Source organism: Actinoplanes sp. TBRC 11911 (assembly GCF_012933445.1).
In the GTDB taxonomy this organism is placed as follows: domain Bacteria; phylum Actinomycetota; class Actinomycetes; order Mycobacteriales; family Micromonosporaceae; genus Actinoplanes.
Genome location: NZ_JABBNC010000046.1, coordinates 1 through 57,131 on the forward strand (window position 1 = coordinate 1; position 57,131 = coordinate 57,131).

Annotated in this window: 54 protein-coding genes and 1 tRNA gene (1 of these 55 running past the window's edge); 25 read left to right on the forward strand and 30 right to left on the reverse strand. The window is 69.3% G+C overall.

Going from position 1 to position 57,131, the window contains the following annotated elements; all coding sequences use genetic code 11:
• Positions 1-398: 398 nt before the first annotated feature.
• The 7 genes from HH310_RS38865 to pdxH all read right to left on the reverse strand — a co-directional run bounded on the left by HH310_RS38865 (position 399) and on the right by pdxH (position 6,234).
• Positions 399-1,157, reverse strand: coding sequence for a DUF4230 domain-containing protein (locus HH310_RS38865; RefSeq protein ID WP_169180766.1), 759 nt, complete (start codon positions 1,155-1,157; stop codon positions 399-401).
• Positions 1,158-1,212: 55 nt separating this feature from the next.
• Entirely contained in the window at positions 1,213-2,385 is a 1,173-nt protein-coding gene (locus tag HH310_RS38870) for an acyl-CoA dehydrogenase family protein (protein ID WP_169180767.1), read from the reverse strand.
• A 22-nt stretch (positions 2,386-2,407) separates the two neighbouring features.
• Positions 2,408-2,704 (reverse strand): type II toxin-antitoxin system VapB family antitoxin, encoded by a 297-nt coding sequence (locus HH310_RS38875; protein WP_169180768.1) that lies wholly within the window; start codon positions 2,702-2,704, stop codon positions 2,408-2,410.
• 53 nt (positions 2,705-2,757) lie between these two features.
• Positions 2,758-3,360, reverse strand: a complete 603-nt coding sequence (locus HH310_RS38880) for a nitroreductase family protein (protein WP_169180818.1) — start codon at positions 3,358-3,360, stop codon at positions 2,758-2,760.
• Positions 3,360-4,280, reverse strand: a complete 921-nt coding sequence (locus HH310_RS38885) for an aldose 1-epimerase family protein (RefSeq protein ID WP_169180769.1) — start codon at positions 4,278-4,280, stop codon at positions 3,360-3,362. The genes HH310_RS38880 and HH310_RS38885 overlap by 1 nt, the downstream gene beginning before the upstream one ends.
• Complete coding sequence (locus HH310_RS38890) at positions 4,277-5,545, reverse strand: MFS transporter (protein ID WP_169180819.1); 1,269 nt, start codon at positions 5,543-5,545, stop codon at positions 4,277-4,279. The genes HH310_RS38885 and HH310_RS38890 overlap by 4 nt, the downstream gene beginning before the upstream one ends.
• 62 nt (positions 5,546-5,607) lie before the next feature.
• Positions 5,608-6,234 (reverse strand): pyridoxamine 5'-phosphate oxidase, encoded by a 627-nt coding sequence (gene pdxH / locus HH310_RS38895; protein ID WP_169180820.1) that lies wholly within the window; start codon positions 6,232-6,234, stop codon positions 5,608-5,610.
• 190 nt (positions 6,235-6,424) lie between these two features.
• On the opposite strand from pdxH, the gene HH310_RS38900 reads away from it, so the two are divergent.
• The 3 genes from HH310_RS38900 (at position 6,425) to sepH (ending at position 10,000) form a co-directional block, all read left to right on the forward strand.
• The gene (locus tag HH310_RS38900) at positions 6,425-7,531 is read left to right on the forward strand and encodes a citrate synthase 2 (protein ID WP_169180770.1); all 1,107 of its coding nucleotides are present in this window, start codon (positions 6,425-6,427) and stop codon (positions 7,529-7,531) included.
• Between the two features lie 3 nt (positions 7,532-7,534).
• Positions 7,535-8,644 carry a phosphoserine transaminase gene (gene serC, locus HH310_RS38905; RefSeq protein ID WP_169180771.1) on the forward strand — a complete coding sequence of 370 codons (1,110 nt, stop codon included), beginning with the start codon at positions 7,535-7,537 and terminating at the stop codon, positions 8,642-8,644.
• Between the two features lie 261 nt (positions 8,645-8,905).
• Positions 8,906-10,000, forward strand: coding sequence for a septation protein SepH (gene sepH / locus HH310_RS38910; RefSeq protein ID WP_169180772.1), 1,095 nt, complete (start codon positions 8,906-8,908; stop codon positions 9,998-10,000).
• A 12-nt stretch (positions 10,001-10,012) separates the two neighbouring features.
• On the opposite strand, the gene HH310_RS38915 is transcribed toward sepH, so the two are convergent.
• Positions 10,013-10,264, reverse strand: a complete 252-nt coding sequence (locus tag HH310_RS38915; protein WP_169180773.1) for a holin — start codon at positions 10,262-10,264, stop codon at positions 10,013-10,015.
• A 76-nt stretch (positions 10,265-10,340) separates the two neighbouring features.
• Between HH310_RS38915 and HH310_RS38920 the strand changes: the two genes are divergently transcribed.
• A complete protein-coding gene (locus tag HH310_RS38920) occupies positions 10,341-11,051 on the forward strand; it encodes a DUF2785 domain-containing protein (RefSeq protein WP_169180774.1) in 711 nt (236 codons plus the stop codon).
• Positions 11,052-12,508: 1,457 nt separating this feature from the next.
• Here the strand turns inward: HH310_RS38920 and HH310_RS38925 are convergent.
• On the reverse strand, positions 12,509-14,167 hold the full coding sequence (locus HH310_RS38925) for a metallophosphoesterase (protein ID WP_211193189.1): 1,659 nt from the start codon (positions 14,165-14,167) through the stop codon (positions 12,509-12,511).
• A 148-nt stretch (positions 14,168-14,315) separates the two neighbouring features.
• Between HH310_RS38925 and HH310_RS38930 the strand changes: the two genes are divergently transcribed.
• Positions 14,316-14,392: transfer RNA gene (locus tag HH310_RS38930), tRNA-Thr, on the forward strand.
• Between the two features lie 37 nt (positions 14,393-14,429).
• Here the strand turns inward: HH310_RS38930 and HH310_RS38935 are convergent.
• From HH310_RS38935 to HH310_RS38945, 3 genes are read right to left on the reverse strand one after another with little or no spacing between them, the layout of a single operon-like run.
• The gene (locus HH310_RS38935; RefSeq protein WP_169180776.1) at positions 14,430-15,686 is read right to left on the reverse strand and encodes an MFS transporter; all 1,257 of its coding nucleotides are present in this window, start codon (positions 15,684-15,686) and stop codon (positions 14,430-14,432) included.
• Between the two features lie 19 nt (positions 15,687-15,705).
• The gene (locus HH310_RS38940) at positions 15,706-16,194 is read right to left on the reverse strand and encodes an NUDIX domain-containing protein (RefSeq protein ID WP_169180777.1); all 489 of its coding nucleotides are present in this window, start codon (positions 16,192-16,194) and stop codon (positions 15,706-15,708) included.
• Positions 16,195-16,207: 13 nt separating this feature from the next.
• Positions 16,208-17,098: a Ku protein gene (locus HH310_RS38945; protein ID WP_169180778.1), complete on the reverse strand. Its 891-nt coding sequence runs from the start codon at positions 17,096-17,098 to the stop codon at positions 16,208-16,210.
• A gap of 92 nt (positions 17,099-17,190) precedes the next feature.
• Between HH310_RS38945 and ligD (HH310_RS38950) the strand changes: the two genes are divergently transcribed.
• The 4 genes from ligD (HH310_RS38950) to HH310_RS38965 all read left to right on the forward strand — a co-directional run bounded on the left by ligD (HH310_RS38950) (position 17,191) and on the right by HH310_RS38965 (position 22,529).
• Positions 17,191-18,141: a non-homologous end-joining DNA ligase gene (gene ligD / locus HH310_RS38950; protein ID WP_169180821.1), complete on the forward strand. Its 951-nt coding sequence runs from the start codon at positions 17,191-17,193 to the stop codon at positions 18,139-18,141.
• A complete protein-coding gene (ligD, locus tag HH310_RS38955) occupies positions 18,131-19,036 on the forward strand; it encodes a non-homologous end-joining DNA ligase (protein ID WP_169180779.1) in 906 nt (301 codons plus the stop codon). Before ligD (HH310_RS38950) ends, ligD (HH310_RS38955) begins: the two co-directional genes overlap by 11 nt.
• A 12-nt stretch (positions 19,037-19,048) precedes the next feature.
• A complete protein-coding gene (locus HH310_RS38960; protein WP_169180780.1) occupies positions 19,049-21,487 on the forward strand; it encodes an excinuclease ABC subunit UvrA in 2,439 nt (812 codons plus the stop codon).
• Positions 21,488-22,298: 811 nt separating this feature from the next.
• Complete coding sequence (locus HH310_RS38965; protein WP_312034604.1) at positions 22,299-22,529, forward strand: winged helix-turn-helix domain-containing protein; 231 nt, start codon at positions 22,299-22,301, stop codon at positions 22,527-22,529.
• 106 nt (positions 22,530-22,635) lie between these two features.
• Here the strand turns inward: HH310_RS38965 and HH310_RS38970 are convergent, their stop codons facing one another.
• Together HH310_RS38970 and HH310_RS38975 are read right to left on the reverse strand one after the other, a co-directional pair.
• Positions 22,636-24,297, reverse strand: a complete 1,662-nt coding sequence (locus tag HH310_RS38970; protein ID WP_169180782.1) for a DNA repair helicase XPB — start codon at positions 24,295-24,297, stop codon at positions 22,636-22,638.
• 780 nt (positions 24,298-25,077) lie between these two features.
• A complete protein-coding gene (locus HH310_RS38975; protein WP_169180783.1) occupies positions 25,078-27,495 on the reverse strand; it encodes a helicase-associated domain-containing protein in 2,418 nt (805 codons plus the stop codon).
• Between the two features lie 84 nt (positions 27,496-27,579).
• On the opposite strand from HH310_RS38975, the gene HH310_RS38980 reads away from it, so the two are divergent.
• From HH310_RS38980 to HH310_RS38990, 3 genes are read left to right on the forward strand one after another with little or no spacing between them, the layout of a single operon-like run.
• Positions 27,580-27,768, forward strand: a complete 189-nt coding sequence (locus HH310_RS38980) for a hypothetical protein (RefSeq protein ID WP_169180765.1) — start codon at positions 27,580-27,582, stop codon at positions 27,766-27,768.
• A complete protein-coding gene (locus HH310_RS38985) occupies positions 27,765-28,388 on the forward strand; it encodes an HAD family hydrolase (RefSeq protein WP_312034605.1) in 624 nt (207 codons plus the stop codon). The genes HH310_RS38980 and HH310_RS38985 overlap by 4 nt, the downstream gene beginning before the upstream one ends.
• A gap of 50 nt (positions 28,389-28,438) precedes the next feature.
• Positions 28,439-28,825: a cold shock domain-containing protein gene (locus tag HH310_RS38990; RefSeq protein WP_169180784.1), complete on the forward strand. Its 387-nt coding sequence runs from the start codon at positions 28,439-28,441 to the stop codon at positions 28,823-28,825.
• A gap of 2 nt (positions 28,826-28,827) precedes the next feature.
• Here the strand turns inward: HH310_RS38990 and HH310_RS38995 are convergent, their stop codons facing one another.
• From HH310_RS38995 to HH310_RS39005, 3 genes are all read right to left on the reverse strand, one after another.
• Positions 28,828-29,640, reverse strand: a complete 813-nt coding sequence (locus tag HH310_RS38995; RefSeq protein ID WP_169180785.1) for a 1,4-dihydroxy-6-naphthoate synthase — start codon at positions 29,638-29,640, stop codon at positions 28,828-28,830.
• A 71-nt stretch (positions 29,641-29,711) separates the two neighbouring features.
• Complete coding sequence (locus HH310_RS39000; protein WP_169180786.1) at positions 29,712-30,449, reverse strand: futalosine hydrolase; 738 nt, start codon at positions 30,447-30,449, stop codon at positions 29,712-29,714.
• The gene (locus HH310_RS39005; RefSeq protein ID WP_169180787.1) at positions 30,449-32,185 is read right to left on the reverse strand and encodes an MFS transporter; all 1,737 of its coding nucleotides are present in this window, start codon (positions 32,183-32,185) and stop codon (positions 30,449-30,451) included. The genes HH310_RS39000 and HH310_RS39005 overlap by 1 nt, the downstream gene beginning before the upstream one ends.
• A 30-nt stretch (positions 32,186-32,215) precedes the next feature.
• On the opposite strand from HH310_RS39005, the gene HH310_RS39010 reads away from it, so the two are divergent.
• Entirely contained in the window at positions 32,216-33,109 is an 894-nt protein-coding gene (locus HH310_RS39010) for a DUF3027 domain-containing protein (RefSeq protein ID WP_169180788.1), read from the forward strand.
• Here the strand turns inward: HH310_RS39010 and HH310_RS39015 are convergent.
• Positions 33,106-33,375: a DUF2530 domain-containing protein gene (locus HH310_RS39015; protein WP_312034607.1), complete on the reverse strand. Its 270-nt coding sequence runs from the start codon at positions 33,373-33,375 to the stop codon at positions 33,106-33,108. The two genes, HH310_RS39010 and HH310_RS39015, sit on opposite strands and share 4 nt — an antisense overlap.
• A 106-nt stretch (positions 33,376-33,481) precedes the next feature.
• Here HH310_RS39015 and HH310_RS39020 point away from each other — a divergent pair, with 106 nt between their 5' ends.
• From HH310_RS39020 to HH310_RS39035, 4 genes are all read left to right on the forward strand, one after another.
• On the forward strand, positions 33,482-34,876 hold the full coding sequence (locus tag HH310_RS39020; RefSeq protein ID WP_169180789.1) for an NCS2 family permease: 1,395 nt from the start codon (positions 33,482-33,484) through the stop codon (positions 34,874-34,876).
• Positions 34,877-34,974: 98 nt separating this feature from the next.
• Entirely contained in the window at positions 34,975-35,421 is a 447-nt protein-coding gene (locus tag HH310_RS39025; RefSeq protein ID WP_169180824.1) for a MarR family winged helix-turn-helix transcriptional regulator, read from the forward strand.
• 78 nt (positions 35,422-35,499) lie between these two features.
• Entirely contained in the window at positions 35,500-36,963 is a 1,464-nt protein-coding gene (locus tag HH310_RS39030; protein WP_312034608.1) for an MFS transporter, read from the forward strand.
• 123 nt (positions 36,964-37,086) lie between these two features.
• Positions 37,087-37,542 carry a hypothetical protein gene (locus HH310_RS39035; RefSeq protein ID WP_169180790.1) on the forward strand — a complete coding sequence of 152 codons (456 nt, stop codon included), beginning with the start codon at positions 37,087-37,089 and terminating at the stop codon, positions 37,540-37,542.
• 177 nt (positions 37,543-37,719) lie between these two features.
• Here HH310_RS39035 and HH310_RS39040 read toward each other — a convergent pair whose 3' ends face one another.
• On the reverse strand, positions 37,720-38,964 hold the full coding sequence (locus HH310_RS39040) for an MFS transporter (protein ID WP_169180791.1): 1,245 nt from the start codon (positions 38,962-38,964) through the stop codon (positions 37,720-37,722).
• Positions 38,965-39,144: 180 nt separating this feature from the next.
• On the opposite strand from HH310_RS39040, the gene HH310_RS39045 reads away from it, so the two are divergent.
• A complete protein-coding gene (locus HH310_RS39045) occupies positions 39,145-40,272 on the forward strand; it encodes a geranylgeranyl reductase family protein (RefSeq protein WP_312034609.1) in 1,128 nt (375 codons plus the stop codon).
• Between the two features lie 59 nt (positions 40,273-40,331).
• On the opposite strand, the gene HH310_RS39050 is transcribed toward HH310_RS39045, so the two are convergent.
• The 6 genes from HH310_RS39050 to HH310_RS39075 form a co-directional block, all read right to left on the reverse strand.
• Positions 40,332-40,928, reverse strand: a complete 597-nt coding sequence (locus HH310_RS39050) for a DUF6226 family protein (protein WP_312034610.1) — start codon at positions 40,926-40,928, stop codon at positions 40,332-40,334.
• Positions 40,929-40,984: 56 nt separating this feature from the next.
• Entirely contained in the window at positions 40,985-41,185 is a 201-nt protein-coding gene (locus HH310_RS39055) for a DUF397 domain-containing protein (protein ID WP_169180792.1), read from the reverse strand.
• Between the two features lie 250 nt (positions 41,186-41,435).
• Entirely contained in the window at positions 41,436-41,627 is a 192-nt protein-coding gene (locus tag HH310_RS39060; protein WP_169180793.1) for a DUF397 domain-containing protein, read from the reverse strand.
• A gap of 57 nt (positions 41,628-41,684) precedes the next feature.
• A complete protein-coding gene (locus HH310_RS39065; RefSeq protein ID WP_169180794.1) occupies positions 41,685-42,599 on the reverse strand; it encodes a helix-turn-helix transcriptional regulator in 915 nt (304 codons plus the stop codon).
• A gap of 171 nt (positions 42,600-42,770) precedes the next feature.
• Positions 42,771-43,097 carry a hypothetical protein gene (locus HH310_RS39070; RefSeq protein WP_169180795.1) on the reverse strand — a complete coding sequence of 109 codons (327 nt, stop codon included), beginning with the start codon at positions 43,095-43,097 and terminating at the stop codon, positions 42,771-42,773.
• 254 nt (positions 43,098-43,351) lie between these two features.
• Entirely contained in the window at positions 43,352-43,768 is a 417-nt protein-coding gene (locus tag HH310_RS39075; protein WP_169180796.1) for a DUF6232 family protein, read from the reverse strand.
• A 375-nt stretch (positions 43,769-44,143) separates the two neighbouring features.
• Between HH310_RS39075 and HH310_RS39080 the strand changes: the two genes are divergently transcribed.
• A complete protein-coding gene (locus HH310_RS39080; RefSeq protein WP_169180797.1) occupies positions 44,144-44,596 on the forward strand; it encodes a DUF2231 domain-containing protein in 453 nt (150 codons plus the stop codon).
• Positions 44,597-44,628: 32 nt separating this feature from the next.
• Here the strand turns inward: HH310_RS39080 and HH310_RS39085 are convergent, their stop codons facing one another.
• Complete coding sequence (locus HH310_RS39085) at positions 44,629-45,459, reverse strand: regulatory iron-sulfur-containing complex subunit RicT (protein ID WP_169180798.1); 831 nt, start codon at positions 45,457-45,459, stop codon at positions 44,629-44,631.
• A gap of 183 nt (positions 45,460-45,642) precedes the next feature.
• On the opposite strand from HH310_RS39085, the gene HH310_RS39090 reads away from it, so the two are divergent.
• A complete protein-coding gene (locus HH310_RS39090) occupies positions 45,643-47,151 on the forward strand; it encodes a hypothetical protein (protein ID WP_169180799.1) in 1,509 nt (502 codons plus the stop codon).
• Positions 47,152-48,008: 857 nt separating this feature from the next.
• Here the strand turns inward: HH310_RS39090 and HH310_RS39095 are convergent.
• Entirely contained in the window at positions 48,009-49,202 is a 1,194-nt protein-coding gene (locus HH310_RS39095; protein ID WP_169180800.1) for a DNA polymerase III subunit delta', read from the reverse strand.
• A gap of 153 nt (positions 49,203-49,355) precedes the next feature.
• Between HH310_RS39095 and HH310_RS39100 the strand changes: the two genes are divergently transcribed.
• Genes HH310_RS39100 through HH310_RS39110 form a run of 3 tightly spaced genes read left to right on the forward strand, consistent with a single transcriptional unit; the run spans position 49,356 to position 50,602 of the window.
• Positions 49,356-49,685, forward strand: coding sequence for a YbaB/EbfC family nucleoid-associated protein (locus tag HH310_RS39100; protein ID WP_169180801.1), 330 nt, complete (start codon positions 49,356-49,358; stop codon positions 49,683-49,685).
• Complete coding sequence (locus HH310_RS39105) at positions 49,682-49,981, forward strand: type VII secretion target (protein WP_169180802.1); 300 nt, start codon at positions 49,682-49,684, stop codon at positions 49,979-49,981. Before HH310_RS39100 ends, HH310_RS39105 begins: the two co-directional genes overlap by 4 nt.
• A 6-nt stretch (positions 49,982-49,987) precedes the next feature.
• On the forward strand, positions 49,988-50,602 hold the full coding sequence (locus HH310_RS39110; protein ID WP_169180803.1) for a hypothetical protein: 615 nt from the start codon (positions 49,988-49,990) through the stop codon (positions 50,600-50,602).
• 20 nt (positions 50,603-50,622) lie between these two features.
• On the opposite strand, the gene tmk is transcribed toward HH310_RS39110, so the two are convergent.
• On the reverse strand, positions 50,623-52,869 hold the full coding sequence (tmk, locus tag HH310_RS39115) for a dTMP kinase (RefSeq protein WP_169180827.1): 2,247 nt from the start codon (positions 52,867-52,869) through the stop codon (positions 50,623-50,625).
• 193 nt (positions 52,870-53,062) lie between these two features.
• Here tmk and HH310_RS39120 point away from each other — a divergent pair, with 193 nt between their 5' ends.
• Positions 53,063-54,259: an amino acid deaminase/aldolase gene (locus HH310_RS39120; RefSeq protein WP_169180804.1), complete on the forward strand. Its 1,197-nt coding sequence runs from the start codon at positions 53,063-53,065 to the stop codon at positions 54,257-54,259.
• Position 54,260: 1 nt separating this feature from the next.
• Here HH310_RS39120 and HH310_RS39125 read toward each other — a convergent pair whose 3' ends face one another.
• Positions 54,261-54,890, reverse strand: coding sequence for a TetR family transcriptional regulator (locus HH310_RS39125; protein WP_169180805.1), 630 nt, complete (start codon positions 54,888-54,890; stop codon positions 54,261-54,263).
• Between the two features lie 136 nt (positions 54,891-55,026).
• Here HH310_RS39125 and HH310_RS39130 point away from each other — a divergent pair, with 136 nt between their 5' ends.
• Positions 55,027-56,328, forward strand: a complete 1,302-nt coding sequence (locus HH310_RS39130; protein WP_169180806.1) for a D-arabinono-1,4-lactone oxidase — start codon at positions 55,027-55,029, stop codon at positions 56,326-56,328.
• A gap of 10 nt (positions 56,329-56,338) precedes the next feature.
• On the opposite strand, the gene topA is transcribed toward HH310_RS39130, so the two are convergent.
• Positions 56,339-57,131, reverse strand: the 3' portion of a protein-coding gene (gene topA / locus HH310_RS39135) for a type I DNA topoisomerase (protein ID WP_169180807.1). Its footprint extends 2,024 nt past the window's final position; the window shows 793 of its 2,817 coding nt (coding positions 2,025-2,817); the start codon falls outside the window, past its right edge — the gene reads right to left on this strand; its stop codon occupies positions 56,339-56,341.

Consider the following 57,131-nt stretch of genomic DNA (forward strand, 5'->3'; position numbering starts at 1 on the left):
CAACTCTCCAAGGTTCACAAAAGTCCACGCTCCGGCGGATGACCCGGCCGGGATCCGCGACGTCCAGGCTGTGCGCGGCGGGCAGCACTCGGCGTTTTCTGGCCACTGCGCCGACCGCCCCATGGACGCCCGTCCGTGCCGGGCCCTGACCAGCCACCGCAACCTGGCAAACCGCCGCACCGGACGGACGACCCGCGACCCACGACCGCCGCCGACCGCACGATTGATGCCGCCGACCGCGCGGACCTGGTCGAAACGCTCGGGAAGCCGACGCCTCCACAGCGCGGGGTGCTGACGGAGCGGCAACCTGCACGCGCCACCCCACAGACGCAACGCCCCGAAACGGGAACGGGCAGCACAACCCCGACGCGAGGCGGTGCTGCCCGTTCGCCGGGCCGTCAGGGCTGGTCGAAGTTGACCGTCACCGACGTGTAGCCCAGGCGGGTGAACAGGCTCTCCAGCATCCGCTGGGTGTTCTGTTTGGCCCGCTGGTCGAGGCCACTCGCGCGCGCCGCCTCGGTGATCCGCTGCTGCGCCAACTGATACACCTGCTGCTGCTTGTTCGGATCGTTCTTGAACGCGTCGCCGATGCGGTTCAGCAACCCGCGTTCCTCGGCGACGACGTAACTCTTCTGCATGTCGAGCGCCGCCGTGGACTGCTGCGGGGGCGGCAACGTGATCGTCACGGTCTTGTTGGTGTTGTCCACCTTGAGCGCGTCCGTCGACAGCGAACCGAACTCCACATACTCCTCGACGGTGCCCGAGCCCACGAACAGGGTGCGCTGGTTGATCAGGAAGTCGGGGATGTTGTTCTTGTCTTCCTGGAGGTCGACGATGACCTGGAAGGTGCCGTCGGCGGCCACGTAACGGCTCAGGTCGCGCATGGACTGAAGCAGGACCGGCTGGCTGCGGTCGGTGGTCTTGTCGGAGAACGGGTTGTCGAAGCTCGGCAACACGTGCACCGCTCGAAGACCGAGACAGGCGGCGACGATCAGCGCGAAGACGAAGCCGGTGAAGATGAGCAGGCGAGCGAAACCGTTCCGGCCTGGTTTCGGCTCCGGGGCGGTGTCCGGGGTTTCGTCGGACGCAGCCGGAGTTCCGTCGGGCGCGGCCGGGTACTCCCTGGTCGGCTCGTCGACATCGGGTGAGTTGGCCATGACTCCACGTTAGAAGAGGGGTACGACATTTTCATTTCGAGGGCGCTCAGCCGACTCAACCGGCGAAAGCGTCCAAACCGGTCAATTTCTGACCGATGACCAGCTGGTGGATCTCCGAGGTTCCCTCGTAGGTGAGCACGCTTTCGAGGTTGTTCGCGTGCCGCATCACCGGGTACTCCCCGCTGATCCCGTTGCCGCCCAGGATCGTGCGGCACTGGCGAGCGATCTTGATGGCTTCCCGCACGTTGTTCAGCTTGCCCACGCTGACCTGCTCGGGACGTAACGCCCCGGTCTCATCTCGGCGACGACCTAGATGCAGCGCCAGCAGGAAACCTTTCTGCAGCTCGAGAGCCATGTCCGCGAGCTTGGCCTGGGTCAGCTGGAACCCGGCGAGAGGCCGGCCGAACTGCGAGCGCGTCGTCGCGTAATCCAGCGCCACCGCCAGGCACTCGCGCGCCGCACCGAGAGCACCCCAGACGATGCCGAACCGGGCCTCGGTGAGACAGGACAGCGGCGCCTTCAACCCGGCCGCCGACGGAAGCTGAAATGCGGCGGGGACGCGTACGTCATCCAGCGAAATCGAACCGGTGCTGGACGCCCGCAGCGACATCTTGTGCTTGATCTCCCGGGCGGAGAATCCCGGCGTATCCGTCGGCACCGCGAAACCGACCACACCCTCGTCGGCGCGCGCCCAGATCACCGCGACGTCCGCCAGCGGCGCGTTGGTGATCCACATCTTGCCGCCGTTGAGTACCCAGTCGTCGCCGTCGCGGCGCGCCCGGGTCGACATGTTCGCCGGGTCGGAGCCATGGTCCGGCTCGGTGAGCCCGAAGCAGCCGATCAGCTCGCCGGCCGCCATCCCGGGCAGCCAGCGCTGCTTCTGCTCCTCGCTGCCGTACCGCCAGATCGCGTACATGGCCAGCGATCCCTGCACACTGACCAGCGAACGCACCCCGGAGTCGGCAGCTTCCAACTCCATGCAGGCGATCCCGTACGCCACCGCGGAGGCACCCGCGCAGCCATAGCCCTCGAGATGCATGCCGAGCAGCCCCAGCTTGCCGAATTCGAGAGCCAGCTCGCGGACCGGGGCCGCGCCGTCCTCGTACCACTGCGCGACCGAAGGACGCACCCGGTCGTCGGTCACGCGGCGCACGAGCGCGCGCACGTCACGCTCCTCGTCGGTAAGCAAACTGTCGAGATCGAGCAGATCCAACGGGGCGACCACCATGTCGCTCAACCTAACGGGTGACTCAGTCCTGGACGACCAGGACCCGTGCGTGAATTTGATTGCGTTGCTGAAGCGCGGCACGCAACGCCCGGTGCAGCCCGTCCTCGAGATACAGAGCGCCCTGATATTCCACGACGTGCGGGAACAGGTCGCCGTAGAACGTCGAATCCTCGGCCAGCAGCTTGTCCAGCGCGAGCTCGCGCTTGGTGGTGATCAGGTCGGCCAGCCGGATCGGGCGGGGCGGGATCTCGGACCACGCCTTGAGCGTGGTGTTGTGATCGGGGTACGGGGCTCCGTCCCGGACCGCTTTGAAGATCACGGTCGTTTCCCCCCTCTCCGAACCGAATCGCTCTCAGCCTAGTCGTGCCATCGTCACCGGGCGCTCGCCCATCGGCCATGATGCACCACGTCGTCGAGCGGCCGTTGACCGCGTTTGCGTGACGGCGACCTCTCGGCCGGGGCGCGATAGCCGACCGAGAGCGTACCGACCGGGGTGAACTCCGGTGGCACCCCGAACGCCTCGCGGAACCTGTCCACGGCCGGCACCGGCACCCCGAAGAAGCACGAGCCGAGACCCTCGTCGACGGCGCTGAGGTGCATCAACAGCGCCGCGAATCCGGCATCGATGTCCCAGTACGCCACCGGCCAGCGCTCCTCGAGCGGCGCCGTCCAGTGCTTGTCCGGCTCGGCGTAGCGCTTCTCGTAGGCGGACCGGTTCGATAACGCGACGATCAGCAGCGGCGCCTTGCGCATCCGGGTCAGCCACGAATTCGAGCCGTCGGCCGTGACCGCCCAATAGAGATCACGGTCGGCCGGTGACGTGAGGACCAGGAAGCTCCAGCCCTGCGAGAATCCGGCGCTCGGCGCCCGCAGCCCGTGCCGGACGATCTTGTCGACGAGGGCGGCCGGCACCGGGCGGTCCGGGTCGTAGTCGCGGACCATGCGGCGGCGCCGGACCACCTCGTCGAACTCCATCAGGCCCGGATGCCCCAGGACGCCGTCCACCGCTCACCGGAGGCGAGCACGGTCAGGTCGCGGCCGGTGCGGAACGAGTCCGGCGGGCAGGTCATCGGCTCCACCGCGACCGAGCGGCGGAACCGCTCGCCGTGCAGCGTGTCGCCAGTGAAGACCTGCCAGTAGGTGAACTTGTCGTCCGCCCAGACCACGATCTCGCGCTCGGAGCCGGCGTCGGACAGCGTCACCCGGGTGATCCCGTCCGCGTCGTGCTCGATGTCGCCGAACGTGGTGTCCAGGACCAGGTCGCCGATCTTGCGGGCCTCGGTGAAGTCGTAGTCGGTGCCGGCCACCGAGACCGTGCCGATCGGCAGCAGCCGCGAGTCGGCCTGGATCCGGTTCTTGCCGGGCACGTGCAGCACCGTGTCCTCGACCGCGACGCCGGGCAACCGCACGTACGGGTGCACCGAGTAACCCCAGGGCGCGTCCTCGGGGCCGATGTTCACGACCTCCTGGTCGCAGCGCAGGCCCTGGGCCGAGACCGACCAGCGGGCGCGAAGGCGCAGCCAGAACGGGTAACCGATCTGGGCGGGCAGCACGTACTCGAGCGTGACCGCGTCGGCCGCCTGCTCCACCACCTCCCAGCGGGACCAGTTGACCAGGCCGTGGATCGCGTTGTTGCGGGCCGGCTCGGTCAGCGGAAGCTGGTAGCTCTTCTCCTGGAACGTGTACTTCCCGTCGCGGATCCGGTTCGGCCACGGGGCCAGGATCTGACCGGCCGACGCCGGGGACAGCTCGTCCGGCGCGAACCCGTCGAGCACCGGTGTGCCGTCGACCGTGTACTCCCGCAGGACGCCGCCGACCTCCACCACCACGGCCCGATGGCCCTCGGCCTCGATGGTCCATTGCTGGCCGGACCGGGCTCCTACAACGCTCGTCATGACTCGGACCCTATCGTTTGGGTTTTCTCGGACGGACTTCGCGGCGGCCGGTAGTGCACCAGCGCCGGGAAGACCGCTGCCAGCACAATCGCCAATCCGGCGGCGGCGAAACCACCACCGGCCCAGGACACCGTGATGCTGCTGACACTCGCGGTCGCACCGGCCCGGAGATCGCCGAGCCGCGGTCCGCCCGCCACCACCACGGTGAAGACGCCCTGCAGCCGGCCGCGCATCCGGTCCGGGGCGAAGACCTGCAGCATCGACTGCCGGTAGACCGCGCTCACCAGGTCGGCCGCGCCGCCCACGCCGAGCAGCAGCAACGCGAGCCACAACTGATGCGCGAGCCCGGACAGGCCGATCGCGACGCCCCAGCAGACCACCGCGACCACCAGGGCGACGCCCTGCCGTTTGACCCGGCCGATCCAGCCGGAGAACAGGCCGCCCACCACCGAGCCGATCGCGATGGCGCTGAACAGCCAGCCCACCACCGACGGACCGCCGAAGCGGTCGGCCGCGACCTCCGGGAACAGCGCCCGCGGCATCGCGAACACCATCGCGATGATGTCCACCGCGAACGACAGCAGCAGCACCGGCTGGGTGACCAGGAACCGCAGGCCGTCGCCGATGCCGCGCAGGCCGGCCGAGGGTCGTGGCGCACCCGGTTCGTGCTCGACCGGCGGGATCGACGGCAGCTTCCAGGTGGCCCAGAACGAGATCGAGAACAGCGCGGCGTCGACCAGGTACGCCACCGTGACGCCGGCGCCCGTGCTGACCAGCCCGAAGATCAGGCCCGCGGCCAGCGGCCCGACCACGCCGCCGGCGGTGCTCGTCGTGTAGTTCAGCGTGTTCGCGGCCGGGACCAGCCGGGCCGGCACCAGCCGCGGAATGATCGCCTGCCGGGTCGGCGAGCTCACCGCGAACCCGGCCGACTGCAGCGCCGTCAGCCCGAGCAGCAGGTAGCCGCTGCGCACGCCGAGCACGGCCTGCACCAGCAGCCCGACGGTGGACAGCCAGGCCAGCGTCGAACTCACCAGCAGCAGCTTGCGCCGGTCCACCACGTCGGCCGCGGCGCCGCCCCACAAGCCGAAGATCAGCAGCGGGATCAGCCCGGCGATGCCGAGCAGGCCCACCCAGGCCGACGAGTGGGTGATCGCGAACATCTGCACCGGCACGGCGACCGCGGTGAACTGGAACCCGAAGAACGAGACGCCGTTGCCCACCCACATCCGCCGGTAGGCGACCAGCCGCAGCGGGCGGAGGTCCATCAGCCAGGACTTCCGCTCACGCTCCTCGACTATCTCCTCGACCGCCTCCACGGCCTCCTGGCTCACGGCGCGAGCCTCTCGACAACCCAAGAGCCTTCCCCCGTACGCCGGAAGCGCAGTCGATCATGCAGGCGGCTGCTCCGCCCCTGCCAGAACTCGACCGTCTCCGGCACGACGCGGAGTCCACCCCAGTGCGGCGGCGGTGGCACCGGTTCGTCGCCGAAGCGCTCGGTCACGGCGGTCAGCGCGTCGTCCACCGCGGCGCGGTCCGGCACCACCCGGGACTGCGGGCTGGCCCAGGCGCCCAGCTGAGAGCCGCGCGGACGGGAGGCGAAGTACTCCTCGGTCTCGGCCCTGCTCACGCGTTCCACCGGGCCGGCCACGATCACCTGGCGCTGCATCGGGAACCACGGGAAGACCAGGCTGGCGTACGCGTTCCCGGCGAGATCGGTGCCCTTGCGGGACTCGTAGTTCGTGTAGAAGACGAATCCGCGTACGTCGTAGGCCTTGAGCAGCACGGTCCGCGCCGAGGGGTGCCCGTCCCGGCCGGCCGTCGCCACGATCATGGCGTTCGGTTCCGGCAGGCCCGCCGCGGCGGCAGCGGCGAACCAGGTGGCGAACTGGGCGGTCCAGTCGGGGGCGAGATCGGTCTCGAGGAGGGGACCACGCTCGGTGTAGTCACGCCGCATCGCGGACGGCGAGGGGGGTTCAGGGGTCACGAGCGTTCTCCATCACTTGGCAGGTAACGACCGTAAGTCTCCCCAGGCCGGACGTCAGGCGGGTGAGGATGGATGTCACCGATCGCACACCGTGGTGGGTCGACCGCCGGTGCGCGGGTTGGCAAGATGAAATACTTGAGTTTTTGGTGCAAGGAGCCCCATGACCGACTTCAAGCCGGGTCTCGAGGGCGTGATCGCGTTCGAGACCGAGATCGCTGAGCCCGACAAATCCGGCGGCGCGCTGCGCTATCGCGGCGTGGACATCGAGGATCTGATCGGCCAGGTCTCCTTCGGTGACGTCTGGGGCCTGCTGGTGGACGGGCGGTTCGGGCCCGGGCTGCCGGCCGCCGAGCCGTTCCCGGTGCCGGTGCACTCCGGTGACATCCGGGTCGACGTGCAGTCCGCGGTCGCCATGCTCGCCCCCTACTGGGGCTTGGAGCAGCTCCTCGACATCGACGACGAGCAGGCCCGCAGCGACCTGGCGCGGGTGTCGGTGACCGCGCTGTCCTTCGTCGCGCAGGCGGCGCGCGGGCTGGGGCTGCCCGCGGTCCCGCAGAAAGACATCGACAAGGCCGACACGGTCACCGAGCGGTTCATGCGGCGGTGGCGGGGCGAACCCGATCCGCGGCACGTCAAGGCGCTGGATGCGTATTTCATCTCGGCCGCCGAGCACGGCATGAACGCCTCCACCTTCACCACCCGGATCGTCGCCTCCACCGGCGCCGACGCGGCCGCCTGCATCTCGTCCGGGATCGGCGCGCTGTCCGGGCCGTTACACGGGGGCGCGCCGGCCCGCGTGCTGAGCATGATCGAGGCGGTGGAGCGCAGCGGCGACGCGGAGGCGTACGTGCGCGGGGTGCTCGATCGTGGTGAGCGGCTGATGGGCTTCGGCCATCGGATCTATCGCGCCGAGGACCCGCGCGCCAAGGTGCTCCGGCGGACCGCCCGCGAGCTGGACGCGCCCCGCTTCGAGGTGGCCGAGGAGCTGGAACGCGCGGCGCTGGCCGAGTTGCAGGCCCGCAAGCCGGACCGGGTGCTGGCGACCAACGTGGAGTTCTGGTCCGCGGTGGTGCTCGACTTCGCCGAGGTGCCCGCGCACATGTTCACCTCGATGTTCACCTGCGCCCGGGTGGCCGGGTGGAGCGCGCACGTCCTGGAGCAGAAGCGGCTGAACCGGATCGTCCGGCCGACCGCCCGCTATGTGGGACCCGAGGCCCGCAAACCGCAGCAGGTTCCGGGCTGGAACCACTTAACGCATAAGGTGTGACCCGTGAGCGACATCCGGATACCTGACCCGATCAAGCCGGTGGACGGACGCTTCGGCTCCGGCCCGAGCAAGGTGCGCCCCGAGGGCGTCGAGTCGCTGTCCGCGGTGTCCCGCACGTTCCTCGGCACGTCGCACCGCCAGCGCACGGTGAAGGACCAGGTGGCTCGCCTGCGGCGCGGCCTGGCCGAGTTCTTCGCCGCCCCCGACGGGTACGAGGTGATCCTCTCCAACGGCGGCACCAGCGCGTTCTGGGAGGTCGCGACGTTCGGCCTGATCCGGGACAAGGCCCAGTTCACGGAGTTCGGCGAGTTCGGGGCGAAGTTCGCGAAGGCCGCTACCGACGCGCCGTTCCTGTCCGCCCCGACCGTGCACCGCGCGCCCGGCGGCCAGGCCGCGTTCCTGCGCGCCGAGGACGGCGTCGACGTGTACGCGCAGGTCCACAACGAGACGTCGACCGGGGTGGCGGTGCCGGTGCGCCGCGTCGCCGACGACGGCCTGCTGCTCGTCGACGCGACCTCGGGCGGCGGCAGCCTCGACGTCGACCTGCGCGAGACCGATGTGTACTACCTGGCCCCGCAGAAGGCGCTGGGCTCGGACGGCGGGATCTGGCTGGCCCTGATGTCGCCGGCCGCGATCGAGCGGGCGCACGAGATCAAGGCCACCGGACGGTATATTCCGCAGTTCCTCGACCTGGTGACGGCGATCGAGCAGTCCCGGCTGGAACAGACGTACAACACGCCGGCGCTGGCCACCGTCTATCTCGCGGCCGAGCAGCTCGACTGGATGAACGCGCAGGGCGGCCTGGCCTGGGCGGTCAAGCGCAGCGCGGAGAGTGCCGCGGCGATCTACGGATGGGCGGACCGTTCGACGTACGCGACCCCGTTCGTGACCGATCCGGAGCTGCGCTCGGCGGCGGTGGCGACGATCGACTTCGCCGACGAGGTGGACGCGGCGGCGGTCGCGAAGGTGCTGCGGGCCAACGGCGTGGTGGACACCGAGCCGTATCGCAAGCTGGGCCGCAACCAGCTGCGCGTGGCGCTCTATCCCACGATCGAGCCCTCCGATGTGACGGCTCTCACGGTCTGCATCGACTACGTTGTGGAGCGACTCTGATATTGGGGCGCAGTGGCGCGTGCGGCGCGCCGCCGCCGTGATGAGCAGCGGCGTCGCGTCTCCGATGCCCGGTTCGGGGTGGTGCTTTCGGGTCACTCGCCGTCGCGTACCGGACAGGGGTTTGAAGATCATCGCTGGTCAGGAAGAGTTGGCGGCGTGGCTTACCACCATTAGGTGACCGAGGCGCGTACCGTGTTGCGAAACGCGCCCGAGGGCTGGCTCTCGGGAGCACGGGCCAACGCGGCTGGACGGAGGCAACGCATGCGGCCGGTACGCTTCGTCGCCCTCTCCGAGGACGGTCAGGCCATGGTGCTCGCCGATGAGGTCGGCCGGCTCCTGGCGCTCCCCATCGACGATCGGGTGGCCGGCGCGATCGGGCACGACGGACAGCAGGCCTCGCCCGCGGGCACGGCCGTGGCGGTCATGTCGCCCGATGTCACGTCCTCGTTGTCCCCGCGCGACATCCAGTCCCGCATCCGCTCCGGTGAGTCCGCGGAGGACGTCGCACGCATCGCCGGCGTCCCGGTCGACCGGGTGCTGCGCTATGCGGGGCCGGTGCTGCAGGAGCGCGCGATGCTCGCCCAGCACGCCCGCCGCACGCGTTTGAAGACATCGGATTCCGGCGCCGCGCTCGCCGAGGTGGTGGACAGCCGGCTGTCGCAGCACGGCATCGACACCGAGAAGATCTCGTGGGACGCGTTCCGCCGCGACGACGGCACCTGGCGCATCGTCGCCACGTGGCCGTCCGGCAAGGCGACCGCGCAGGCCATCTGGGATCTCGACAAGGGACGCCAGGTCGTCTCGCCGCATGACGACATGGCGCAATATCTGTGTGCCGAGCGCCCGACCCAGATCCTCGGTCAGGACCCGGTGCCGGAGCGCCCGTTCATCTCCGCGCAGGGCGGCCACGGCCTGCCCGGCCCGGCATCGCGCTCCGACGCCGCCCGCCCCGGTCACGGCCTGCCCGAGACCGGCCCGCGCCGCGGCGACCGTGACCGCGGCGACCCGATCCGGTCCGGCCGCGACGCCTTGCTCGCCGCGCTGGACCGCCCGCTGACCGGCCAGACCAGCGGCCGCAACCTGGACGCCGGCCCCGCCGAGACGCCCCGCCGCCCGGTCGCGGGTGGTGCCGCGGCGCTGCTGGGCGGCGGTTCCGGTTCCGCCTTCGACGACGACGCCGACCTGCCGAAAGAGGTGCCGGCCGTGCCCTCGCTGGCGGTGCTGCGGCCGCGGCGCACGGTCGGCCAGCCCGGGCAGCAGCCCGCGGAGACCGACGAGACCAAGCCGCGCAAGCGCCTGCCCAGCTGGGACGACGTCCTGTTCGGCGGCGGCCCCGCGGCCCGCGAGTCGTCCTAGCTCGCCACCCTTCTAGCTCGCCGTCGTCTTGGCGGGGGCCGGGGTCGTCTTGACGGCGCTCGGGTTGCCCGGCTCCCCGACACCCGACGTCACGATCGACGTGAGCAGCGAAGCCAGCGCGGCCAGCCCGGCGACCGACAGAACCTTGCCCCAGTTCACGTCCACAATGCCCAGCCCGTTACTGGTGATCAGCGCGAGAATCGCCTGAGCAAAAGTCTTGATCAGGCGCTCGAGTGCCTGCTTCCAGAAGTTCTTGGTGAACACGAGTCTCCTTAGGTCGCACCTCGCCAGTACGAACGGCCACATTCGACCGTGGTTCAGCCAACCTAGGCTGAGGCGCATGGATCTCGAACACCTTCTGGACATGCTGGCCGCGCCGGATCCGGTGGTCCGTGACGAGCAGGCGTACACGCAGGTCGCCGCCCTGGTACGCGCCGGCTCGCTGGACGACCGGCTGGTCGAGATCGGCGATGCGATGGCGGACCGGTTCGCGCATCCGGAGATCCAGGCGCGGGCGTTCGCGCCTTTGGTGCTCGGCCTCGTGGTGCGGCGGTCGCTTGTGGATGATGCCGTGGTGCGGCGCTGGTGGGAGGCGTTCGCGTCGTGGTGGCCGGCCCAGACTGACGTCCAAGGGTGGGATCCGGAGCTCGGGTGGTTGCATGCGGTGGCGCACGGGGCCGACCTGGTCGGCGCGTTCGGGGCGTCGACGCGGCTGCCGGCGGGCCTGTTGCTCACCCTGATCGCGGCGCGAACGACGGCACCCAGTTCCTACCGGTACGAGCAGATGGAGGAGGACCGGCTGGCCCGGGCCGCGGCGGAAGTCCTGTCGCGTCCGGACTTGACCGTTGCGGAGTCCACCGGATGGCTCGAGGTGGTCGACAAGTTGTTCGCGACGGGTGGACCGGGCCCGGTGCCGGCCCCGGTGGCCAACACATTGGCGATGTTGAAGGCGACCTACATCATGGCGGACCGCGGCGGTGCGGCCGTCGTGGCGGAGGGGATCGCCGAGCGGCTGCATTTCGTGTTCCCCGCGTATCCGGCGGCCCGCTGAACGCGAGAGGGACCGCTCACGCTCTGCACAGGACACGTTTATCAGGCGCACCGGACAGGGATCGCTGGTGCGGGGCCCAGAACGGCCGCCCACAGACCCGGTACCCGGGGGCGGCCCGGGACCGAGGGCGGCCCGGGACCGAGGGCGGCCCGGGACCGAGGGCGGCCCGGGACCGAGGGCAGCCCCGGTACCGAGGGCAGCGCGGTCGAGCCGATCATGGCCCGGGTCATGCGGCCAGTCGCCCTGGGGCACCGCATCGGGGTGCCCTCGCTGCGGCACATGAGGTTCGAACGCCGCACCGCCCACGAGACGACGCTGGGCCTGGACGCACGATCGCGGACCCGCCACCCCACCGCGTCCCGGTTGGGCTACGCGGACGGAATGCCGCTGCACGCTCGCTTTCGTAGCCTTCGCGCGCATTTGATGCCACCTTGCCCCGATGTGCCGGCGGGAATTTCGAGACCTTGGAGAGTTATGGCTCGAATGTGGGCCTAACTCTCCAAGGTCTCGAAATCGGGCGGCAAACGGCCACTCCAAAAGCTGCTATAGATGGACAAAATCACCGTCCTATTCGGACGAGCGTCCACGATGCGGATACCTGCTTCCGAATAGTGGAACCGTTCAGTTGTTTCTCGCGCCGCTCACCTTCCGATGAGTTGGCCTTCCATCGCAGGTCTGTGAGGGCTCTAGCTGTGGGGAGCTGGGACGTTCCGGCCGTGGCGGGTGCCCACACCTGCGGTGGGTCGCCGCGGCGTGGGCAACCACAACCTCCCCGGCCTCGCAACTCCCCACACCCGGGTGAGGGCCGCCGCGACGTGGGCAACCACAACCTCCCCGGCCTCGCAACTCCCCACACCCGGGTGAGGGCCGCCGCGACGTGGGCAACCACAACCTCCCCGACGTCGCAACTCCCCACACGGGGGGCTGCCACTGTGCGGAGCTGGGACCTGTCCGGGCCTGGCGGCGTCGCCTCGCACGGGGGACTCCCGGCCGACGGAGCCAGATGAACAGTTACGAATAGTGAAAACGCGTTGGGGGTCAGCTCAAGTGGGAGGCCGGATACGGGCGGGTGACGCGGTGGACACGCGGTCGGTCACTTCCGTCGTAGGGGAGATGACCTCGCCGAGCATGACCACGTCGGACAGTCGGGGTTGCTGACACCTCGGCCGCGGTGTGCCTCGGGCGACAACCCGTAGACGAACGAGCCGACGGCAGCGGCCAACGCGGCGTAACGGAGGCGGCGGCGCGCGAGGTGACGCGTGGGGAGTCGCGGCCTAGGCACCGGCTTGTACGCCCGGCGCACGGCGATGGGGTGCGGCGGCGACTCTGCGCGGACTGGCTGCCCGCCTGCCGGGGTGAGCGGGCGGGACGGCCCGGGCGTGGGTGAGGAGGGTGAGTTGCAGCTGGCCGGCCGGGCGCCACGGGACTCTGCCAGCCCGTACGTGGGGAATGGTCTTTTATTTGACTATCACCGGCTCCTCTATGCGGTGGGCGGCCAGTGGAGTCTCCGGGCTTAGCCACGAGCTGTCGGGTGCGCCCTGCGGGTTGGCCACCCAGTCACGACATATCCGGTTTATGCCGATGGGGTGGATCGTCAGGGTGCCGTCGGAGGCGATGTGCATGCGCAGGAAGCTCTTGGCGTCCTCGATGCCCTGGCCGGCGAAGAGTTCGTTGACGTTGACGTCGAAGAAGCTGGCGATCAGCAAGTAGAGCGCGCACAGCTGAGTGGACACGAAGCCGATGATCGGGCCGTAGATGACCGCGGCGACCACCAGCGGGGCCGGCCACGCCCAGTCGTGCGGGGGTAATCGGAGCCAGACCCACGTGCCGCCGATGGCCAGCGCGATCTGGGCGAGGGCGTGCGACAGGCCGAGGAGCCAGCGTTTCGCGTGGGTCTTGCGGTTGGCGGCGGTGGGCTGGGCGAACAGGACGCCGCCGGCCAGGATCAGGAACAGCATGATGGAGAGCGGGATCGTGAACAGGCGCTGGATCGTGTCGGCCTGGCCGACCGCGCCCGCCATGGCCAGCATCGTCAGCGTCTGGATCAGGCCGAGCATGGTGACGAAGCCGGGATTGCGGGTGGGCACCCGGCCGAACACACCCCAGCTCATCCGGCGCGAGGTCGCGGCGTCCGGGAAGCGGGCGCGCAGGCCGTAGCGGCGGCTGTCGCTCTTGCTGCGGGTGAGCGTCTCCACCGGCGGGACCACCAGGGCGTCCGGGAGCTGATGCGTAGCCAGCAGGTAGGCGCCGCCGCCGCCACACGTGATCAGCTCGCGCTCGGCGTCGTTATAGCGCGCGTAGTGGTGCAGGTCGCCGGAGACGAGCACGCGCACCTCGGCCTCGGCGGGCGTGAGGATCGCGCGGATGAAGTAGTCGATCGCGTCGTACGTCTCCGGGTCGTCCTTGGCCTTGACCCACTTCGGTGACGGCGTCATCAGGATGACCTTGTCGCCGGGGCGGATGTGCTGGGCGGCCTTTTCGAAGTAGAGAAGCTGGGGATCGTCGATGTACGCCCCGGACTGCTCGTCGATCGCGAACAGCCACCAGTTCGCGGGGAGCCGCACCGCGAAATACGACCGGCGCTGCTGGGTGAGCCAGCCCCCGATGTAACCGTCCTTGCGGCGGGCGAACAAACGCAGGAAGGCGGTCAGCCCGTCATACCAATCGTGGTTGCCGGGGAGCGCGAACAGCGTCGGGCGCGGGCCCGCGAGGGGAGTTTCCGGCAGCGCGGCGCGATAAGGGCCCTTTGTCCGATTCTCGTAGCCGTCGCCGCGGGCCAGCGGATAGACCTGGTCGCCGCCCATCAGCAGCAGCCGGCCCCGGGGCAGCGACGCGTCGCCGACGTCGAGCCGGGGCTGGGCCAGTAGGTATGCCACCGAATAGGTCGCGTGGAAACCGTCGCCCAGGTCGGCCACGTAGTCGAGCCAGATCTCGCCGTCCTCGGTCATCGAGTGGTCGAACCAGCTGCCGTCCAACGAGTTCTGCAGCTCGCGCTTGTCCAGGTAGGCGCCGAAGAGGAAGGCCAGCAGGGCGCGTAACCCCGTATTGAGCAGGAGCAACGGCGCCAGCCAGCCCACCGGCCGCTGCGGGGTGAAGCCGAGCTCCTTCGGATCCATGCTGCGCGGCCGAGGGGGTTCGACTCGGGAAATCGTGTCGTCGGTCACGTTAGGCACATTAGACCGGGGGTGCGACAGTTTTCGATCCACGCCACGTCCAGCCCCCGCCTCGGCGCTCCGGCCGGATACCGTACACTTGGTCTCCGTTGCCGCCTTAGCTCAGTCGGCTAGAGCGACGCACTCGTAATGCGTAGGTCGACGGTTCGATTCCGTCAGGCGGCTCCAGTAGAGGTCCAGGTCAACCAACCTGGGCCTTTTTCAATTACGCTGCCGCCGCCTGCCAGGCCTCGTCGGCCGCGGCCTTCAACGCCATGCCCTCGTCGCCCCGGTAGCGGAAGAAGCGTGGCAACGCCGCCGCCAGCGCCACCGTGCCCGCGATGCACAACACGCCGCCCACCCAGATCGAGCCGGTCACCCCGATGCGGGTACGGGCCATCGTGCCCGAGCGCAACTGGCCCAGCAGCGGTCCCGTCGTGTACGAGAGCAGCTCGATCCCGGCCAGGCGACCGCGCAGGTGGTCGGGGATCGTCTGGCTCCAGATGATGTCGCGGAAGATGCCGGAGTACATGTCGGCGGCGCCCGCGAACGCCAGGCACAGCAACGTCAGCCACAGCGTGTGCGAGAAGCCCACGCCGACGATGCCCACGCCCCAGAAGAAGGCCGCCAGCAGGACCATCACGCCGTGCCGCTGGACGCGCGACGTCCACGCGGAGCCGAGCGTCGAGAGCAGCGACCCGGCGGCGGGCGCGGCGTAGAGCAGGCCGAGCACGCGCGGGCCGCCCAACCCGGTCGCCAGGAACGGGAACAGCGCCTGCGGCATGCCGAACAACATGGCGTTGATGTCGACCAGGTAGGTGCCCATCAGCTCGGGGCGGGAACGCGCATACCGCAGGCCGGTCAGCACGGCCCGCACCGACGGGCGGTCGGCGGACGGCGGCGGGGGCACGGCTCGCAGCAGGGTCAGGCACGTCAGCGACACCGCGAAGGTGAGCAGGTCCAAGGCGTACACCCAGGAGAGCGAGACGGACGCGATCAGCAGGCCGGCCAGCGCCGGACCGCCCAGCTGAGCCACCTGCGAGCCGAGCGACTGCAACGCGATCACGGCGGGGAGCTGGGTCGGCGCCACCAGCCGGGGAACGAGAGCCTCGAGGGCGGGACGTTGCACGCCGTCCACACACGCCGTGAGCGCTGCCACGACGTACAGGAGCCAAAGGTGTGGTCTTGAGGAGAGAGCGTTGATCAGCAGGACGGCACAGAGCCCGGTCAGGGCGAACTCGCCGGCCCGGACCAGGAGGCGGCGGTCGAGGTAGTCGGCGAGCGCGCCCCCGACGAACGCCATGACCAGCAGCGGGACCAGCTCGCACACGCCGAGCAGGCCGACCATCAGCGGGTCGTGGGTGAGCGCCGCGACCTGGAACGGGATCGTGACATACGTGATGAAAGAGCCGAAACCGGAAGTCGAGCCCCCGATGAAGACCAGCCGATAGTCACGGGACGTGCGGAGGGGGCTCAGATCCACGCCGAGGATCGTAGGGAACCTATTTCAGGACAAGGCGCCCGGTGGCCTCGAACGACGCGAGATCGGCCAGCGTCTCGTCCAGGACGAACGACTTCGGGCCGGGCAGCGCGTCCAGCGGGAAGAAACCGGCGTCGACAGACTCGTCTGTCTCGCGCAGCAGCGTCCCCTCCCAGGTGTGGATCCGGAACGACATGAGGATCTGCTGGTAGGTGTGCCCGTAGTCATTCGTGTACGTATATGAGCTGTAGAACGCGAACGGGGTGAGCGACGTGGCCCGGAGCCCGGTCTCCTCCCACACCTCGCGGATCGCGCACTCCTCCATGCTCTCGCCGAGCTCCATCGCCCCGGCCGGGATCGCCCAGCGCTTGTTGTCGGAGCGTTGGATCAGCAGCAATCTGTCCTGCTCGTCGATGATCACGCCACGCGCGCCGACGAAGAGAATGGTGTCGGTGTCCCCGATGCTCGCCCGCACTCGGCCCAGATAAGACTCAGCCCACGTCAATGCCACGCGCCAACTTTAGTCATGCCGATTTCTTGGCCGCCTTCTTCGCGGGTGTGGCCTTCTTGGCCGCGGCCTTCTTGGCGGGAGCTTTCTTGGCGGCAGCTTTCTTGGCCGGCGGCGCGGCAGACTCCCCGCGCGCCTGCTTGGCCCTCTCCACCGACGCCTTCAACGCCGCCATCAGGTCGATCGCCGCGGACGGCTCCTCCTCGGCCTCCTCGGGCTGGACCACCTCACGCCCCTCGACCTTCGCGTCGATGACCTCCTGCAGGGCGGCCCGGTAGTTGTCGGTGAACTCGTCCGGTTTGAAGGACCCGGCCATCGAGTCGATCAGCGACTGCGCCATGGCCAGCTCGGCGGGCCGGGTCTCGATGTCGTCGTCGAGGAAGCCGAACTCGGGCGCGCGCACCTCGTCCGGCCACAGCATGGTGTTCAGCACCAGCACGCCCTCGTGCACCCGAAGGGTGGCGAGCTGTTCGCGCTGACGCATCGCGATCTTGACGATCGCCACCCGGTCGGCGTCCTGCAGAGCGTCCCGGAGCAGCACGTACGGCTTCGCGGCCTGCCCTTCCGGCTCCAGGTAGTACGCCTTGGCGAACAGGATCGGGTCGATCTGGTCGGCGGGCACGAACTCCATCACGTCGATCGCCCGGGACGTGGTCAGCGGCAGGTCGGCGAAGTCCTCGTCGGTGAGGATCACCATCTCGCCGCCGCCGATGTCGTAGCCCTTGGCGATGTCGTCGTAGCTGACCACCTCGCCGTCGATGGAGCAGGTGCGCTGGTATTTGATCCGGCCGCCGTCGGTGCGGTGCACCTGATGGAACCGGATGTCCTTCTCCTCGGTCGCGGAGTAGAGCTTGACGGCGATCGACACCAGACCGAAGGAGACCGCGCCTTTCCAGATCGCTCGCATGACCACTCCCATACCCAGCGTGAGGCGTTCTGATCAGGATGTCATCAGTGAGACGCCTGCGTAAGGTGTTCGCCGGTGCCTATGGTGATCGGGTGCCTGGTGCGCCGCTGTCTCCGATGCTGGCCACCGCCGGCGCGCTGCCGTCCGGCTCCGAGTGGAGTTACGAGTTCAAGTGGGACGGCGTCCGGGTGCTCGCGCTGTTCAGCGGCGGGCCGCCGGACCTGTTCGCGCGCTCTGGAGCGGTGGTAACTGCCGCATATCCAGAAATTTCGGATATGTACCTTCCGCCCGGCACGCTGCTCGACGGCGAGATGGTGGTCCTCGACCGCCTGGGCCGGCCGTCGTTCACTTTCCTGGCCGAGCGGATGCACGTACGCGAACGACAACGGGCGGCCCGGCTCGCAGTACAGCACCCGGTCACGTACATGATCTTCGACCTGCTCTATTACGAGGGCAACGACTTCACCGGCCTGCCGTACCTGGCCCGCCGGGAGAAGCTCGAAGAGCTGGGTCTCACCGGCCCGCACTGGACCGTCCCGCCGTCGTTCGGCGACGGCGCGGCCACCGAGGCCGCCGCCCGGGAGAACCACCTCGAAGGCGTCCTCGCCAAACGCTCCGACTCGGTCTACCTGCCCGGCCGGCGCTCGCCCGACTGGATCAAACACAAGTTCGACCGGACCGGCGACTACGTGATCGGCGGCTGGCGTTCCGGCGCCCGCAAGCTCGGTGGCCTGCTGATCGGCGTCCCCACCCCGGACGGCCTGGCGTTTCGCGGCCGGGTCGGCGGCGGGATCAGCGGGGCCGCCGAGAAGGAGCTGCTCGGCGTACTCGAACCGCTGGCCAGCCGGGAGTCGCCGTTCGCACCGGGCGCGGTGCCTCGCGAGGACGCCAAGGGCGCCAAGTGGGTGCGCCCCGAGCTGGTGGTCGAGGTCCGCTACGGCAACAAGACGCCGGACGGCCGCTTGCGTTTCCCCCGCTTCGTGCGGTTGCGTGACGACAAGACCGCGCAGGACTCCGTGGAGGAGGACGACGATGGCCGGTGACCGGTTCATGGTGTCGATCGACGGACGCGACCTCGAGCTCTCCAACCTCGACAAGATCCTGTATCCGAAGGCCGGTTTCACCAAGGGCGAGGTCATCGACTACTACACCCGGATCGCGCCGGTCATGCTGCCGCATCTGGCGGGCCGCGCGGCCACCCGGATCCGCTTCCCGGACGGTGTCGACGGCATCAAATTCTTCGAGAAGAACAAGCCCGGCGGTACGCCCACGTGGGTGCACCTGGAAACGTTGCCGGTCCCCGGATCCACCAAAAGCCGCGAAACGATCGACTTCGTGGTGGTGGACGACCTGCCCACGCTGGTCTGGCTCGCCAACCTCGCCGCGCTCGAACTACACACCCCGCAATGGCGGATCGGCGCCGACCCGGACATGCTCGTGGTCGACCTCGACCCGGGGGCGCCGGCCGGCCTGCAGGAGTGCTGCGCGGTGGCGGTCCTGATCCGCGATCGGCTTGCCACCGACGGGGTCAAGGCGTACCCGAAAACCTCCGGCAAAAAGGGCATGCAGCTCTGCTGCCCCATCTCCGGCACTCAGGATTCCGAGGCGGTTTCCGCGTACGCCAAGAGGGTCGCCGAAGAACTGGCCGCCATGGTGCCCGGCTCGATCACCGCGAAGATGGCGAAAGCGGTACGGCCGGGAAAGGTCTTCATCGACTGGAGTCAGAACGCCGCCGCCAAGACGACGGTGACCCCGTACTCGCTGCGCGCCCAGGAGACCCCGACCGCGTCGACGCCCCTGCTCTGGGACGAGGTGGAGGCCGTCGCCACCGGCTCCGAACCGGCCCGGCAATACCCCGCCGACGAGGTGCTAAACCGCGTCGAACAACACGGCGATCTACTCGCTGACCTGCTCAAGAAGGGCCCGGCGCTGCCATAGCCTGGGGGAGTCATGATTGCGCCTCCGCCCGACACGCTGCCTCGCGCCATCCAGGCCCGCGGCGTCCGGCACAACACGCTGCGTGACCTCGATGTGGACGTTCCCCTGTGGCGTACGGTCGTGATCGCCGGGGTGTCCGGCTCGGGCAAGACGTCGCTGGCCATGGGCACGCTCTACGCCGAGGGCCTGCACCGGTTCCTGGAGGGCCTGAGCACGTACAGCCGCCGCCGGCTCACCCAGGCGTCGCGGCCCGACGTCGACCGCATCGATCATCTGCCGCCCGCGCTGGCGCTCCGGCAGCGCCCGCCGGTGCCGGGCCCGCGCAGCACGGTCGGCACGATGAGCGAGGTGCTCAACGTGCTACGGCTGATCATGTCGCGGCTCGGCACCCACCGCTGCCCCAACGGCCACGACGTGCCGCCGTCGATCGAGACCCAGGCCATGGGGATCCAATGCCCGGTCTGCGGCGTACGTTTCGAGGCCCCCAGCGCCGAGTCGTTCGCGTTCAACTCGCTCGGCGCCTGCCCGGCCTGCAACGGCATCGGCATCCGCTCCGAGGTCGACCCCGCCACGCTGGTCCCGGACCCGTCGAAGACGATCGCCGACGGCGCCGTCCTGCCCTGGAACGTCGGCGGGCGGCGGCTCAGCATGTACGCGGCCGGCGAGCTTGGCGTCCGGCTCGATGTCCCGTACCGGAAGCTGACCCGCAAGGAGAAAGACTTCGTCCTGTACGGCGCGCCGGTGCAGCAGATCGTCACCGTCTCCGGCCGGGGTGGCCGCCAGGTGCAGCTCAACGTCACCTACGACAACGCGATCACGGCGGCTGCGAAATCGGACAACAGCAAGTATCTGATCTCGCAAACCTGCTCGGTCTGCCACGGCAGCCGGTTGCGCCCGGAAGCGTTGACCTCCCGGCTCGACGGCCGGAACCTGGCCGAGATCAGCGCGCTCGACCTCGATCGTTTGCTCGCTTTCGTGAATTCTTTGCCACCGCTGATGCCGGCCTCCCTGAGCCGCCTGACCACCGGACTGATCGGGGAGCTGACCGGGGCTCTTGTGCCGCTGCTCGACCTCGGTCTGGGCTACCTGGGCCTGGACCGCGCGGGCGCCACCCTGTCCACCGGCGAGCGACAGCGCATCGAGCTGACCTCGACGGTTCGAGCCAACACCACCGGCATGCTGTACGTGCTCGACGAGCCGTCGGTGGGCCTGCACCCGAGCAACGTCGAGGGGTTGCGCAAGACGGTCGCGGCGCTCGCGGGCAACGGCAACTCGGTGGTGATCGTCGAGCACGACCTGGACGTGATCCGCACCGCCGACTGGATCATCGAATTGGGGCCGGGCGCGGGCTCGTTGGGCGGCACGATCGTCGCCGAGGGCACCCCCGACCAGATCCAGAAGAACCGAAAGTCCATCATCGGCCCGTTCCTCGCGGGTAAGCGGACGGTTTCGCGGCCGGTGGCTCCCCTTGATTCGGCCGCGGCATCCGCCCGAATTACCGTGAAAAATCTATATAACTTGCGCGATGTCACGGCGGACTTCCCCATCAACCGGCTGACCGCCCTGGCCGGACCGTCCGGCGCCGGAAAGACCGCCCTCGTGCTGGACAGCCTGATCCCCGCCGCCCGCGCCCACCTGGCCGGCAAGCCACTCCCGCCGCACGTGGAGTCGCTCGACCTGGCCTCGATCCGTCAGGTGGTGGAGATCGACGCCACCCCGATCGGCCTCAACGCCCGCTCGACACCCGCCACCTATTCGGGCGCCCTGGACGCGATCCGCGCCCACTTCGCCGCCGCCTCGCACCTCGCCGCCGGCCACTTCTCGTTCAACACCCGCGAGGGCCAGTGCCCGACCTGCCGCGGCCTGGGCTCCATCGATCTGGACGTGCAGTACCTGCCCGACATCAACGTCGAGTGCCCCACCTGCCACGGCGCAAGATTCAACGACGACACCCTTGCCGTACGCGTCGACGACCTCACCATCGCCGACGTGCTCCAGCTGACCGTCCGGGAGGCCCTGGACCTGTACGCCGACGCCCCGCCGATCGTCCGCCCACTGCGCCCGATCGCCGACGTGGGCTTGGACTACTTGCGCCTGGGCGAGCCCACCCCTTCGTTGTCCGGCGGCGAGTCCCAGCGCCTGCGCATCGCGGCCCGCCTGCGCACCAGCCAGCGCAACGTCCTGTATGTCCTGGACGAGCCCTCGACGGGCCTGCACCCGGTGGACATCGCCACCCTGATCGGCGTCTTCGACCGCCTGTTAGCCGACGGCTCCACCATCGTCGTGATCGACCACGACCTCGACGTGCTGGCCGCCGCCGACCTGCTGATCGACATGGGCCCGGGCGGCGGCCCGGACGGCGGCCGCATCGTCGCCCGCGGCACCCCGGCCGAGGTGGCCGCCAACCCGCACAGCGTCACCGGCCCGTACCTGGCATCCCACCAACGCTGACTCCCGCCGAGTCCGCACCATTCGAAAGCAGCCACCTGCATCGTGGAACCGTTCAGCTTTTTCTCGCGCCGCTCACCCGCGATGAGTTGGCCTTCCGTCGCGGACCTGCGAGGGCCGCCGTCGCTGTGGGGACCCGGGACCTTCCGGCCGTGGCGGGTGCCCACAGCCGGTGGGAGTCGCCGCGGTGTGGGGAACCGCAACCTCCCCCGGCGTCGCGACTCCCCACACCCGGGTGCGGGCGGCCACTGTGGGGAGCTGGGATCTGCCCGGGCCTAGCCGGCGTCGGTTCGCACGGGGACTCCCGGCCAACGGAACCAGCTGAACAGTTCCACTATTCGGAAGAAGGCGCCCGCATCGTGGACGATCGTCCGAATAGGACGGCGATTTTGTCCATCTATGGCAGCTTTTGGAGTGGCCGTTTGCCGCCCGATTTCGAGACCTTGGAGAGCTAAGCCCAGAGCCCACATTCGAGCCACAACTCTCCAAGGTCTCGAAGTTCCCGCCGAAACACCGGAACAAGGCGGCATCAAATGCGGGCGAAAGCTACGAAAGCGAGCGGCTCACCCACGGGCCCCGCATCCCTCTGCCGGATGCGGGGCCGCGCTGCCAAATGGCAACCTCAGGTCGCCTCTCGGACACCTCCAGCCAGCTCCGAGATTCGAGCTGCAAGGGGCGGCATGGGGCACAGACTAGCGTGACTCGTCTCTGCTTGTCTACCTTCGTATCCTCTCGTATCTGATGCTACGGCTACGTACCCCAGTTCGTAGCGTCCCTAGTTGTGAGCCAAAGAGCTGTTCGAGCTGATGGACCCGTGCCGGTCTATGTGCAAATCGCCGACTACATCGAAGGGGACATCAAGGCGGGGCGGCTCCGGGAGCACGACCGCATCCCGACCGAGAGCGACATGCACGCCGAGTGGGGCGTGGCCAGGACGACGGCGCGACGGGCGGTGAATCTGCTCCGAGAGCGAGAGTTGGTCTATACCGTTCCGCAACGCGGCACGTTCGTGACTCCTCAACGGGACAGCCCGGCGGCTGGGTGAGGAGGGTGCGTGGCACTCGGCCGGCCGAGTGCCACGGGACGTTGCCAGCCCGTACATGAGGAATGTGGGTAATGGCTCCCCACAAAGAGGAGCCATCCACCGAAACTCAGTCGATCTGGGGCAGCGCCGGCCCGATGACGTCATCGGCGTCGACGATCGTGTACGCGTACCCCTGCTCCGCCAGGAACCGCTGCCGGTGCGCCGCGTACTCGGTGTCGATCGTGTCGCGCGACACCACCGTGTAGAAGTGCGCCTGCCGGCCGTCCCCCTTCGGGCGCAGCACCCGGCCCAGCCGCTGGGCCTCCTCCTGCCGCGAGCCGAACGTGCCGGACACCTGGATCGCCACCGCCGCCTCGGGCAGGTCGATCGAGAAGTTGCCGACCTTGGAGAGGACCAGGGTGCGCAGCTCACCCGACCGGAACGCGTCGAACAGCCGCTCCCGCTCCTTGTTCGTGGTGGCGCCCTGGATGATCGGGGCGTCCAGGTATTCGCCCAGTTCGTGGAGCTGATCGATATACCCGCCGATGACCAGCACCTGCTCGCCGGGGTGGCGGTCGACCAGGGCGCGGACCACGGGCAGCTTGGTGCGGGCCGTCGCGGCGACACGGTAGCGCTCCTCGGCGTCCGTCATCGCGTACGTCATCCGCTCGTTCTCGGTGAGCGTCACCCGGACCTCGGTGCACTCGGCCGGCGCGATCCAGCCCTGCGCTTCGATGTCCTTCCACGGCGCGTCGTAGCGCTTCGGGCCGATCAGCGAGAACACGTCGCCCTCCCGGCCGTCCTCGCGCACCAGCGTGGCGGTCAGGCCGAGCCGGCGCCGGGCCTGCAGGTCGGCGGTGAAGCGGAAGATCGGCGCGGGCAGCAGGTGCACCTCGTCGTAGATCACCAAACCCCAGTCGCGCGCGCCGAACAGGTCGAGGTGGGTGAACGCGCCGCCGCGACGGGAGGTCAGCACCTGGTACGTCGCGATGGTGACCGGGCGGATCTCCTTGCGCTCGCCGCTGTACTCGCCGATCTCCTCCTCGGTGAGCGACGTGCGGGCGATCAGCTCGCGCTTCCACTGCCGGCCGGCCACCGTGTTGGTCACCAGGATCAGCGTGGTCGCCGACGCGGTGGCCATCGCAGCGGCCCCGACCAGCGTCTTTCCGGCGCCACAGGGCAGCACGACGACTCCCGAGCCGCCCGCCCAGAAACCATCGACGGCTTCCTGCTGGTACGACCGAAGGTGCCACCCGTCCTCGGCGAGCGCGATCTCGTGCGCCTCGCCGTCCACGTACCCGGCCAGGTCCTCGGCGGGCCAGCCCAGCTTGAGCAGCGCCTGCTTGAGGCGCCCCCGCTCGGACGGGTGCACGGCGATGGTCTCGTCGTCGATGCGGTTGCCGAGCATCCCGGCCAGCTTCTTCGACTTGGCCACCTCGATCAGCACGATCTTGTCGAGCCCGCGCAGCACCAGCCCGTGCACCGGGTCGTTGACGAGCTGCAGCCGCCCGTACCGGTCCATCGTCTCGGCGACGTCGACGAGCAGGGCGTTCGGCACCGGGTACCGCGAGAACCGGATCAGCGAGTCGACCACACCCTCGGCGTCATGCCCGGCCGCACGCGCGTTCCACAGCCCGAGCGGCGTCAGCCGGTATGTGTGCACGTGCTCCGGCGACCGCTCCAGCTCGGCGAACGGCGCGATCGCCATCCGACAGGCCTGGGCATCCGGGTGATCAACCTCGAGGAGAAGCGTTTTGTCCGATTGAACGATCAGTGGTCCGTCGCTCACCTGCACAACCCTTCAACGACTTCTAACCGACCCTCCAGTCTGACACGGACTCGCGCAGGGCGTGGGGCGCCGGCTTCGACGTCCAGCTTTTGCCGGTACGGGCTGCCAAAGTCCCGTGCCACTCGGCCGGCTGAGTGCCACGCACCCTCCTCACCCGGCCGCCGGGCTGTCCCGGCGGCAGACCCGGGCAGCACCAGCAGCAGCGCCGGCCGCGTCACCACAGTCCAGATGATCTCCGCGTTGAGCACGGCCCCAGGAAAGCAGAGCCCCACCAACCATGCTCGCACCGGCATCCGTCACGCCACCCGCCGCCCACCACGCCATCCGGCATTAGAGTCCGCCAAGCTCTGCCTCACATATCCGACATTTCAGGTCACGAGTTGGGATCGGCCGGGCCACTGGCCCGCGTGCGGGGCTGCGGCTGTCCGAGCTGCCGGGCCCGGCAGCCGGCCCGCGCCGCTCCCATCAAGTGGGACCAGTGGCCACCTGCTGAGACCGGCGACCACATCCTGGACGGGGCGCCCGCGATATGAGACCCGCGTCCATTATGGAGAGTTTCTTTGTCAGCTAATGCGGCTTTAGTCCAGCGCACTTTCCCCGCCAGATGTGAACCTTGGAGAGTTATGGCTCGTATGTGGGCGCAACTCTCCAAGGTTCGCAAAAAGTCGACGATTCGTCCCCAATGTCCACCTTGTACCTGCTGAACCATCAGCTCACTCGAGCGCCGGTCCGCCGCTTCCATCAAGTGGGACCAGTGGCCACCTGCCGAGACCGGCGACCCTAAACCTCCTCCGGGACCGCCGCCGTGATCCGGTGCAACGCGAACGTATGCAACGTCTCCGTGCGCTCATCCTCCGCGCGCAAATACCCCGCGCTCAGCGACACCGGCCGCACCAACCGCGACAACGTAGCCCCGTGCGAGTCCACATATCCGACCCACACCTTCGCCTTCTCGCGCACCGCCTGCTGCAGCACCGCCATCGCCTCGCTGTGCCGCTGCACCGACGTCAGCCCGGGCACCCCTTGCCCGTTCGCCGCGCGCACGCTGTCGGGCGCCCGCCGAGCGGCCCGCGTGGCGATGTCCCCGCGCCGGATCTGTTCCACCACACCGGCGAGGCGTGGGCCGGCCAGCATCAGCGGCCCGGAATGATCGGCGAGCCTGGTGGCCATCGAACTCCGCGTCGGAGCACGACGAACGGCAGGCCGCGACAACACCGTGGCGCCGCCCGCGTCCTCGGCCACCGGCGCGAACCCCGCCTCCCGCAGCGCCCCCAGCAACCGCGCCACCTGCAGCGGGCTGACCAGCACCGTAGGCGCGATCTGACGCAGGTTCAAAATGGCCAGCCGCTTGTCCGCGAGCACCTCCGCCATCAACGCCGAGTCGTCGCTGCGCAGGTACGAGCCGGCCGAACCGGTGCGCAACCCGCCATGACGGCGTGCGGCGTCGTCGATCATGTACGTCAGGGTCTGTGGCACCGGCGTACGGGAGCGGCGTTTGAAAAGCGTGTGCAGGTCGTTGGCCGTGTAACCGACGTCGAGCGCCTGCCGCACGCTCTCCGCCGTCACCCGGAACACGCTCGCGCCGCCCGCCGACTCCGGTTCGGCCACGACGTCCAGCTCGGCGGCCAGTTCCGGCTCCGGCGGACCGGGCACCACCACGGACAGGTCGGCCTGCACCAGGAAGTGATCGACCGGCGCGGGCAGCAACACGTCCAAGGCCCGGACGGCGTCGCTCGGCGTCGCCGGATTCCCCGGCCGTACGCCCAACGGGTCGCCCTCGTCGACGTCCGGATCTTCGAGCAGGAGCCGCCCGTACGACGTGATGGCGCCCAGCGCGACCACCCCGAGAGCGGCCGCCCCGGACAGCGCGTCCCGATGCGCCGCCTCCCGCCCGCGCGACCGGCGCGGCGCCTGCCAGGCCAGCAGGCCGAGCACCTCGTCCGTTTGCGCCGCCGTGCCCGGTTTGAGGTCGTTCAGCACCAGCAGCGCCTCGCGACGGGCCTGCGGCGCCCCGGCCCGTTCCGCGTCCGGGGCCAGCACGTTGATCGGCCGGTCCCGCTCGTCGCGCTGCCCGACCAGGCTCGGCTGCCGGGTCATCGCCAGCCACGCGCGGGCCAGCGCGGTCCAGCGCTGCGCGATGCTCAGCGCGTGCCACAGGTCATACGACCCGGTGGGCAGGAACGTCTCGTCGACCCCGCCGGACGCCCGGGAGACCGTCACCGACCGGGTGGTCCCGCCGGCCTCGACCTCGCCGATCAGGCCGGCCGCGTACGCCGTTTCCAGCAGCAACGCCGCCATCGGCTCGTCCAGGCCGGCCGCTCGCGCCAAACGCTTCAGGTCCCGTACGCCCAGACCCCCGGCCCGCAACACCGGAGCGGGCTCGGCCGCGAGCGCTTCGAGCAGCGCTTCCGTGCTCCGGACCGCCTCCATCACCTGACCGGCGCCGGCCGAGTCGACTGACTGCGGGTCGCGCGGCGTCCCGTCCGGGATCGGCGGAAACGGCCGCAGCACGCCCAGCGGCCCGGTGTCGCGGCGCAGCAGCATGCCGACCTCGCGGGGCAGCTCGACCAGTTCACCGTCCGCGCGCGGCGCCCGGCCCGCCTCCAGCACCGGCACCAGGATGTGCTGCTCGACCAGCCAGCGCACCGGCTCGACGACGGCCTCCCGGCGCAGCGCCCCGATCGGCGGGCCGGCCGCGAGACGGTCCAGCACGGCACGGGCGGCCGGTGGTGCGGACAACACCGTACGGCGCAGTTTCGCCCGGTCCGCGACCAGCGCGGCGGCCTGCGCGTCCAGGTAGTCGGCGGGACGGCCCAGGCCGGCCGGGTACGGCGAGGTGACCTCGTCGACCGCACCGGCGACCTCGAGCGCGTCCGGGGGCCCGTACAGCAGGAACCGCGCCCGGAGACGGTCGATCGCGACGGAGACGTCGTCCTCGGCGGCCAGCTCCAGGATCGCGGCGACCGAGGTGCGCGCGGTCTCCGCGTCCCGGCTCAGCCGGGCCGCGTCCAGGACCAGCAGGGTGAATTCGTCCAGGCCGTCGAGGCAGCGCGCCACCGAGCCCCGGGACTGGGCCCGGATGGCGAGGGCGGACACGTCGGCCGGAACGGGCACGACGAGGTCGGGGCGCAGTTGGATGAGCGCCCCCAGCGCTTCGTCGGTGAGCGACCGGAGTTGATCGGCGAATGTGGTGGGCATCGTCCTCAACGCTAGCGACCGTGGGACGATAGTGGGGTGTCCGGGCTTCCCCGGACGCCTGGTCAAGAATTGAAAGGGACATCCGTGTCCGTTGAAACAACCCGCAGTGGGGGTGCCGTCGCGCACTCCGCCGAACCCGCCGAGTCGAACGGTGGCCACACGGTCTCCGAGCTCGTGTCCGAGCGCCCGGCCGCGCCGTCGCCGTTCGGCGACGACCAGACCTTTCCGCTTCCGCTGGACCGCGTGAACTACATCCCGCCGACCCAGGCGTGAGCGATGCGGTCGGGTTCGACCTGGATATGACCTTGATCGACTCTCGGCCGGGGATTCACGCGACCTATCGCGCCCTGACCGAGAGGACCGGGGTCTTCGTCGACGCCGACCTCGCGATCAGCCGCCTCGGCCCGCCGCTGCGGAGCGAGTTGGCGCACTGGTTTCCGCCGCCGGACGTCGAGTCCGCGGTCAGCACGTTTCGCTCGCTCTATCCGGACCACGCGATCGCCCCCGCCGTGCCGACCGCCGGCGCTCGCGAGGCGATCGCCGCGGTGCGGGCGATGGGCCTGCGTGTTGTTGTTGTCACATCGAAGCTGGGGCGGCTCGCCGAGCTTCACATGGAACATCTCGGCATGGCCGTCGACGAGATCGCCGGTGACCTGTTCGCCGAGGGCAAGGCCGCCGCGCTGACCGAGCACCGGGTCCGCTGGTACGTCGGGGATCATGTCGGCGACATGATCGCGGCGCGGACCGCGGGGGTGCCGGGCATCGGCGTGACGACCGGGCCGTGCACATTTGACGAGCTCAACGGGGCTGGGGCGAGCTACGTCCTGCCCGATCTCACCGGGCTTCCGGCGTTGCTGCGCGAGATTGCAGTTGGGTCCGGGCCCGCCGCTTAGTTAGCCTTGCGGTGAGCGGATGTTTCCATTGAGTGAAGTTGAGGTCAGCGGTGCCCACGGGTCGAGTGAAGTGGTACGACGCGGCAAAGGGATTCGGGTTCGTCACCAGCGATGAGGGCGGGGATGTCTTCCTGCCCAAGGGCGCGTTGCCGTCCGGTGTGGCCGAGCTGAAGACCGGGCAGCGAATCGAGTTCGGCGTGGTGGACAGTCGTAAGGGCGCGCAGGCCATGGGCGTCAAGCTGATCGATGCGCCGCCGTCCTTGGCGGAGCTGCGTCGCCGTCCGGCGGAAGAGTTGCACGGCATGATCGAGGACATGATCAAGGTGCTCGAGTCGCAGGTGCAGCCCGGGCTGAGCCGCGGGCGGCACCCCGACAAGAAGACGGCGCAGAAGATCGCGCAGCTGGTCCACGCGGTAGCGAAAGAGTTCGAAGTCTAAATTTAGATAAACGGTTTTACCGCAGGCGTGATACCCGCCGCCGCCGACCGCTGCAACAGTGCGTCGGCGGCGGCGAGCCCTTCCCGGCCCAGATCCAGCGTGAACTCGTTCACGTACAGGTCGATGTGCTGCTGCACCACGTCCGGCTCCATCTCCTGGGCGTTCGCCAGGACGAAGTCGCGGCTCGCGGCGGGGTCGGCCCAGGCCATGCTGACCGACTTGCGGATCCACTCGGTGGCCTCGGCCGGATCGACAACGCCCTTCCTGGCGAGGATGGCGCCCAGCGGGATCGGCAGGCCGGTGTCCGCCTCCCACCAGTCGCCCAGGTCGGCGAGCGACACCAGGCCGTAGCGCTGGTACGTGAAGCGGGCCTCGTGGATCACCAGGCCGACGTCGTAGCGGCCCTCGGCCACCCCCGGCATGATCTGGTGGAACGGCACCACCTCGATGCTCGCCGGCGTCTTGCCCTGCGCCCACAGCCGGAACAGCAGGTACGCCGTGGTGCGGTCGCCGGGCACCGCGACGGTGGCGCCGTCGAGGTCCTGCGCGGCGTCGCGGCCGAGCACCAGCGGGCCGGCCCCGCGACCGAGCGCGCCCCCGGTGGGCAGCAGCTCGTAGTCGTCGAGCAGCCACGGCAGTGCCGCATAGCTCACCTTCACCAGGTCGAACTCGCCTCGCTCGGCGGCCGTGTTTGTCACATCGACGTCCGCGAAGGTCAGATCGATCCCCGGCGCGTCCGGAATCAGCCCGTGCACGAGCGCGTGGAAGACGAAGGTGTCATTGGGACACGGGGAGACCGCCAATGAAAGAGCCATGCCCTCACGCTAGTGATGCGGACGGATCATGCGGTGGAGCCGCGCCTGTCGACCCGCACACATCCGTGAAGTTATCCACAGGCTGTCCACAGGGCGGCCGAAGCTGTGGATAATGCCTCCATCGCCTCCCGGAAGCGCCATTTGTCGCGGTCACGGGGGCCGACCGGGTTGGAGACGGTCCGCATTTCAAGGAATGGGATTTCCGCAGTGGCAATTCCCACTCCGTAACCCTCCATAGCCTCCGCAACCGCGTCCGGGAAACGCGCCATGAGACGGTCGGCGGTCGCCGCCGTTCCGGTCACCGTGCTGAGCGTGAGGATGTCGCCGACGATCGCCGTGGGCAGTGCGCCGGTGACCGCCTTGAGCAGCGCGGCGTCCGATTCCACGACGCTGGTGCCGAAGCCCAGCTCGTCGACGGTGAGGAAGCCGTCGGGCGACTCGGCGCCCAGGTCGGCGGCGATGCTGCGGGTGCCGATCACGGTGGCGCCGACCGCCGCGCGCCCGGCGAACCCGCCGGCGATGCCGGCCGAGACGACCCCCCGGAACTGCCGCGTGGCCAGCAGTTTCCCCGTACGCGCCGCCGCCGCGGCCGGGCCGACCCCGACGACCTCGACAACGATCCGTTGACCCGTGGCCGTGGAAAGCACGGCATCGGCGTCCGCGGCCAGGCCGGCCCGCACGGCATCGGCTTCCGCGGTCGTGGGCAGGCCGGCTCGTACGGCATCGCCGTCCGCGGCTGTGGCCAGGCCGGCGCGCACGGCATCGGCTTCCGCGGCCACCGCGGTGACCACGAGCAGCGGGTGGGGCATCAGGCGTCCTCCTCAGGAGCGTTGGTGCCGTTGGTGGAGGGCCGGCCCGCCGACGAGGGCCGATAGACGTGGAAGCCGGGCGGGGCGAGCGCCGGGTCGGGCTTGACCTCGGGCTTGACCTCGGTGGTCGTCGGCTCCGGTGGCGGCGGAGGAGGCATTTCGGTCTTTTTGCGTCGGCCGAAGCGGCGCTTACCGTCCGACGGCGGCTCGACCAGCGTCTTGTCCAGGTTCCGCTCGCCGTCCGCCGGCCCCGAGGTGCGGCTGCGGGGACCCGGGTTCGGTCGCGACCGGGTCGGAACGGTCGGGGCCTCAGGCCACGGATCCGCAGGCGTTTTCTCGTCCGGCTTCGGCTCCGCGGAATCCGCGGCCGGCGCGTCCACCCGCCCACTCAGCCGTTCACTGTGGAGTCGGGCGGCCACCAGCCCCGCGCGTATCGCACCGGCGATCGCGAGGATCGCGGCCAGCGCCACACCCGTCCGCCCGCCCAGCGGCAGCAGACCGATGCCGCCGCCGAGCACGAACGCGATCATGAGGACCGTCTCCGAGTGGGCGAAGGCGCTGGCCCGCAGGCGTTCCGGCACTCGTTCCTGGATGCTCGCGTCGACGGCCAGCTTGGAGATGCCGCTGAAGATCGACGTGATCAGGGCGAACAGCGCCACCATCAACAGGCTGTAGAAGACCGTGGCCGCCACCGCGGCGGCGGCCGACACCATCAGGCCGGCCGATTGGAGAGCCAGCGGGCGGCGGATGGCCAGCCGGGTGCCGGCCGCGGTGGACAGGAACGTGCCGACCGCGAGCGCGCCACCGATCACCCCGATCGCGGCCTTGCGCCCGATGTCGTGGCCGAGCACCGTGGTGTCGAGCTGGTTCGCGGCGATCACGAAGGCCAGGAAGAGCAGCGTGAAGCCGTAGAGCAGGCGCAGGCTGGCACTGCCGAGCAGCGTCGAGATCACCAGGCGGTTGGCCAGCGGACGGTCCTCGGCACGGCCCAGTCGCAGCATGGTGCGCCACCAGTGCGGGACGGCCTCGGGCGGGTCGGAGTCGGCGCGTGGCGGCAGCCGCAGCGCGATCACCACGCCGACCACGAAGATGACCGCGGACACCCGCAGCGACCACTCCGGCCCGATCTTGAAGGCGAGCAGGCCGATCGGGGCGACCACCGCGCCGGCGAACGTGCCGTAGACGCTGGCACGCGCGTTCACCTGGGACAACCCGACGCCCTCGGGCAGCAGTCTGGGCACCGCCGCCGAGCGGGCCACACCGTACGCCCGGGAGAGCGCGAGCACCCCGAAGGCGGCGGGGTAGAGGACCCAATCGGTCAGGTTGCCGGCCAGCACGTACGCCAGGAACGCCCGGCCCAGGAAGGTGAGCGCCAGAGCGTACCGCCGGCCGTGCCGGAAGTGGTCGAGGATCGGGCCGACCACGGGCGCCAGCAGCGCGAACGGGATCATCGTGATCAGCAGGTAGAGCGCCACCTTGCCGCGCGCCTCGCCGAGCGGGACGTTGAAGAAGATGGTGCCGGCCAGGCCGATCGCGACGAGCGCGTCGCCCGCGCTGGACAGGGCGTGCAGGTCGAAGAGCCGGATCATGCCGATCTCGTTGGCGGCGCCCTTGGCGCGCGCGGTCCCGACCCGGCGGGTGGCCCACGCCCCACTACGCACCGAGCCGCGCAGCAGCAGCCGCGTCGCTTTGACACCGGTGCCGACGGCGCGTCCGAGACTGGGAAGCAGCGGCATGAAACCCATCCTGACTGATCGGGGCGAGCGATGTCTCTCCGGCGGCACCCGGATCTGGGGAGTCGCTGCGGTACTTCCATCTTGGTAGGGGACAATGGATGCGTGACGACCAGGACCACGACCCGCGCCGCCCGTCTCGACCAGGTTTGCGCCGATGCGGTGGGGGTCGCACGTGGAGCGATCACCGAGGTGGACCCGAGCGACGTCGGCGAGCACCTCGAGGCCATCGCCGAGGGCGACCGTGTCGTTACCCACTTTTTCGAGAGCCACCTCGACGGCTACCGCGGCTGGCGGTGGGCGGTCACGGTGACCAGGGTCCCCCGCAGCCGGCACGTGACAGTGTGCGAGACGGTGCTGCTGCCCGGCCCGGACGCCCTGCTCGCCCCCGGGTGGGTGCCGTGGAACGAGCGGGTCCAGCCCGGCGACCTCGGTGTGGGCGATCTCATGCCGACCGCGCCGGACGACGACCGCCTCGCCCAGGGCTACGTGCTCAGCGACGACCCCGCCGTGGAGGAGGTCAGCTGGGAGCTCGGCCTCGGCCGGTCCCGGGTGATGTCCCGCGAGGGCCGCATCGACACCGCCCAGAGGTGGTATGACGGGGACTCCGGCCCCGAGGCACCGATCGCGGTGGCCGCGCCCCGCAACGCGCGCTGCGGCACCTGCGGCTTCTACCTCCCGCTGGCCGGCTCGATGCGGGCCATGTTCGGCGTCTGCGGCAACCTGTACGCCCCGGACGACGGTCGCGCCGTGAGCGCCGACCACGGCTGCGGCGCGCATTCCGAAGCGCTGCTGGGCACGGCCGAGCAGCCGGTCGAGGAGCTGCCGACGGTCTACGACGACAGCGAGGTCGAGTCGGTCGCGGTGAGCCGCGGCCACGGCTCGGTCGAGTCAGGCGAGCCGGCCGAGGATTACGGCCACAGCTAAGAGTTCGAGGGCTCGGTCACTTCCGTCACGCGGAACTCCGGGTGCGTCAGCGCTCGGCGGCGCTTGCGGTTGCGGTCGTGCACGATCATCGTGAGCAGCCCCGGGATGCCGACCAGGACGCCCGCGATGCACGTCTCCACCCAGCGCTGCGGCGCGTCCGCCAGCCAGACGACCAGCGTCGCGATCGCGAACCCGGCGATCCCCGCCAGCGCGAACGGGATCATCGGGGGGTCGACCGGCTCGACTCGAGGCTTCCGCTCATTCACACCTAGAGAATAGTTCGTGATCGACCTGTCACTCCGCCGTGTCTGCCACGTTCATCGGGTTTGACAACATCCGCCCCGGAACGCAGCAGATGGCGGAAAGGGCCTCATGAATTTTCTCGATCGATACTTCGAGATCTCGTCTCGGGGATCGACCCTCGGGCAGGAGATACGCGGCGGTCTCGCCACCTTCTTCACGATGGCCTACATCGTGGTCCTCAACCCGCTGATCTTAGGTTCGGGCGTCGATGCCACCGGGGGCAAGCTGCCGATCCAGGCGCTCGCCGCGGGCACGGCGCTGGTCGCGGGTGTCATGACGATCCTCATGGGCGTGGTCGCGCGGTTCCCGCTCGCGCTGGCCGCCGGGCTCGGCGTGAACGCGCTCGTAGCGTACGAAATCGCCCCGGAGATGACCTGGGCCGATGCGATGGGCCTGGTGGTGATCGAGGGTGTCCTGATCACGATTTTGGTGCTCACCGGCCTTCGAACGCTGGTCTTCCGGGCCGTGCCGACGCAGCTCAAGACCGCGATCGGGGTCGGCATCGGCCTGTTCCTGATGATCATCGGGCTGGTCGACGCGGGTTTCGTGCGGCGCGTGCCGGACGCGGCGAACACCACGGTCCCGGTTCAGCTCGGCAACGGCGGGACGCTGCAGGGCTGGCCGTCGCTGGTGTTCGTCCTCGGTCTGCTCTTCACATTGGTCCTCTTCGTGCGGAAGGTGAAGGGCGCGATCCTGATCGGCATCCTGGGCAGCACGGTTCTCGCGATCGTCGTGGAGGCGGTCGCGCACCCCAAGGGCTGGTCGCTCAACGTGCCCGAGTTACCGAAGCAGATCGTGGACACGCCGGACCTCTCCCTGATCGGCCACTTCAACGTGCTCGACTCCTGGTCCCGGGCCGGGTGGCTGGTCGTGATCATGTTCGTCTTCAGCCTGCTGATCACGGACTTCTTCGACACGATGGGCACGATGGTCGCGGTGGGTCAGGAGGCCGGGCTGATCGACGAGCAGGGCACTCCCCCGCGTACCCGGGAGATCCTGCTGGTCGACTCCATCGCGGCAGCTGCGGGTGGCGCCGGCAGCGTCTCCAGCAACACGTCGTTCATCGAGAGCGCCGCGGGCGTCGGGGAGGGCGCCCGCACCGGCGTCGCGAACCTGGTCACCGGAGCGATGTTCCTGCTCGCCATGTTCCTGTCGCCGCTGGTCCGGGTGGTCCCGTTCGAGGCGGCGTCGACGGCCCTCGTGGTGGTCGGGTTCCTGATGATGATGTCGGTGCGGCAGATCGACTGGACCGATTACACGATCGCCGTCCCGGCCTTCCTGACGATCACGCTGATGCCGTTCACCTACTCGATCTCCAACGGCATCGGCGCGGGCGTCATCTCGTACGTGATCCTCAAGGGCGCCACCGGCCGGTCGCGCGAGATTCACCCCATCCTGTACGGCGTGGCGGTGCTCTTCGTTCTCTATTTCTTCCGGGGGCCGCTGGAATCCTGGATCCTCTAAAATGCCTGCCACCGGGCGTGTCCGGCACGCCCGGTGACGGCGGTCATACGCGAATCAAATGTCGTTAGCCATGCTCATTAGCTAAGCTAAGAATCGTGATGGAGTGGCCGGTGGTGACGGAGCGAGTGGCAGCGGACGAGCTGGCCAAGACGCTGCGTGAAGCCATCCAGCGGCTCACCCGGCGGGTCCGGCAGGCCCGCCCGGTCGGAGATCTCACGTTCAGCCAGCTCTCCGCCCTGACCAGCCTTCAGCTGGCGGGCGCGCTGACCCCCCGGGAGCTCGCCGACACCGAACGGGTGCAGCCGCCGACGATGACCAAGATCGTCGGAAAGCTGGAGCAGCGCGGTCTGGTCGTGCGCACCCCGCACCCGACCGATGGACGACAGGTCATCCTGTCGCCCACCGAGCAGGGCCGGGCCGTGTACGCCCAGTTCGAGAAGGCACGCAACGAGTGGCTGGCCGGGCAACTGGCCGGGCTGACGCCCCAGGAACGAGAGACCCTGGAGCAAGCCGCCAAGATCATGCAGAAGGTCGCCAAAGCCTGATCGGTCCTTCGGTCGCCGCGCTTCGTCACACGACGATGACGCGTACGCCCGAAGGGGGCACAGCCCACAGTGCAGGCAGTGCTGAGCACGACATTCCGGTCCTTGACCGTCCGCAACTACCGTCTTTTCGCCACCGGGCAGCTCGTGAAGCTGGTCGGCGTGTGGATGATGTTCACCGCCCAGGACTGGCTGGTCCTCAGCCTCTCGAACAACTCACCCGCGGCGCTGGGCGCGACGTCCGCCCTGCAGTTCACGCCGGTCCTGCTGCTCACCCTCTGGGGTGGCCGGCTGGCCGACCGGTACGACAAGCGCAAGTTACTCGTCGTCGCGAACACGGCCTTCGCGATCACCGCGATCGTCTTCGCGGTCCTCGTGGCGTCCGGTGTGGTCGTTCTGTGGCACGTGTTCCTGTTCGCCGGCCTGCTCGGCATCGCAAACTCGATCGAGACCCCGGTACGCCAGTCGTTCGTCTCCGAGCTGGTGGAGAACCGTCTGCTGCCGAACGCGCTGGCCCTGTCGGCGGCGACGTTCAACACGGCTCGTATCGGTGGTCCCGCTCTTGCGGGTGTCGCGCTCGCGGTCCTGCACACCGGGCCGGTGTTCCTGGTGGCCACGGTGCTGGCGGTCGCCCCGATCTTCACGTACACGTCGATGCGCCCGGCCGAGCTCTTCCGCTCCGAGCACGCGACCAAGAAGGACGCCCGGATCCTGGACGGCCTGCGCTACGTCCGTAAGCGCCACGACCTGCTGCTCCCGCTATCCCTGATGGCCGTCGTCGGCATGATCGGCTTCAACTTCCCGGTCACCCTGGCCGCCCTCGCGAAAATCAACTTCCACGCCGGTCCGTCAACCTTCGGCCTGCTCACCACGAGCCTGGCGGTGGGCGCGCTGGGCGGGGCGCTGGCGGGCAGTGCGCGGCGGGCACGTCCCGGCGCGTACGTGGTTCTCGGAGCGGCGATCGCCTTCGGACTTCTGGAGTTCGTCGTCGGATTCGCGCCGAGCTTCGTGATCGCGATGGCCATCCTGGTCCCCACCGGTTTCTTCTCCATCTACCTGGCCCAGGCCGCGAACCACCGGGTCCAGATGGGCGTGGCGCCCGAGTATCGGGGCCGGGTGATGGCGTTGTACGTGCTGGTGTTCCTCGGCACGACCCCGATCGGCTCGTCCCTGGCCGGCTGGTGGGGCGACCGCTACGGCGTCCCGTCGAGCATCTGGCTGGCGGGGTTGGTCTGCTTCGTCGCCGGCGTCGCGGCCGTGATCTGGCAGCTCCGCATCAGCGGCGACCGGCTGTCGCTGCACCTGCGCCCGTACCCCAAGCTGACCCTGACCCACGCCGAGGCCATGCCCGCCGCGGAGACCGTGCCCCAGGCCGAGACCCTGGCCGCCACGGAGACCGTGCCCCAGGCCGAGACCCTGCCCGCCGCGGAGACCGTGCCCCAGGCCGAGACCCTGCCCGCCACGGAGACCGTGCCCCAGGCCGAGACCGGGACTTCCGCCGAGGGGCCGGACCAGCGGAAAGTGCAAGTTGCACACTCGGGATGACCTATTTGGCTGGACAGACTTGTCTGTCTAGCCAAACCCGAACGGGTGGACCTTGAGGGTTGGCAGACCCGCTCGGCCGATCGGGTATTCCCGCCCTTGAGGTGAAGGCTTAGCGTCGAGGACGTGGCCATCGCACAGATTGTTGTGTTTTCTTCGGCGTTGGTGACGTTGCTCGGGCTGCCGTGCGCCGTCACCGCGGTCCGCCGTGTCGACGACCTGGCCCGTCGTCGCCTCTGGGCAGTGCATCGCGAAGAAGACAACCGGGCCCTGCGCGAGCTCGACCGCGCGTTCCACGGCATCGACACCTGCGAAATGCTGGCCGCCCTCAAGGCCGCATCCCTCGATCAGATCGCCCACGACCTGCGCCGGCTCAACCGGGTACGCCGCACCGAAGTGGCCCACTCCCCTTCGTGGCGCAAGGACGCCGTCGAGCGGGCCTACGACCTGCGGCTCTGCCTGGCATGCGAGTGCCTGGGCGTGGACGAGCACCTGACCCCGCTGGAGGGCATCGACCGCGAGCTGGAGCGCCTGCGCGTCGAGGGCCAGCTCCAGAAGGCCGGCCTCACGCTGCACGCCTGAGGGCGCACGGTCGTCAGTTCGCGCGCACCAGGACCGTATATCGCGGCACCGGCGCACGGGCCAGCCGGCGCAACCGGCGGATGCGCGACGGGCCGTACACGATCACGTGCCGATCAGCCAACCTGCACCTCCCCGCGCCCGCTGTCCGGTCATTGTGACGCGGCGACGCCCGGATCTCTATCCAGGTTGGACGCGGTCCGGATCGAGCGGCCGCAGCGCACCGGCCAGCGGCATCGCGACGACGAGCAGAACCGCCACCGCCAACAGCGCCCGCAGCACCGTCACGTGGTCGCCCAGGAAGCCGACCAGCGGCGGACCGCCCAGGAACGCGCAATACCCGATCGACGCGACCACGCTCACCCGGGGCGCCGCGTGTGCCGGGTCGTCGGCGGCCGCACTCATGCCGACCGGGAAGCCCAGCGACGCTCCCAAACCCCAGAGCAGCACGCCGGCGAATGCCACGCCGGTGGCCGGACCGAAGACGTACAGCGCCAGCCCGGCGATGCCGCACACGGCGAGCGCCCGCAGCACCGGCACGCGCCCGAAGCGATCCAGCAACGGCGGTCCGAACCAGCGCCCGGCGGTCATCGCGGCCAGGAACAACGCGAACGCCAGCGAGCCGACCCAGGCGGCCGTCCCGTACCCGTCGATCATCGAGACGCTGATCCAGTCGATGCCGGCGCCCTCGGTGAAGGCGAAGGCCAGCACAAACACTCCGATCAGGACGGTACGGGGTTCACGCCAGTAGGCGAGTGCCCGGCTCAGGCGTCCCGAGGTCACCGGCGCGGTCGAACCCACCAACGTCGGATCCGACGGGGTGACGGCCGGCGCGGGTCCGGCGTCATCCGGCAGGAAAGCCCGCACCGACACGATCACGATCACCGCGGAGATCACCGCCGCGGCGACCAGGTGGGCCGAAACAGAGAGGTGTAACGCCACCGCGGCGGCGCCGACCAGGGCCCCCGCCACCGTCCCGACACTGAAGCCCGCGTGATAGCGCGGCAGAATCGCCCGGCCCAGCCGCCGTTCCACCATCGCGCCCTGCACGTTCATCGCGACGTCCCAGGCCCCGTTCGCGAAGCCGAAGAAGAACAGTCCGAGCACCACCGGCGGGATACCCAGGTGATATCCCAGCGCGGCGCCGCTGAGGGCAACCACGAGGAGGGCCGCCATCGTACGGACCGTGGCCCGCGATCCGAACCGCGCCACGATGTGCCCGGCCATCAGCAACGAGACGATCGAGCCGAGCGCCAGCGAGAGCAGCACCAGCCCCAGCCGCGACGGGCTCAGGTGCAGCTCGTCGCGGATCTGCGGAATCCGGGACGCCCAGCTCGCGGTGGCGAACCCGGACAGGCCGAAGGCCGCGTAGACGGCACGGGAGGCGGCCCGCACCTCGGGCGCGGTGTCAACGGCGGTGGTCATGGGCGACTCCCCCGGGCTCGGGCCTCGAACGTCACGGGCGGTCACCGGATCGACGGAATGCTCGATCACATCCCGTGATCAAAGCCTCCCGAGCGCCGATTACGCTGCGCAGTGCCACTGCATGATCACGCCGGTCCATGTGTACGAGCGTACACAAGGGCGTTGGTTAAAATCCGCCGTGTGATCTCAGAGCCGCTTTGGGACGTCGCCGTGATCGGCGGCGGACCCGCCGGACTTTCTGCCGCGTACGCCTCGGCCTCGCTCGGCGCCCGCACGATCGTGCTGGAGCGTGCCGAGCATCCGCGCTACAAGACCTGCGGCGGCGGCTTGATCGGCACCTCGATGGGGGTGGCCGAGCCGCGGATCACGGTCCCCGCGCGGGACGAGGTCAACGCGATCACGTTCACCCGCGACGGACGCCGCGGCTTCACCCGGCATTCCGACCGGCCGATCCTCACGATGGTCCGGCGCGACGACTTCGATCTGGCCTGGTATCGGGCGGCGACCGACGCCGGTGCCATCGTCCGGCAGCATGCCCAGGTGCGCGGCATCGACCAGGACGCCGACATGGCCACGGTGACCTTGACGGACGGCACCGAGATCACCGCGCGCGTGGTGATCGGGGCGGAAGGCTCGGCGGCGATCAGCTCCCGGCACGTCGGCGTCACGCTTGACCAGCAGGATCTCGGGCTCGAGGTGGAGCTGGCCGCGACCGAGGACGACCGGCGTGCGTGGCGCGGACGGGTGCTGCTCGACTGGGGTCCCTACCCCGGGGCGTACGGCTGGGTCTTCCCGAAGGACGACGAGCTCACCGTCGGCGTGATCATGACGAAGGGGCACGGCGCCGAGACAAAGCAGTATCTTGCCGACTTCGTGGACCGTCTGGGCCTCACCAACCGCACCATCGTCCGCGACTCCGGCCACCTGACCAGGTGCCGTCGCCCCGACTCGCCGGTGCGCAAGGGCCGGGTGCTCGTCGCCGGGGACGCGGCCGGCCTGCTCGAACCGTGGACGCGAGAGGGCATCAGCTACGCGTTGCGCTCCGGCATGTGGGCCGGCGAGGTGGCCGCGAAAGGGTCGGACCTGGACGCGTACGACCGCAAGATCGCCGCGGAGCTGGCGCCGGAAATGGCCGCCGGGCGCCGCCTGCTCAAGGTTTACGCCCGGCATCCGTGGCTGGTGCACGCCTCGATGGGCACGCCGGTCGGCTGGCGCGCCTTCCAGATGTTCTGCCGCGGTGATCTTTCGATGGCCCGGGTGCTGCGACGCCCGGCGATCCATACGGCCGTACGCATGCTGGGCGCCTGATACGACATTCACGCCAAGTCCGGACCCGCACCGTCATTCGGTGCGAACCGGCGCAGCGATCACTCGGCCCGAATCGGCGTGCCGGGTGCTCGACTTGGGTCGCGGCCGACGGGCCACTCGACCGGGACCGGCACGGCTGCGGAGACCGGCCACGGGGCCCACTGCACCGCCGCCGCGAAACCGCCACGCCGGGCATTTCGGGCGTCCTTCTTGGTCAGCGGGCCTTCTCGGCGGGCGTTGATCCGCTCGCCGATGAGTCTGATCTCGAACCAGGACCCGCCGACGCCGCGCCGGACCCGCTCCCAGAGGCCGCCCTCGATCAACGCGGCGGTCTGCGCGCGGAAAACCTCGACGAGTTCCGCCGGGTCCTCGTCGCAGACGTCGCAGCCGCATCCGGGCAGATCTTCGGACCACCACCTCCCGAGCCGCACGTGCAGTCCCGGGAAGTCGGTGAATGCTATGGCCAGCGGGCCCGCCGCCGGCGTACGCGGAATCAACCGCACCATCCGCACCAAGCCCTCATCGGGCCCGAGCTGCTCCTTGGTCTCCCGCCGCTCGATCATGTAACGCTCGGTGAGCTCATCGAGCAGCTGATCCGCCGCATCGTGCAGAACGGCGAAGCGCTCAGTGTCGGTGCCGTGCGGGTGAGCCCTCACCAGCGCAGTATGCCGCGCTGTGTCCGCGGGCACACGGTGATGAGGAATTACCACCGTCATGCGAAATCGAATTCGCCGCTCCGCGCGCCTTTGACGAAGGCCGCCCACTCGGCGGCGCTGAACTCCATCGGGCTCTGGCCGGGGTTTTTGGCATCGCGCACCAGAACGCGATCCCCGGTCCAGGCGACCTCCACACACGCATTAGTGCCGCAGTGCGACGATCGCAGCCACCGCAGGTCATTCGTCGGCTTGATCATATGTTGCACCTCCGTGACGGATCCCGTCATCCACGGTAAGCGACCGTCACGACCCTCGGCGCATGTCAGCGTGAGTGAAGACATGTTCCATGCGTCATTCACCCTCGAATCGACGAAAAGTCCAAGTAATTTGCCTGCTAAGTCCCTTCTGTCACATGTGCGGTGAACGATCGACTCGTGTCACCCTGCACCCGGAAGTGAGCGGGAGCGCGCGCCCAGATCGAGGTGCAGGGTGACCCTCATGATCAGCTTAAAAACGGAACTCGCCGGCGGTGACGCCGTCAACGAAAGCGTTCCACTCATCAGCGGTGAAGCTCAGCGGGGCGATGTTCGGGTTTTTCGAATCACGAACGAGATATTCGTCGTTCACTCTGGCCACCTCGACGCAGGTGTTGTTGCTGCACCGAGTGCTCTTGTGCCACTCGACCGAGTTGCTTTCCATCTTACGCTCCACACAAAGAACCCGCAGTCCTGCTGACTGCGGGGGGTCAAATATATGTTAGGTGCTTTCTCGGTCGCGGATGTGCGCTTCGAGTTCTTTGATCCTGTTCCGCATGAAGTCGATCGTGTCTTCCTCAGTTGCGGACGCGCGCCAGATTTTATCGAAGCGCTCGTGGTGTTTCCGGGCGATTTCCCGATCCTCGACGATCTCGTCCACCAAGCCGGTTTCCCGGTAGAGGACGTCGGATGTCGGGTCTCCCGCACGCAAGGTGTACAGCTCGAAGGTCGCATTGTTCGTCAACGGTGCGTGCGGGGAGTCGAACGGAATCATCCTCACGTTGACCTTGCCCGCCACCGCCAGGTCGAGCAGGAAACTCAGCTGCTCGACGAAGACCTCCAGGCCACCCAGCGTGCGGTGGAAGACGGACTGATCGAACAGCGCGTACATACGCAGGTCGCCCAGCCGGGAGAGAACCGTCTGCCGCCGGCGGTCCCGGGCCTCGGCCCGATGGTGACGCGTGGCGGCGGAGATCTCGTCGTCTTCGAATTTCGCGAAGTTGGCCGCCGTATAGGCGGCCGTCTGCAGGGGGCCCGGCATGAAATGCATCTGGTAATAGCGAATTTCCTGCGCCTCGATCTCATATTCGATGAGGCGCATCGAGGCGTCGGTGATATGCGACCGGAATTCGGGCGTCTGATACCAGGCAGTCCGCTGCCGAGTCCGAGCGATTTTCGCGAAGGCGAGCAAATCCGCGACCGTCGTCTTGTCCTTGACATTCAACAAGGTCAACAATGGGCGGAGGTCGTTCGGAGAAATCCGAACATCACCGTTCTCAATACGAATGATCTTACTGAGGGACCACTCCATCTCCTCAGCCACTTCGAGCTGAGTCAGATTTGCTGCCTCCCGAGCCTCACGCAACGCGAGACGAAGATGTCTGCGCGCGACGGTCGGAGAGACGTCTTCGGTCACAGTCCTCAGTCGATCCTTCGTCGTTGAAGAAACCTCGTGCCACCTTGCAGCATGCGCGGTGGCAGCTAGCAAGGTGGCACCATGCTACCCACTGTCCTCACTCAACGATGAAATCGCCGCGAGGTTTTCCCTAAAAGTGACTTGTCACTGAGCAACTCCGAGCGGTGATCATCATGCCGCGATCGAACCGGTGTGGAAGCGTACTACCGAGTAGCTCTCCATGACCCGTTGAAGAGCTCGTGCCACCTGGTTGAAGGTCCTTTCGTCCATGGTGGAGTAAATGATCAGTTCGTCGGCCCGCAGCTCGAATCGGCGCTCGGCGCGTCCCCGGATGAGGACGGCGGCGAAGGCCGCCGGCAGCAGGATGTTCTTCGGAGAATGCCGGGTGAGCCGCGCACCGCGCAGATCGGCGATGGCGTACACCCGCGGTGTCTCGCCGAGCCAGACGAACTGGCCGGCCGTGATGAGAGCGTCGGGACCGCGATAGTAGAGGCGCACTTTTTACATCCCCCCTCACGGCAGTCACGCGCGAGGAGGGGCCGCGGAGCGGCTAGAGAGAATTCCACCTCGCATGCCTGGGCGGAGCGGGACAGTCCGGAGGCGACAACGGCACCCGGTTGCCGCCGGGTGCCGCTCGCTTACTCCCCCCTTGCGTGTCACTCCGCCCTGTCGTGACTGTCTGCATTCAGTAGAGCACCGACACCAGTCTCATCGCTACTGTGCAATCTGCCATCTGGCAGATTGCGACAAAGCTAAGCCGCCCACGGCGCCGGCAGGCCGTTCTCCATGGCCCGCAGCAAAGCACGTTTGACCTGGTTGAACACTTGCGCATCGGCGGACGAGAAGAGCTCCACGGCGACGCCCCGATATTCGGCACGCAGCACCAGACGTTGTGGACGACGCCGCAGTACGCCGAAGAGGGCGACCGGCAGGGCAGCCAGTCCGACCATCGCGAGGGTCAGCCACAGGCCCGCGACCGAATAGATGAGGGCGCCGGCGGCCAGAACCGCGCCGGCGCCGGCGAATGTGGCGGCATTCGACCTGTCCGCATCGTCCCGGGTGACACCGACATTACGCAGATCGCGAATGGTGAATGTCTCCCACGGCACGCACCGAACGAAGAGTTCGCTGGTCACGACGACGTCGGGACCACTGTAGTGGATTCGCACCTCGAACTCCCTTCCGCTCTTGCGAGGACGGGACAGGAGGGGCCACGATGGGCGCAGAGAGAATTCCCCGCCTCGCGCATGTCCTAGAAGGGCCGGCCTCCTCAGCGAGACCGCCCGGACTCTGTTCCGGGGCGACAACGGCACCCGGTTGCCGCCGGGTGCCGTCGTTAACTTCCGCCCTTTTGCTGGTACTCATCAGTAGAACACGCCACCAGGCAATCCGCCACCGTTCAACTTGCCACGTTGCAGGTTGCGTAGCACATCCGTCACTTCCGACCGCTCTTGTGGCGTTTCACCGACTATCTGATCGGGTAGCGACCGGTCAGATGCGACAGTCGAACCTGTGAGCACGCAGGTGGAAGGGCGATAACCCGCATGGAGAGCCGACTCAAGATCGCGGGCCAGGCCGTGCAACCCATCCTGGTGATGTTCCCCCTGGGCCTGTTCGCGATGGCAGCCATCTTCGACACCGCCAACCTCCTCGGCGGTCCGGGCATCCTCGGCACGCTCGCCTGCTGGAACGTGGTGGCGGGCCTGGTCGCCGGCATTCTCGCGACGATGGCCGGGGCGCTCGACGTCGCCTTCGCCCGCCCCGAGTTCAAACGCGTCGGCATGCTCCGCGTGCTGCTCAGCATGGGCTCGCTCATCCTTTTCGCGGTCATCCTCATGCTGCGCATGGGCAACACGGACCGCGCGGCCGGCGCCGGCGTCTACTTCGTCGAACTGATCGCACTGGGCGTCAGCGGCTTCGGCGCATGGTTCGCCAGCCGCCTCGCCCACGGCCGCATGCCGGCGTTCGCCCGCGCCGCGCTCGGCCAGCGCGGCTGAGATCCCCTAAAAGTCTCGTAGCGCCCTGCTGGTCAGCGGCTTTCGTATGCCTGCCTCGGCCCGCAAACCGAGGCGCGGCTGCACGAACAACGTGACCCGTCGGCGTCCATCCGGACCACCACCTCGTCCTTCGGCACGCTGTGCGCCACCACCCGGCCATCCCCCTCGGGCGTCGTCACCCTGGTTCCGACGGCCGGAGCGGACTCGGCAAATTTGGCGTACAAAGGATGTTCGTACTTGAGGCAGCACATCAGCCGCCCGCACGCGCCGGAGATCCGCAGTGGATTGAGCGGCAGGTCCTGGTCTTTCGCCATCCGGATGGTCACCGGCTCGAAGTCGGTGAGGAACGTGGCGCAACACAGATCGCGGCCGCAGGAACCGATGCCGCCCTGTACGCGGGCCGAGTCGCGGGCGGAGAGCTGGCGCAGCTCGACGCGGCAGTGCAGGGTGGCGCCGAGGTCGCGGACCAGGGAGCGGAAGTCGACGCGATGCGGGGCGGTGAAGTAGATCGTCGTACGCGCGCCGCCGGTGCCGGCCTGATCCAGGACGTGATCCACGGCCACGACCTTCATCGGCAGCTCGTGCGCCTTGATCAGTTTCTTCGCGGCGGTCTTCGCCTCGGCCTTGCGTTTGCGCAGCAGCTCATCACGGCGCAGATCGTTGTCATCGGCGAGGCCGGCGACACGCGGGTAACCAGCGGTGTCCTCGCTGACCCACTGCGCCGCCCAGACGCACTCCGCCACCTCGGGTCCGTCGTCCGTGGGCACGAGCACCCGGTCGCCGACCTTGGGCGAGAACTCGCCCGGATCCAGGTAGTAGAGACGGCCATACCGGTTGAAGCTGACCGCGCACAGCATGCCCATGGGCCCACCCTACTCGTGCGATCTCCCGTACCAAATGCCGGTTTTGACCTACCCGGCGGGGTTGTCACATAGATCGCGCGCAACCGCCCAGATCGACCTTCGTTGGGCAGACCCGTAGACGCCGTTCGCCGGTGGCGGCAGACGCCGCTGGATCGAAACGGCAGACTCGGGAGGAAACCTGCCATGACGTCCGCCAGGTCGCTGGCCGCCAGTGTCGCCGCGCTCGGTTTCGCGAGCGCACTCACCGCGCCGATGCCCGCGCTCGCGGCACCCGCGCCCTGCGAACGAGCCGAGAACTACGCGGCCCAGTCCGGCGCGGCGCTGCTCCGGATCGACGAACTCGAGGTACGCAAGGCGGCGGAACGGCCCGTCGCCAAGCCGGGCGACCAGGAAAAGGACGAGCCGGCCGACTCGGTGTTCTCGGACATCGACCCGACGACGGACAACCCGGACGACAGCGACAGCCTCAGCGAGGGCATCGGCATGTTCGGGACGAACCTGCTGAACCTCGCGGACCTGTCCCACGTGACGGTGTCGGAACTGGACCGGGGCGGATCCGGGGGCGGTGCGATGGGCGTGCCCGAGGCGGCGAGCGTGTCCGACGTCGGAGTCGGCGAATCCCGTACGGCAATGGTCGCCACCACCCGCATCAACGCGGCCGGATACGCCCGGATCGCGGACGCCAAGGGCGACCTGTCCGAGCCGGTCATTCAGCAGGCGCCGCCGACGCACGACAAGGCGACGACCCGGAACACGGCGGCCGGCGATGTCGGTCCGCTGACCGTCGGGAAGGGGACGATCGCCGCCCACGCACGCTGGGACGGCGCGATGGCCTGCGGGAAGGCGGCGGGTGAAACGTCCCGTGCCGACACGGAGCTGAAGAAGGTGAGCCTGGGCGATCTGGTGCGCGTCCCCGAAAAGCTGGTCAGCCGGTCCACCACCGCGCTCGAACGCAGCGGGGGCGAGACCCGGACGGTGGCGTCGTCGGCGGTGACCGCGAACCGTATCGACCTGGCCGGCGGCGCGATCCGCGTGCGCGTGCTGCGTCAGCCCACGCTGGTCGCATGCATGTCGACCGCGGGCGGCGAGATCTCTTACACCCCCGCGGCGATCGAGGTCTCCGGTGAGGGCATCACCACCAAGCGGCTGTCGACGGCCGGTGACCATGCCGACGTGACGCTGCGTTCGCTCGAGGCGGCGCCGTTCCCGGGCTTGGACACTCTGCGCAAGGGCGCACCGCTGCCGTTGCCGATCATCCCGGGCCTCCCGAAGATCTCCAGCCCGCACCTGGAGTCGGCGCCCGCGGGCGGCGAGGGGACGCGGGTCCGGATCTCGCTGGGCGAGGTGCGGCAGGCGAGGAAGGGCCGGGCGATCGCGGCCAAGGCGACCGCCATCCAGGTGGCGATCACCCAGGGCGGCGGCTCGGACGCGTCGTCTGCCTCGGACCGGGACAAGAAGGGCTACGGCTCGGCGACGACGCTGGCGATGACCATGGGCTTCGGCTTGATGGAGGCGGCGGCGGTGGCTCCCGCGGCAGACCTCGAAGGTGTTTCCGCCGCCGGTGGCACGGCCGGTGGGCTGCCGATCACCGGACCCCGGCTGGACGTTCTCGCGTACGCCGGAGTGGGTCTGCTGGCCGTCGGCGCCGGGGCCGTGTTGATGACGATTCGCCGTCGGCGGTCACGGCTTTAGACGAGTAAGTCCTAACCGCGGTGGTAGGCGGTGAGTGACCTGGTCACGGTGTAGCTCCGGTGGCGCCAGAGCTGAGGCGCTGCGGCGATCCGTTCGCCGCCGGGCCGTCCCGCTATCTGGACACCGCGGTCACATCGTGGATTTTTGTGAACCTTGGAGAGTTGCGCCCACATACGAGCCCTAACTCTCCAAGGTTCACATTCGGCCGGAAAAAGCTACCGGGCGAAAGCCCCGTTACGTGACAAATATACTCTCTACAATGGACGCTAGTCTCACATCGCGGACGGTGGGTCCATGATGCGGGCGCAGGTCTCAGCAGGCGGTCGCCCGTCTCACGGAATGGAAGCGCCGCGCGGCCGCGCCCCGAGCCGGCCCGTCCGGCAACCCAGCCGATCCGATAAATCTCGGGAAATGTCGGATATGCGAGAGGGGTGGCGGGGGGCTGGCGGACGGACGGCGATCAGATCGCTGATCGCCTACGGCCACTGATTCGGCTAGGGCCACTGATTCGGCTAGGGCCACTGACTCGTCTAGGCGACGGGTCGGGCAACCGGAACCGATCGCCCGGATGGAGAGACATCGATCCCCTCTCGGTGGAGCTCCCGTCAACGGATGTCCGATCCTGGTCCGCCAAGTGGCCCTAAGCCGTCCGAATCCCGAGACAACCATCGATTTCCAGCGTTGAGTGAGTTCTACACCTGCGGGGGGTGCAGGAGGGCACGGCGTCGCATTCGGCTTTTCCGGTTGTCCGAATGCGGCGCCGCGTCCGGTTCCACCGCCCGCGGCAAAGCCGGGCCACCGCCCGGCCCCAGCCAGCGTCGGGCCCCAGCCAGCGTCGGGCCCCAGCCACCGTCGGGTCAGCCGCGCCAAAGCCTCAGCATCATCGCCTCGACGGCGATCTCGGGCTTGACGTTCAGGTCGATCGCGTCCCGGCAGGCCAGCACCGCCTCCAAGCGACGCAACGCGCTCTCCGGGCTCCACTTGCCGGCCGCCGCCTCGGATTGCGCCGCCACGTCGGTATGCACGACCGGGACCGGCGCCCGCAGGCTGGTGATCAGCACGTCGCGATAGAAACCGGCCAGGTCGACCAGGGCCCGGTCGAGCGCGTCGCGCTTGGCTCGGGTCGCCCTCGACTTCTGGCGTTTCTCCAGGTCTTTCAGCTGGCCGGCGGCGCCTCGGAAAGCACCGGCGGCGCCCCGCCCGGTGCCGCCCGCGCCCAGCGCCTGCTCCAGCGCGGCCCGCTCGGAAGCATCCATCTCCACGACCAGCTCGGCCGCCTCCGCCTCGGCGGCCTTGATCAGCGCGGCGGCCGCGTCGTAGCAGGCGCCAACCCCGGTCAGCCGGCGGGGAACGGTCAGCACCGCGTCCCGGCGGCCGCGGGCCTCCGCGTCGCCGGCCAGTCGCTTCGCCCGGCCGACGTGGCCCTGGGCGGCGGCCGCGGCCCAGGTCGCGACGTCCGGCGCGACGCCGTCCCGGCGCACCAGCACCTCGGCCACCGCGTCCGCGGGCGGCTGCCGCAGCGTCACCACGCGGCAGCGGGAGCGGATCGTCACCGAGATGTCATCCGGGTGGGTGGACGGGGTGCACAGCAGGAAGACGGTGCGCGGCGGGGGCTCCTCGATCGCCTTGAGCAACGCGTTGCCCGCCTGCTCGGTGAGACGGTCGGCATCCTCGATCACCACGACCTGCCACCGGCCGCCGGACGGGGCGCTGGCCGCGCGCAGCACCAGGGCCCGCATCTCGTTGACACCGATCGAGAGGCCCTCGGGGACGACGAAGCGCACGTCGGCGTGGGTTTTGCCCATGACGGTGTGGCAGCCGTGGCACTCACCGCAACCGACGCCGCCGCGCTCGCACTCCAGCGCGGCCGCGAACGACCTGGCCGCCACCGACCGCCCCGAACCCGCCGGGCCCGTGAAGATCCAGGCATGGGTCATGGCACCCACCGCCACCTGCTCGCCGGCGACCACCCGGGCGGCGGCCGCGGCGGCCTGGCGCAGCGTGGCGACGGGCTCGTGCTGGCCCACCAGATCCGCGAAGACGTCGGTCACGCACCGAATGGTATTGCGCGGGTCCGACAAAACCGCAGGCGCGATCCGAGGTTATCCACAGTGGAGAACTTGACGTAGCGCGGGCGTCACGCTTCCGGGTACGGTCTGATCCCTGAGCGCGACGGCGCGCTGACGCGCGGTAAGGAGCGTGGCATGGGCCGTGAGATCGACGAGTCGTGGATCGACGACGCCATCCAGCGGTTCAAACGCTTTGATCAGCAGCGCGATCAGTACGAGAGGGCCGTCGCGACGCACCTCGTCTCCGTGCACTCGGCGGACGACACGATCGAGATAGTGGTGACCGCCGCCGGCGACATCACCGACGTCCATCTACGGGGCTCCCTGCACCATCGCAACCCGGTCGATTTCGCGCGCGAGTTGAAGGAGGTCATCACCAGCGCCGCCGAGGCGGCTCGCTGGGCGCGCGAGAAACTCCACGGCGAGGTCTTCGGAAAGCTCCCTTCGCTGGAAGAGGACATATGAACCATCTTGCCGACCGCCTCGATCGCGCCGCGGAGTCGCTGACCGCCATCCAGGCGCGCCTGCCCCGGCTGACCGTCCCGGCCGCCGCGTTCGGTGCCGACGACGCGGGCGCTCCCGGCCACCTGGGCCGTGACCTGCACGCACACTGGACGGCGGTGCTGACGGCCCGATCCCGGGAAGCCGCGACGGCCGCCGCGCGCCTGACGGAAATTGCTTTTTCCGTACGCGACGCCCAGCAGCGTTATACGACAACGGACGAGGCAGCCGCTCGTCGCCTGCGCGGGCAGAACTGGTGACGGCCGGTGACGGATCTCCTTGATCAAGTGCTGGCGGCGGCCGATCCGCTGGTCCGCCGCGTCGACGAGGTGCTGAACGCGTCCGGCGCGCCGGACGGGCACGCCCTGTGGACCGAGCTTCGGCGCGTGCGGTTACTCCCCGGCGACGCGGCCCGCGCGGTGGCGGCGCTGGATCCCGCGCCGTTGTCCGGGGCCGCCGACGCGCTGCGCGCCGACGCTCGGACGTGCGCCGACGCGGCCGCCGAGCTGCCACCGCCGGACACGTGGACCGGCGAGGCCGCGGAGGCGTATGACGATCTTCGACGGCGGACGGCGGCTCGGTTGAGCGGCACCGACGACAGCTTGGACGAGCGATGGGAGGCCACCGCGGATCTGGCCGACGCACTGGCCGACTGGATGAGCACGGCCCGTTCCGACCTGGCCGTCGTTCTCGCCGAGGTGATGATCTCCGCCGAGGCGGTGACGCTGGTGACCAGCGAAACCTGGCCGGCGACGGCAGATCAGGCGTCGGCGGCCGCCGCGGTGGGCACGCGCATCCTCCGGTCGGTGGCCGCGAGCTACGCGGACGCGGACGACCTCTTGCGCGGCTCGGCGCCGCTGGCCAGCGCGATCCCGCTTTAGCGGACGCCGCCCCGCGCCGGCTAGCGGCGCTCCGCGCGCTGCTGGCCATTCGGGCCCTCGGGTGCGTCGTCGTCGAGACCGAGCACCTCGGCCATCTCTTCCAGCGGCGACTCGGCCCGATTTGTCCCATTGGGCGGCCGAGAGTCGGCGGTGACGCCGGGCGTGTCGCCCGCGGTGGGAACAGAGCCGGCCGCCGCGTCCTGCTGGGCGACCACCAGATCCGGGGCCGACGTGTCCGGCTCGGGTGGGACCTCGGTCGAGGCCGGCGCCGGATGCGTCACCACGTCGGCGGCGAGGATCGCGGACAGGCGCTCCACCACGGCCGCGCCGATCTCCTCCTGTGGGCGGCCGGCGTCCAGCACGAGGTAACGCCGCGGGTCGGCGGCGGCCAGGTCGAGGAAGGCGTACCGCACTCGCTCGTGGAACGCCTTCGACTCGCTCTCCAGCCGGTCGGCCCCGGCGCCCCGGGAGTCGACGCGGCCCAAGCCCACGGCCGGGTCCACGTCCAGCAGGACCACCAGGTCGGGCTTCAGGCCGCCGGTCGCCCACGAGGACAGCCAGGACACCTCGGCGACCGGCAGCGTGCGGCCCGCGCCCTGGTACGCGAGCGACGAGTCCACGTACCGGTCGCTGATCACCACGGCGCCCCGGGCGAGAGCCGGTCGCACCACCGTGGCCACGTGATGGGCTCGGTCCGCCGCGTACAGCAGGGCCTCGGCCCGCGGCGACGGCGCCTCGGTCTTGTCCAGCACCAGGCCCCGGATGCGGGCGCCGACGTCGGTCGCGCCGGGCTCCCGGGTCACCACCACGTCGCGGCCCTCGGCCTGCAGGGCCGCGGCCAGCCGGGTGACCTGGGTCGACTTCCCGGCGCCCTCGCCGCCCTCGAAGACCACGAACAGGCCGGTACGGACGAACTGCTCAGCCGGCGCCAGCGGACGGCCGCGGATGGAACCCCAGAGGTCGGCCAGCACCGGAACGCCGTGCTTGTCGTCCATCTGCCGGAACGCGCTGATCCCGGCAAAGATCCCGGCGGCGCCCGCGAGCAGCAGCAACACCCGGGTGGACGAGACGGCGACGGTGAACGCGCCCAGGTCGACCCGCCGCGAGCTGCCCAGACCGACCAGGAAGCCGGAGAGGGTGATGGCCAGCAGCAGGACTATCCGGACGCCGATCTGGACCACGGCGAACGTCCGGCCGCGGACCGCGTCCTCGACCTCGGCGTACAGCAGGGTGATGCCCGCCAGGAAGGCCATGCCCGCGCCCGCCCCGACAAGCAGGGCACCGACCAGCGCCATCGACAGGTGGAACGCCACCCCGAGGAACATCACCGCGCCGCCGGCGAGCACGATGCTCATGCCGAACCAGCGGCGGCGGGACAGGTCGCGCACAATCATCGGGCCGAGGCCGATGCCGACCGCGAGGCCCATGAAGATGACGCCGAAGAGCAGGTAGAACGCGGCCTCACCGGCGCCGAGCGAGGTGGCGAACGTCTTGGCCGCACCGATCACGACGCCACCGGCGGCGAACGCCCCGAAGATGCCCAGCACCAGGCCGCGGACCACGGGCGTACTGCCGAGGTATTTCCAGCCGTCCATGAACTGGCGGAACATGCTCTGCTGGGCCTCGCGCTGACGTTCCGCGCTCTTGCCGCCGATCTCCTTGATGCCGAAGAAGACGACCAACGCGGTGGCCAGCCGGGACAGCGCGTTCAGGTAGAGCGCGATCTGCACCGGCTGTGCCCAGTCGGGTAAGGCGACCCCGGACTGCTGCAGGCCGGCGGTCAGCGCGGAGAGCAGCAGCGCGGCGAGGATCGGCGTGATCCCGTACGTGGTGATCAGGGTGAGCTGGTTGGAGATCTCGAGTTTCGACTTGGGGATGAGGTTCGGGACCGCGGCTTCCTTGGCCGGGATCCAGATCAGCGTCACGGCCTCGCCGACGAACGTGGCGATCGCGGCCCACGCGACGGTGATCGCGGCGTCCCCGCCGAAGAGCGGGACCAGCGGGATCGATCCGTAGAACACGAACCGGATGAGGTCGGTGATGACCATGGTGTAGCGCCGGTCGAACCGGTCGGCGAACACCCCGGCGAGCGGGCCCAGGACCAGGGAGGGCAGCAGGCGTACGGCGATCGTGCCGCCGAAGGCCGCGCCCTGTCCGGCACTGCTCTGGAACTGCGCCGCCGCGAAGATGCCGGTGGCCAGCAGGCCGATCCAGTCGCCGAACGAAGCGGCGCCCAGAACGAGCCAGAGCCGCCGGAACGGACGGATGCGCAGCACGGATCGCAACGCCGCCGCACCTGAAAGGTCGACAGGTCCGGTTTCCCGCGTTTCGGTGTCGATGGCCGTACCTCCCGTGATCCCCGCAGGGTGCACTCTAACCGGCGGGCTCGAACGGCCGTGTTTCGCACGTTCGTGTGGCGCATAGGTGAAGCTATTTCGCATTGTTCATAAAGGCGTTAACGTGCCTCCCGTGAGCGACACCCTGCGCGAACGCCTGGACCGGGCGACCGGCCACCTCGAGACGCCGGTCGCGGCCGTCGACCTGGGGGCCTTCGACGACAATGCGTCGCAGCTCGTGGCCAGGGCAAACGGCAAGCCCCTGCGGGTGGCCAGCAAGTCGGTGCGCTGCCGGGCGCTGCTCGAGCGGGTGCTGGCGATGCCCGGCTGGCACGGTGTCATGTCGTACACATTGCGGGAAGCGATCTGGCTGGTCCGCGCGGGGGTCACCGACGACGTGCTGGTGGCGTACCCCACTGTTGATCGCACCGCGATCCGCGAGCTGGCCGGCGACCAGAAGCTGGCCGACGCCATCTCGATCATGATCGACCACCCCGCTCACCTGGACATCGTCGATCAGGTGACGCCGCCCGGCGACCGTCCGGCCGTCCGGCTGTGCATGGATCTCGACTCGTCCTGGAAGCCAGGCGGGTCACTGCACGTGGGCGTGCGCCGGTCGCCCGTGCACTCCGCGGCGCAGGCGGGCGCGCTGGCTCGCCGCGTCCGGGCACGCCCGGGTTTCCGGCTGGTCGGCCTCATGTCGTACGAGGCGCAGATCGCCGGCGTGGGTGACGACCCGCCGCGACAGGGCCTTCGCGCCCGGGCCATCCGGGTGATGCAGTCCCGCTCGTACCCGGAGATCGTCCGTCGGCGCGCGAAGGCGGTGGAGGCCGTCGGCGACCTCGAGTTCGTCAACGGTGGCGGCACCGGCAGCGTCGCGGCGACCGCGAACGACCCGGCGGTCACCGAGGTCACCGCCGGTTCCGGGCTGTACGGGCCCACGCTGTTCGATGCCTACACCGCGTGGCGGCCGAGGCCGGCCGCGTTCTTCGCGCTCAGCGTGGTCCGCCGCCCGGCGCCGCGGATCGCGACGGTGCTGGGCGGCGGCTGGATCGCCTCCGGCCCGGCCGAAGCGTCCCGGCAACCCAGCCCGTACCTGCCGGCCGGCCTGCGGTTCAAGCCGGACGAGGGTGCGGGCGAGGTGCAGACCCCGCTGGTGGGCGAGGCGGCCGAAACTCTACGACCGGGCGACCGGGTGTGGTTCCGGCACGCGAAGGCCGGCGAGCTCTGCGAACACGTCAACGATCTGCAACTCGTCGACGGGGAGACAGCGACGCCGGCCCCGACCTATCGCGGAGAGGGTCATGCGTTTCTCGGATGACCTACGCCGTGACGTGACGGTGCAGGTACTCCCTGATCAGCGCCTTGGCCTCGATGATCACGGCCTCGTCACCGTACTGGGCGCGGCGGAACGCCAGCTTGATCAGCGCGTCCGCCGCCTCGACCGAGATCTGCAGCGCGAACCGCAGGCGGACCCGGTCCATGAGCTGGAACTGGTCGACCAGGAGCTCGGCCAGTCGCTCGGCGATGACCGCGTTGTTGTCGCGCTCGACGTCCAGCAGGTGGACGTCGACGACGTCACCGAAGTGCAGCGTGCGGAACCCCGCCACGCTGCGGTGCATCTGGATGTAGACGTCGATGGCGGCGTCGACGCCGTCCCACCAATGGGCGAACGTCTCGCTCGCGAACCGAGCGGACAGCCCTTGGAGGTAGGCGTCCATGTTGCGCATTGCGAGGGCCTGCACGATGGCCCTCTTGTCCGGGAAGAACTGATAGACCGAGCCGATGGCAACCTCGGCACGCTCGGCGAGCAGCGTCGTGGTCAGCCCTTCATAGCCGACCTCGTCGACGAGCTCCGCGCAGGCGTCGAGCATGCGCTGGACCCGGGCAACGCTTCTGCCCTGCACCGGGACCCGGCGCAGGGGTCCGGTGGTGACGGTTGGTGTCGACACGCGTCGCCACTCCCTCTCAGCAGTGTTAATCGGAACGTTACTCGGATCAACGAGCGAGAGGCATCGACGGGACGCGGGGATCCGACGCAAACCCGGTTTGGTGCGGTTGTCCGCTCGTACGGAGGACAAAGCCAGAATGACGACCCCCAGGACCGCCCATCGTTGGATCAATTGGGGCGGAAATCAGCAGTCTCTCGCCGTCGATATCTTGACTCCCGGCACGATCGACCAGGTTTGCGCGCACGTCAAGGAAGCGTCGGAATGTGGACGCAAAGTTAAGGCGGTCGGAACCGGGCATTCCTTCACCGATATCGCCGTCGCTAATGATCAGCGGATGCTTCTGCACCGTCTGAGTGATCTCGTCACGGTCGACGGCTCGCTGGTGACGGTTCAGGCCGGGATGCCGTTGTCCAAGCTCAACCGGCTGTTGGCGCAGCACGGGCTGGCGATGCCGAACCTCGGCGACATCGACGAGCAGACCGTGGCCGGGGCGATCTCCACCGGAACGCACGGGACGGGTGCCGGCCATTCGACTCTCGCGTCCTGCGTAGAAGAGGTCAAACTGGTCACCGGCACCGGCGACGTCCTTATCGTCAAGAAAGAGGATGAAATCTTCCCGGCGGCCCGATTAGGGCTCGGCTCTCTCGGCATTCTGGTCGAGGTCACCCTGCGCTGCGTGGAGGCATTTACGCTGCTCGCCGACGAGCGGCCGATGCCGCTGGCCGATGTGCTGGCCGGCCTCGACGAATGGATCCCGGCGAACGATCATGTCGAGTTCTACTGGTACCCCTACACCGACCGGGCCCAGCTGAAGATCAACAACCGGGTCGAGTCGAACGATCACCCGCTGTCGGACTTCCGGGGCTGGCTCGACGACGAGTTCCTGGCGAACTCGGTCTTCGGCGCCGCCTGCCGCCTCGGCCGGCGCATCCCGCCCCTGGTCCCGGCCATCAGCGCGGTCGCGGCCAGGGCACTGACGGCCAGGACCTACACCGAGCGCTCCGACCACGTTTTCTGTACGCCGCGACGAGTCCACTTCACCGAGATGGAGTACGAGATCCCCCGAGGCGCCCTCCCCCAGGTGCTCGACGCCCTGCCCACGATCGTCGAGTCGCTGCCGTTCAAGGTGCAGTTCCCGGTCGAGGTGCGCTTCACCGGCCCGGACGATGTCTGGCTATCGCACGGCTACGGACGCGAATCGGCGTACGTGGCGGTGCATCAATTCGTCGGGAGCCCGTACGAGGCGTACTTCCGTGCCGTGGAGAACGTCTGCCGGCCGCTCGGCGGGCGCCCGCACTGGGGGAAGCTGCATTACCGCACCGCCGATGACCTGCGCCCGGTCTACGAGAGGTTCGACGACTTCGTGGCCGTCCGCGACCGTCTCGACCCGGCCCGGGTCTTCGCGAACGATTACCTGGACCGGGTGCTCGGCGCCTGACCCTATATATCTACTCGGCGCTGGCCGTGGCCTTCTTCGGCGCGGCCTTCTTCGCGGCCGCCACCTTCTTGGCCGGTGCCTTCTTCGCCGCGGTGGTCTTCTTCGCGGCCGTCTTCTTGGCCGCGGTCTTCTTCGCCGCGGTCTTCTTGGCCGGCTTCTCGTCCGCCGACTTCGGGGCCGCCTTCTTCGCCGCCCGCTTGCGCGGCGCCGGTCCCTTGGCCCGCTTCTCGGCGAGCATCTCGGACGCCTGCTCGACGGTCAGCTCCTCCGGGGTCTGACCGCTGCGCAGGGAGGCGTTGTACTCCCCGTCGGTCACGTACGGACCGAACCGGCCGTCCTTGATCACCATCGGCTTCTCGGTGACCGGGTCCGGACCCATCTCGCGCAGCGGCGGCTTCGCGGCCCCCCGCTGGCGCGTCTTCGGCGCGGCCAGCAGGGCCAGGGCCTCGTCCAGGCCGATCGTGAAGAGCTGGTCCTCCCGGTCGAGCGAGCGCGAGTCGGTGCCGCGCTGCACGTACGGGCCGAACCGGCCGTTGCGCGCCACGATCTCGGCGCCCTCGGCGTCCTTGCCGACGATGCGCGGCAGGGTGAGCAGCTGCAACGCCTGGTCGAGGGTCAGCGTCTCGGGCGACTGGCTGCGGAACAGCGACGCCTTGCGCTCGCCGCTCGACACGTACGGGCCGAACCGGCCCGACTTGATCACGACGGACGCGCCGTTCGCCGGGTCGTCGCCGAGCGTGCGCTCGCCCCCGCCGCCGAGGAACAGCTCGTCGACCTTTTCCTCGGTGAGCTCGTCCGGGGCG

Coding starts and splice junctions, on each gene's coding strand:
- HH310_RS39100 (WP_169180801.1), top strand. CDS start 49,356: ATGGGCCGTGAGATCGACGAGTCGTGGATCGACGACGCCATCCAGCGG.
- HH310_RS39085 (WP_169180798.1), bottom strand. CDS start 45,459: ATGGGCATGCTGTGCGCGGTCAGCTTCAACCGGTATGGCCGTCTCTAC.
- HH310_RS39060 (WP_169180793.1), bottom strand. CDS start 41,627: ATGGAAAGCAACTCGGTCGAGTGGCACAAGAGCACTCGGTGCAGCAAC.
- HH310_RS38900 (WP_169180770.1), top strand. CDS start 6,425: ATGACCGACTTCAAGCCGGGTCTCGAGGGCGTGATCGCGTTCGAGACC.
- ligD (WP_169180779.1), top strand. CDS start 18,131: ATGGCCGGTGACCGGTTCATGGTGTCGATCGACGGACGCGACCTCGAG.
- HH310_RS38925 (WP_211193189.1), bottom strand. CDS start 14,167: ATGGATCCGAAGGAGCTCGGCTTCACCCCGCAGCGGCCGGTGGGCTGG.
- HH310_RS39020 (WP_169180789.1), top strand. CDS start 33,482: ATGAATTTTCTCGATCGATACTTCGAGATCTCGTCTCGGGGATCGACC.
- HH310_RS38890 (WP_169180819.1), bottom strand. CDS start 5,545: ATGGACCTCCGCCCGCTGCGGCTGGTCGCCTACCGGCGGATGTGGGTG.
- HH310_RS38920 (WP_169180774.1), top strand. CDS start 10,341: ATGGATCTCGAACACCTTCTGGACATGCTGGCCGCGCCGGATCCGGTG.
- HH310_RS38995 (WP_169180785.1), bottom strand. CDS start 29,640: ATGGCTCTTTCATTGGCGGTCTCCCCGTGTCCCAATGACACCTTCGTC.
- HH310_RS39010 (WP_169180788.1), top strand. CDS start 32,216: ATGTCTCTCCGGCGGCACCCGGATCTGGGGAGTCGCTGCGGTACTTCC.
- HH310_RS38945 (WP_169180778.1), bottom strand. CDS start 17,098: ATGCGAGCGATCTGGAAAGGCGCGGTCTCCTTCGGTCTGGTGTCGATC.
- HH310_RS39040 (WP_169180791.1), bottom strand. CDS start 38,964: ATGACCACCGCCGTTGACACCGCGCCCGAGGTGCGGGCCGCCTCCCGT.
- HH310_RS39025 (WP_169180824.1), top strand. CDS start 34,975: ATGGAGTGGCCGGTGGTGACGGAGCGAGTGGCAGCGGACGAGCTGGCC.
- HH310_RS38975 (WP_169180783.1), bottom strand. CDS start 27,495: ATGCCCACCACATTCGCCGATCAACTCCGGTCGCTCACCGACGAAGCG.
- HH310_RS38960 (WP_169180780.1), top strand. CDS start 19,049: ATGATTGCGCCTCCGCCCGACACGCTGCCTCGCGCCATCCAGGCCCGC.
- sepH (WP_169180772.1), top strand. CDS start 8,906: ATGCGGCCGGTACGCTTCGTCGCCCTCTCCGAGGACGGTCAGGCCATG.
- HH310_RS39080 (WP_169180797.1), top strand. CDS start 44,144: ATGGAGAGCCGACTCAAGATCGCGGGCCAGGCCGTGCAACCCATCCTG.
- HH310_RS39130 (WP_169180806.1), top strand. CDS start 55,027: ATGACGACCCCCAGGACCGCCCATCGTTGGATCAATTGGGGCGGAAAT.
- HH310_RS39005 (WP_169180787.1), bottom strand. CDS start 32,185: ATGCCGCTGCTTCCCAGTCTCGGACGCGCCGTCGGCACCGGTGTCAAA.
- HH310_RS38865 (WP_169180766.1), bottom strand. CDS start 1,157: ATGGCCAACTCACCCGATGTCGACGAGCCGACCAGGGAGTACCCGGCC.
- HH310_RS39000 (WP_169180786.1), bottom strand. CDS start 30,449: ATGCCCCACCCGCTGCTCGTGGTCACCGCGGTGGCCGCGGAAGCCGAT.
- HH310_RS39105 (WP_169180802.1), top strand. CDS start 49,682: ATGAACCATCTTGCCGACCGCCTCGATCGCGCCGCGGAGTCGCTGACC.
- HH310_RS38885 (WP_169180769.1), bottom strand. CDS start 4,280: ATGACGAGCGTTGTAGGAGCCCGGTCCGGCCAGCAATGGACCATCGAG.
- HH310_RS38880 (WP_169180818.1), bottom strand. CDS start 3,360: ATGGAGTTCGACGAGGTGGTCCGGCGCCGCCGCATGGTCCGCGACTAC.
- HH310_RS39055 (WP_169180792.1), bottom strand. CDS start 41,185: ATGATCAAGCCGACGAATGACCTGCGGTGGCTGCGATCGTCGCACTGC.
- HH310_RS38870 (WP_169180767.1), bottom strand. CDS start 2,385: ATGGTGGTCGCCCCGTTGGATCTGCTCGATCTCGACAGTTTGCTTACC.
- HH310_RS39090 (WP_169180799.1), top strand. CDS start 45,643: ATGACGTCCGCCAGGTCGCTGGCCGCCAGTGTCGCCGCGCTCGGTTTC.
- pdxH (WP_169180820.1), bottom strand. CDS start 6,234: ATGCGGCGTGACTACACCGAGCGTGGTCCCCTCCTCGAGACCGATCTC.